We start from the raw sequence: 57,671 nt of genomic DNA on the forward strand, positions 1-57,671 counted from the left end.
TTATCCGCATTTTTATAAGAGATTATCGCGGCGTTGTAGCAAGCTTTGGCGGCTCCCAGCTCGCACGCTTTGGAATAAAACCGCGCGGACTTGCCCTTATCTTTCGTAGTTTTATATAAATTCTGCTCGTCGTAATATAAATCTCCCGCGATAGCACAGCTATTTTCCAGCCCCGCTTCACAAGCTTTTTCAAACGGCTTTTTTGCTGCCTCATAATCGCGCTCCTCAAGCAAATATGCTCCGTAATCTTCGCACGAATTAGCCCTACCGATGCCGCATCCGACAAATGAGACCGCCTGCGGGAAAAATATCTGCGCGAGCAAGTAGGCTGCTACGATTAGTGCGGCAATCGACGCTAAAATTTTCATTTTTGCTCCTTTTAAATTTTAAAAATAATTATAGCAAAAAGCGAGGGATAAAATTTTAATTTTTGATAATAGCTGTGAAATTTCCGGCGAATTCTCGTAAAATTCCTATCAAAATCCCAAGCAAAATTTTAAATAAAATTCTAAACGGAGCTTTGAGCGGAATTTTAAAAAGGCAAATTAAAATTTTACTTGCAAGATTGTTTTTATGGCTGGCTTGCCTCAATTTTTACTCGCACGTCTATGCGGTATCCACGGCGCCTGCAGTATTTATAATAAAGCATTTAATCCTGAGGTCTGAAACACCTACAGCCTCTACAATGGTGATTTATCAGAGCGATAATCTAGTGTGTAAAATATTTTGTCGCGTACCAAGCCCGCAACAAGCATCTTGCCACGCCCTAGAAAACTTTTGAAAATTTCGCATTGTTGCTTAGAAATTTTAAAAAATTTTACGCCACCATCTTTTAAATTTTATCTTAGAAATCGGCTTGCCTATGCCAAAATCGCAGGCGTAATGCGTCTTTAGGCATTTTGGCTCAATACCCATGATTCTTAGATCCACACCACTTAGATATGTGAGTCTTAAAATAATCAAGGCCGCGCAGTATCTGTATCGCGCATGTAAATTTCATCTATGTAGGCGCACCCACACATCATCCATGAGCACCATATTTACCGCGATTCCGCGTGCTGTATCCAAAGCGTATCGGCTGCGAACGATAAATTTCCACCTCTTACCGCCTGCGCGATCCATAAAATTTATCCTCTCAGCCTTGCATTTACGCTTCCTTGGCGCCGAATTCTATCACAGCCTCCTCCTCGCCGAACCACATCACGGAATTTTTGATATCGCAAAACCTCACCTCATCTGCCATCAGCTCCGCTAGCACCGCTCGCGCCGCCTCACTGTTTCGCGCATCCGCAAATGCCTGCACGCTCTCATACCACAGCTCGCCCATCGCATCGTAGTCAAACGCTGCCGTCTCGCGCTCGGTGCTCTGTCCCTCGATAAAGATAGGCATAGTTTTTGCATAGCGGACGATATTTAGCGCCTTTTGATTAGCCAAAACCTTTTGCGAATGCGCCGCCCAGTGCGCCACAAACTCCTGCTGCGTGATTCCAGGCGCCTTTTTCACCAACATCGTGATCTTAAACATAACCGCTCCCTAAATGAAATTTATCGCAAAATTTACGCCCTATTTTATGATACCCGCGCCTTTTTGCGATTTTTACTTCACGTTCTTTGCGTCTAAATAGACCTTGCAAAAACTTAAAATAGCAACCGTGCACGCTATCACAGATCGCCAAAATACATAAACCTCGCCGATTAAAACTTAAATCGCCGTCAATCTCCACTCGGTTTAACCACCTAAAGCGTCATTTACGGCTACCGCCAAAATAAATTCCGCAGGCTCTTTGCAGGCAAAGCAAAATTATATCAAGCTTTAGCGGGCGATGAAATTTTACCAATCTCTAACAAGCATAAAATTCCGTCCGTTTAGGCGGGCAAGATAAAATTTTGCGAGCATTAAGTGGTCGGCAAAACAGACGAGTGGCAATTCTCTCTTACGTCGCCGCGTGTAAATTACGTTGCTACGCGCCTAACCCTTGCTTGCCAAAAACCTCTGCAAAATTATCGTCGCGGCGATGCTATCAAAGCGCGGATCCTTGCCGCCCCCCTTAGCGCTTTTGCTCGCAAACTCCGCCGCTTCGGCGCTCGAAAAGCTCTCGTCTTGAAATTTTATCTCGCCGTCAAAATCCAGCAGCGAGGCGAAGTGGCGTATGCGCCTGCTCATCTCCTCCTCGCTTGCCCCGCCGCGCGGCACGCCAAGCACCAGCACGCTGGCACCCTTTTCGCGCAGCAGTTCGCTTAGCTCGCGCGCGGCTTGGGTGCGATTTTTGCGCAGGATCGGCTCGCACGGAAGCGGCGTCTTATCATCCGGTGCCGCCGCCACGCCGATACGTTTAAGCCCAAGATCAATCGCAACTATCAAAATTTATCCTTTGCTAACATCAAATTTTGCGGAATTCCGCCATTAAAATTCTATCGCCGAAATTCCGCGATCGGAATTTCATAGCTAAATTTTATCGCAGAATTTAGCTGCGGATTTATGAAATTTTATACGAAATTGACATAAATTTCACTCGCTCGCGGCGCTTGCGAGCCTATTAATTTATCGTCCGCAAGCTTCAAATTTCAAAATTTCGATCGCCACGCCGGCTTGGTACATCTGCACTGAGTCCGCGCGAGCCGCATGTAAGCGACACTCAAACGCACGACGGACATAAACCCTGCCGCACAGATACGGACGCGATCGACGCACCCCGCGCGAAATTAAAATTTTAAAATGGGTCCGCATCTGCACGACGACCGAACGCAAGCTCGCCTCATCGTTAGTAAAATTCTGTCGCCACAACCAAAATTTTTCCTTGCAGCAAATTTAGCCTACCACGCTTATGCTGAAATCCGCAGCCAAATTTACCCACAAAAAATTAGCACGATGGGCAAACAAACATTTAAACGCTATTTCAGAAAATTTCATGCATTTTAACGCTTAAATTCTGCGCCGAAAAGTATTTATAAATCGCGCGCGGCATTCACAAACCGATCATTACCACAAACGAGCGGCGGCGCACGGACAAACCACGCGGGTTTGTTTTAAGCTCAAGTGCTACTTGTAGAAAGTAAAATTTTATCAAGCCGCCTTTTTCTAAATTTAAACTCCGACCGCGCAGACTACGCGCAGTGCAAACAAGCCGCACTAGCGGGCGGCGCCGATTAAACTACGGCAATCAAACGCCGATCATCGGCTATTTTGCCACGATCTTTGCGCCTAAAATTTCGATCCTACCTTCAAGCTCGTATTCGTAAATTTTCTCTCCGAAGCGCTCGATCGCCGCTTGCAAATCGGAATTTAGAGCTAAAAATTCCATCACCTCATCCTGCGCGCGCTCAGTGTTTTGCGGCGTCTGCGGAGCCAAAGACGCGACAAACTCCCCAAAATCCGCGATCAGTCGCGCCTGAGATTTTGCGAGCAGATCATTCGTGCCCGCGCTCTCGTCCATTCGGTGCGGCAGCACGTACACGGGCACGCCCATCTCGCGAGCCAGGCGCGCACTTTGCAGCGAGCCGCTGCGGGGCTCTGCCTGAGCGACGATAAGCGCTTCGGACAGTGCCACGACGATACGGTTGCGCTGCAAAAACTGAAATCCGCGCGCGCTCACGCCGTCCTCATACTCGCTAAGCGCGAGGCTACGCTCGTAAATTTTGCTGATCATGGCGGCGTTTTGCGCGGGATAAATTTGATCAAGGCCGTTTCCAAAAACCGCGATCGTGTTTGGAAACGCCCCTTCGTGCGCGGCTATGTCGCAGCCGATCGCCGCGCCGCTTACGACGCAAAAGTCCGCATTGCTTAGCTCGCGCGCGAGACGCAGGATCAAATTTTTGCTATAAACGCTCATCTTGCGCGACCCCACGATCGAGATGCGGCGCTTTTGAAGCAGCGCCGGCTCGCCCCTAAAATATAGCTGCGCAGGCTCGCTCGCACCGAGCCTTGCTAGGCTTGGAATTTTAAAACTAAGCTCACTCGTAGTACTCATAAATTTCGTCCAAATACACTAAATCGACCTCGCCTAGGATGTCGGCGCTGTTTGCAAGCGCGCGCAGAGTGGAGCTTTTGGGATGGCCGATAGCGATGGCGTAACCCTGCTTTTTAGCAAGCGCGACGGCCTCGCGCAGCTTTTTGCGCACCGCGGCGACGCTGTTTTGATTATCTAAAAATACGTCGCGATGTACGTATCGCATGCCAAGCCCATTCATCGCCGCTTTGGCCTTGGTAGCGGGGCTCGTGCGAGAGTCGATAAATAAAAATCCATGCTCGTTCATCGCGCGCAGCAGATTTTGCATCGCGCGCTCGTCGGCGGTAAATTTAGAACCGGTGTGGTTGTTTATAAATTTAGCGTTCGGAAAGTCCGCGCGCAGCTTGGCTATGACGCCGCGCATCTTCTCGTAATTATCCGAAGCTCGCAGCGTCGCGGAGTTATTTTTAGCAGAGCTCGCCTCCATCGGCAGGTGGATCGCGTAATGCTCAAAGCCGCGAGCGAGCGAGCGCGTGTCCTTGCGCTGATACTCGGACGGGAAGATGGACGGCGTCACGCGCACGGGCAGAGCGGCGATCTTTTGCGCCTGCTCGCCGGTGCCTACGTCGTCGATGATGATCGCTAGCTTTGCGCGAGAGCCTGCGGGCAAAGCCTTGCGCGGCGATTTAGAAAGATCGTCCGCGCCGCTAGAAGCATGGCTTTGCGCGGTAGAATTTATGGAATTTTCTAAAGCGGAATTTGACGCGGTAAAATTTACATCAGGTCCGTCGCTCGCCGAATTTACGGTGGCGGAATTTGCGGAAGCGATAGAATTTACGGAATTTTGCAAATTGTCATTTGTAGGATTTTGTCTTGCGGAATTTTGCGAGGCAGGCTCTACGGGAAGCTTCGGCGCGGTTACATTTTGCTCGGCGATCTTATCAAGCTCCTTTTGAATCAGGGCTTCCTTCTGTGCAGCGCTTAAACGCGGCTTTTTACCGCGAGAATCGGAAGCGCTCTTGGAGGCTTGTTTGCGTGAGCTTTGCTGCAACGCGGCTTTATTGCCCGAAAATACGAGATCCAAAACCGCGTAGGTAATCGCACCGCTTAAAAAGCATAAGATTACGACAAAGGCGATCGCTATGTAATTGATCGGGCGCTTTTTGCGGCGCCCGCGTGGATTTGCATTAGCCAAAGCTCAGCCGAAATCAGTTTTTATCTTTGTTTATGAGCTTACCCTTGGCGATCCACGGCATCATCGCACGAAGCTTATCGCCGGTTTTGCTAAGCAAGCTGTTTGCCGTGATGTTGCGCTCGGCGTTCATTCGCACGTAGCCAGCTTTGCGCTCGAGGATGAAGTCTTTTGCAAATTTGCCGTTTTGAATCTCCTTTAGCACCTCTTTCATCGCCGCTTTGCTGCTTTCGTTTACGACGCGGTTTCCGCTTACGTAATCGCCGTATTCTGCGGTGTTTGAGATCGAGTAGCGCATATCTGCCATACCGCCTTGATAGATGAGATCCACGATCAGCTTCATCTCGTGCTGGCACTCAAAATACGCCATCTCGGGCTCATATCCAGCCTCGACGAGGGTCTCAAAGCCCGCGTTAATGAGAGCGCAAAGTCCGCCGCAAAGCACAGCCTGCTCGCCGAAAAGATCGGTCTCGGTCTCTGCTTTAAAAGTCGTTTCGATGATGCCGGTGCGGCCGCCGCCGATCGCGCTTGCGTAGCTTAGAGCAAGCTCTTTGGCTCTGCCGCTTTCGTTTTGCGAAACAGCAATCAGCATAGGCACGCCGCCGCCGCTTACGAACTCGTTGCGGACGGTGTGGCCCGGGGCTTTCGGAGCGATCATAATGCAGTCGATGCCCTTTGGAGGGACGATCTGTCCGAAGTGGATATTGAAGCCGTGCGCGAACGCGATCGCGTTGCCCTCGCTTAAGCTCGGCTCGATCTCCGCTTTGAAAATGTCGCTTTGAAACTCATCGGGCGTTAGGATCATCACAAGATCAGCTGCCTTCGTAGCTTCGCCGACGCTCATTACTTTAAAACCCTTCGCCTCGGCCTTGCTCCAGCTCGCGCCGCCCTTTTTAAGGCCCACGATAACCTCTACGCCGCTATCGCGCAAATTTTCGGCGTGAGCGTGCCCTTGCGAGCCGAAGCCGATCATAGCGACCTTTTTAGCCTTAATCAAACCCAAATCGCAATCTTTGTCATAAAAAACATTTATTGCCATAACGCATCCTTTTTTAAAAAATTTAGGCGAGATTGTAGCTAAAATTTGCTTTTATGCAGATAAACCGCGCACCGCAAGGGCGGATAAAGAAATTTTGAGCTATCATTGAGACATAATTTAGCTTTAAAAGGAGCGAAAATGAAAGTGGGATTTATCGGCGGCGGAAATATGGGCGAGGCGATGATCGCAGCACTTTGCGGAGCCGGCGGACTAGATTGCGCGGCGAGCGGAGAAAATTTTGCAGAGGATAAAGAAAATTGCACGTCTGGCGGAGAAAATTCCGCGCACGACGGGCAAAATTTTATGCCAGATACTCAAAGCTTTGCGGCTTGCGGGCAGAATTCCGCAAATTTAGAGCAGAATTTTGCGAGCCGCGAGCGTGATTCCGCCTGCGCGCAGCCCACCTCCGATACGAAGTTTCAAGTCCTAGCTTATGCTAGAAGCAAAAACGAAGTCTTACGCAAGCGCTACGGCGTACAAATTTTACAAGGCGAGACGCAGGTGGCGCACGCGGCGGATATTATCGTGCTCGCGACCAAGCCCGCCAGCTACGAGGGGATTTTACGCCTAATCGCGCCTGAGCTCGCGGGCAAAATCCTGCTTCTTTTGGCGCCGAATTTCAAGCTGGAGCGTGCCCAAAATATCGTAGGTGCGGACGTTTTCGTAGCCCGCGCGATGCCAAACGTCGCCGCTGGCATCGGCGCGTCGGCTACGGCGCTGTGCTACGGCGAGTATTTTGATGAGGCTAGTCGGGAGATCGTGCGAGCTCTAGCCGCCAAAATTGGCAAATTTTACGAGATAGACGAGGCTGGCTTTGCTGCATTTACGGGGATTGCAGGTAGCCTACCTGCGTATGTGTGCGCCTTTATCGAGGCGGCGGCGGACGCGGGCGTGCGGGGCGGACTGCCGCGGGCGCTGTGCTACGACGCGGTAGCGGCGGCGGTAGAGGGCACGGCGCGCCTACTGCAAAGCGGCAAGCTCCCATCGGAGCTTAAAGACGCGGTCTGCTCGCCTGCGGGCACGACGATAGAGGGACTCGCAGCGCTGGAGGCGGCGGGGTTTCGCGCAGCGGTGATGGCGACGATCGAGGCGTGCATCACCAAAGCTCGCGGTTAGCCTTTCACCGCACCTCGTCGGTTTCGGATTTCAAACATAGCGCGTTTGCGTTCGCTCTAACATAGGGATTCTGTGCGGGCGCGCTAGCTAGAATTTTGTCTTATTTTTAAATCAAATGAGCTTGCCGCTTTAGTTGCAGCAGAATTCGTGAGCCTTATGACAAGCGAGCCGGCAAGCTCGTATCGCATTTAAAATTTTAAAATTTAGAGATTTTAGAAATTTTAGTTTAAAATTTTACGCTTAAAATTTTAAATTTACAGGATTATAAATTTAGTGATCGCAACAGAGCTAAATTTTGATTTTAACGAAATAGGCTTGATGTCTGTGACCATTAAAATCAAAATTTAGCGTAGCATGAACGGATACGTCCACGACTGCGAACTTGAGAGGCAAAAACGTAAAAGCGGAATGCAAGCGCTAAAAGAGCGCGTCCTGCACTATGGTCTTGCGAAATACAAACGCAAGCCGCAAAATTTCGCCGCTCGCGTGAATAGAAAACCAAAACTAGCCGCGCCGAAGCGTATTTGATTACCAGAGCGAGCCGCATCGAAACATATTCCGCCGCCCAAGCGAGCCTTAAATTTAAACTGCGCTTCGTCGCCGAGCTGCAAACCAAACCTGTGCGCCAAATCCTGCCGAGTTGCGCAATAAATTTGACTTTCATCCGGCCAGAACTTCGCACGCAAAACCGCGATAAGCAAGATCAGATAAATTCCTTCTCTAAAGGCTGCATCGCATTGCCGTCTGCGTCGAAAAGCACCCGCCCACAAACCTCGCAAACCTCATCTCTAGGAGAGGGCTCGTCCGCATCCAGCTGCCACGCGGACATCTCGCCGCACTCGCAGTTTATGACGTAAAGGATCTGCCTTTTGCGGCGCTTGCCCCACGGCGCGATATCCCAAAACAGCTCTTCACGCTTGCCTAGCTTTTTAAAATCTTTCTCGGCGTCCTTGTGCGCGATAAGCAGATAATAAGCGTCGCTATGAAGCTCCAGAGTAAAGAGTCTAAAATCGCTCTTCTTCAGCGCCTTTTGAAACTCGTTCATCAAAAATAGGCTCGCATCGCCGCGTTCGAAACCCTCTTTTTTCGCTTCTTTTTCGAGCCTTGCGTAAATTTTATCGCACTCTAGTGACACGCCGCTTTGCAGCGCATCAAGCCTAGAGCTGATAAATTTGCCCACATCGCCCGTCTCGTCCTCGCCGGCCCAGTCAAGCATCCGAACAAGCCCTTTTCCGATAAGCGCGTTCAAAAACTCGCCGTCATTCATCTCGCCTATCTTGTCAAAACCGTCCGTCTCGCCTGCCGTCAGATGCTTTAGGACGCAACACTGATCTTTCGTCATTTTCGCTCCTTTGATTAAATTTACCGTCTATGTGGGTCTGTTTAAATTTTACTCCCAAAAAGCTTTAAGCTTACTTTTCGCAACTCCTTGCGCTGCAAATTTAGCTCGCGGCGGCGGGTAAAATTTCGCTATAATTTTGCCAATTTAACAAAGGAGAAAGTGATGAGCGTAGAATTTCGCGTCAAAAACAAAAAGCGCCCGCTATTTATGGGCTATTCGGACGCCATGAGCGTAGGCAAGACATTGGAGCTCCTGCCCGATCTATCGGTATTTGACATAGACGAGAGCGCCGAGGGCTTTGACGAAAGGGCGTTTTTAAAATCGCCTTTGAGCGAGCAGGAGTGCTTGATTTTGGGCGTGCGGGGCAAGAGCGGGCGCGGAATGGAGCTAAGATATGACGAGGAGCGGCAAAGCTACGCCGTGCGCATAAATACGCCCGCGACGGTATTTGATTGGGTTTTGGCGATCTCATATCTACAGGCGCTATCCAAGCAGCTGCAAAGCGAGATCACGGATGAAAACGGCGAAATTTACACTCACGACAGGATAGAGCAATTCGACTACGAGCGCGATATAGCGGCGGGGCTACATTCGATAGATCAGCACTTAAGCGGCGATACGGAGGTAAATTTTTGCTACGGCGTAGAGAGGCCTTTTGCGATAAACCGCGCGATGATGGATGAAATTTTAGCCTCGTATAACCCCGCCGCCGAGTTTAGCAAGCGGCTGACCGAGGTGCAGTACCTTGGCGCTTACAGCGCGCACCAGAGGTTTTACCGAAATGGAGATGACGGCACGATAATGGGCTCATACGCGCTCACGCAGGACCTACCCACTATCCTGCCCTACAAACCGTTTGTGGAGTGGCAAAACGCGGAGATGCTGAAAAATAACGACGTAGCGCGCTGGCAGATCGCGCTCATAGGCATAGAGGGCGACGAAAACGACGCAGGTAACTACCATGCAATCGCCGAGCTGGAATACGACGAGTTTATCGCGCGCCTGCCGAAGCAAAACTACCGCTTCATCGATGCAAGCTATATTTTGGTGGATGGGCTAAGCACCGAGCAGCTAAAGGCGCTGGCAGGCTAAATTTTACTTGCGGTGAAATTATACAGAATTTTATCGAGGATTGACGCCGCAAAATTTAAAGGGGCGAAATTCGCGGTAAATTTTGCGGTGCACAGAATTTTAAAATTCTAAATCCAGCTTACAGAATTTTATATCGGTAAAATTTTAAGAAAGCAGAACTTTATCGCGGCAGAATTTCGTAGATATAAAATTTAGAAAGGTTAAAAATGGAAATGACTTATTATGATTTAAAAATTTACGATAACGGCACAATGCGAGGTGTACTGCAAGATGACATCGAGGCGTTGCCGTTTTTCGACTACTGGCAAAAGATGAGCCTATGCTCAACGCAAGGCATCTACATAGACGAAAATGGTAAAGAGCACAGGCTCGTCTATCTGCACGACTGGAAGAAATTTTGCAGATTATTCGCTCGCGAACAGGAGCTACTTAATCGCACCCTCGCCGGTAGCAAAAATGAGCGATCCGATCAGCGCATCTAGGTAAGTAGCATAGAAGCAATCCAGGCTTTAGCGCATCTCGATAGGCGGTGGAGGATACGACCAAAGCGTAGCACATTTTGGCTGGCGGATAAATAGCACTCGAGCCGCCATGTATTTCGATAGGCGACAAGTAATGCGCCCTCTCACAGTGCAAGCGGATTTTATCCGCCAAATAGCGTCGCGCGTTAATCAGCCAAAATCGCCGCTTCGCTTAAATCCGGGTTCAAGCTTAGCTCATCTATGACCCGCAAAAGCTCTAAAATTTCATTTTTGATCCCAGCGGCGTCCTCTAAGCTCGGCGGCGGCGAAAAGAGCGTTGTTTCAAACTTATTTTTCGCTCCGTTTAAAAATAGATAAAGCTTATCGTCCATAAACGCCGCGCTCAGCCCCATTTTCCCCGCGAATTTTTCCTTTAGCTCTCGCAGACGCTGCATAAACGCGGGCATCAAAAGATAACGCGCCTCTACTCTATCATCCGCAAAGACCCTAAATTCTTTGCTAAAAAACAGGTCGTCCATCTGCTCTTTTTCGCCTAAAAATCTGGTGTTTAGCGTGCGGCTCGCGACTATAGTTTGTCCGTTAAATTTCTTGTAAAACTCGCAGACCAAGACCGAGCCGCTGAATGCCTGCATATCCTTCATCGTCGACCACGCAAAAATTATCGCGGATAGCAAATTTAGCGCCGCCGAATCGCTTAGCTCCAGCGTCGCGCCGTTTGGGATATCGATCGCTTCGCTGAGGCTAAATTTGACGCCGTTATAAATGCCGCTGATTTGATCTTCTGCGCGAAATTCATCCGGCGAGTAAATGCCGATTTTGCGAAATTCCTTACGGCTGATGCCGGCAAACGGATCGTAGTTAAAATTTGGATCTACCCCGCGGATGGCGGCGCGGACGAAAACGTCTTTATAAAACGCTTTGTAGTCCCCCAGCTCGCTGGTCACTCGGCTAGCATTAGCCATTAGCGCGGCTAGAAAAAACGGAATATAGATAATGATGAAAAATAGCGGTGCAAGGCGATTTTCAAAAAGATGCCCTACGGCAAATCCGCCGCCCACGGGCAGTATAATTATAAATAAAATCCCCAAAAACAGATACTTTGCAAACGCGCGCCTGCACTCTTTTTGCTTTTTGGCGGTGACAACTATCGCTTCGTTTATATTCAAAATTTACCTTTTTCTAAATTTGCGCGGCGGATTTCGCGCTCGGAGCAAATTTTAGCAAAATTTACGTTGCAAAGATACAGCGGGCGCGAGTAAATTTTATTCGGCGGATTTGTAAATCTATGAAATTTACGTCGAGGCGGCGATCTACTCGGACGTGCGCTGATTTAGCCACATTTTAAGATTGCCCGCGCCCTCTTTTAGCACCCCAAATCCTGCCGCGGCGACACAGACAGAATTAATTAGCGAGCCCCTCCCGCCGACGTTTAAAACCCCAAAGCCTACAATCCACAGCGCCGCGCCGAAACCAAGCGTACACACGGCAGTCGCGATCCCCAGCTTGCGGCGCAAGGGGCTTGGTTTGCGCGCTACCCAAACTCGCGTAACTACGTAGCTGCCCGCGTATCCTCCGCGGATGAAATACGCGCGCGCAAGTTCGCCCTCCTCCACGGGGATATCGTTAAACTCGCCGCACAGCTTCACGCTGTCTATTTCGAAAAATACCCAAATTTTGCTATTTCCTCTTGCAGCGTGGACGCGGAGATTTTGAACCTCGCCCGTGATCTCATATTCCAATTTACCTCCTCAAACAGCTTCGCGCTTTACTTCCGCGCTAAATTTCGCGCTGTAAAAACTCACAAATCCGTCGCGGCAATATCACAGGCAAGCCCATCGCAAAAACCGATACCGCGCGACGAGCAGCGTAGATAGACGGTGCAAGGCGGATAGCACAATAGACACCATACGACAGACGGTGCACGGCGAGTAATACAAAACAGATGCCTCGCGACGGATAATGTGCCCCGGGCTACTAAGCGCCTACTTCTTTAAAATTTGCTCTTTCATGAATTCGTAGAGCTGGCAGGATTTTTTATTGCCCGCGTCGCAGCCCTTTTTGACGCATCCGAGCCCCTTGGAAAATCCGCGCAGATCCCCCTTGCTCACATACAAATAGCCTAAATTATTGCAGGCGTCGCCGTAGCCCAGCTCGCAGGATTTGGTGTAAAGCTTCTCCGCCTTGTCACGATCCTGCGGCGCGCCGAGACCCTTATCATACGCAACGCCGGCGTTATAGCAGCTATCCACTAGCCCGCCGTCGCAACCTCGCTCGAAAAAGCTCACCGCCTTTGCCAGGTCCGCCGCAAGCCCAAAACCGCCCGTGAAATAGACCACGGCCGCATTATGACAGCTCTTAGCATAGCCCAAATCGCAGGCCTTAATGTAGCGCTGCGCGGCGGCAACGAAGTCCCTACCCAGGCGCCCCCTTTGATACAGGTTGCCTAGCTTATGGCAAGCTATGGCGACGTTTTTATCGCACGCTGCGGCATAAAATACGCCCGCTTGCGTCGCATTGCCCTCGCCATCGTATAGGGCCCCCAAATCAAAGCAGCTATCTTTTTCGCCCGCTTTGCAAGCCCTGATAAAAGCGAGCCTGGCGCCTTCGTAATCTCCGCGGGAGAGCTTGTCGCGCCCCAGCTTCGCGCAGCTTACGCCGTCGCCGCGGTAGCATTTAAACGACAGAACGGGCGACGGCAAAAAAAGCACCATAACCAAGATACAAACGGCAATCGAAAGCGCTGCTATGTCGATGATCTTTCTCATATCTATCCTTTTTGCGACGATGCGCCGCGGGGCTTAAGGAGTACTCTTGCAGGCAAATCCCGCCAAGGAGAATTTTACGAATTAAATTTCGTCACATGAAATTTAATCTACACAAAAATTTTAGTACCTCAAGCCTTGTTTTAAAATTTTACTTCGAACCTCTACGCCGTAAAATTTTAAAATTTTGAAATTCCGCAAGCGGTAAATTTGCAGCCGAATTTTAAATTTTACGAACGACGCAGTAACAATACCGCGAAACCGTCCGCAAAATTCTAAAATTGAAATTTTACGAGCCGTAAATTTAGAACTAGCTTTAAAATTTAGTAGCGATAAAATTTTAAGTAAATTTCGTTCGTGAGATTTAGGCTATCGGCGCGAATGTAGCCTGTGCGGCTACATTTTCTCTTTCGCGTTTAGGCCCATCAGGGCAAACGCCGTGCGGATACTAAGCGCCACGAGCGCAAACAGCTTGAGCTTCGCATCCTCGTTCTCGCTGCCTACGACGCGGTTTTCGTTATAGTATTTATGAAAGTCCGCCGCGAGCGCCTTTAGGAAATCGGGCAGCTTCTGCAAGCCGCGAGAGTTAAAAGCGTCGTTTAAAATTTCATTCAAGCCAAGCGCCGCAAAAGCTAGGCCGAGCCCCGCTTCATCCAGCGTGCCAAAGTCCGCACCTAGGACGTCCGCCTCGCGCTTGCCCGCTTTGGTAAAAATTTGATTGACCCGCGCGTGGGCGTAGTTGATGTAAAAGATCGGGTTACTGCTGTCCTCGCGCGCGAGCTCGTCCACGTCGAACTCAAGCGGCGTCTCGCCCTTTTTGCTGATGAAGATAAATCGCATCGCGTCCCTACCGATCGCGGCGAGCACGTCACTCATCAAAATCGCGTTGCCCGCGCGCTTGCTCATCTTGTAGGTCTGCCCGTCTTTGAGCAAATTTACCATCTGCATTAGGATGATCTCAAGCCTGCTTTCGTCGTAGCCCAGAAAATGCACGGCGGCCTTTAGGCGCGCGATGTAGCCGTGATGATCGGCTCCCCAGATGTTGATGCAGCGCTCATATCCGCGCTCAAATTTGTTGTTGTGATAGACGATGTCGCCCGCAAGATAGGTCGGGCGCGCATCCTCGCGGATGACGACGCGATCTTTTTCGTCGCCGAGCTGCGATGAGCGGATCCAAATTTTGCCCTCCTGCTCATACATCTTGCCGCTACGCTCAAGCTTCTTAATCGTAGGCTCAAGCTCGCCATAGAGGCTCTTTTCGCTAGCCCAGTTTTGGATATGAATGCCGGCGTCCGCGAGATCTTTTTGGATGATCTTTAGCACCTCGTCTTTAGCAAACTCCGCAAGGATCAAAACGCGCGATTCGTCGCGGAAAATTTCATCGCCGAATTGGGCGCGCGCAAGAGGGATGATCTCGTCGATATACTCGCCGCGGTAGTATTTCTCGGGGTAGCTCACGTCCTCGCCCGCTAGCTCGCGCGCACGAAGCGCGATCGAAGTGCCCAAAAGCTCGATCTGATTGCCCGCGTCGTTGATGTAATACTCGGTATCGACGCGGTGCCCCAGATAGCCTCCGATACGTGCGAACGTATCGCCGTAAACGGCGCCGCGCACGTGCCCGATATGAAGCGGGCCTGTAGGATTAGCGCTGATGTATTCAAGCAAAATTTTTTGCGGCATAGCGGCGGAATTCCGCGCCTCATCGCAATTTGATGCTGCGATGGAATTTGACGCCTCTTCGGAATTCTGCGAAATAAAATTTTGCCTAGCGGCGGAATTCTGCGATTTAGCGGTGTCATTGCCGCTCGCAGCTAGATTTGCAGCGCAACCTTTGCTAGCAGGCTCACTCGCGCAAATCTTTTTTGAAGCTGGTAAAATTCCACGTCCAAGCTCGGCGTCGTTTTTCGCAAAATTGCCGCCCAGTCTAAGGGCGTTTTCAGCAAGAGCGCCCAACACGGCGGGTTTTAGATGAAAATTTAGATAGCCGTTCACCGCCGTAGCGCTTAGAATTTCGCTATCTTTAAATTTAGCCGCAAGCTCCTCAGCGATGAGCTTAGGCGCCTTTCGCAGCTCCTTAGCCAGCGCAAAAGCCTCGGGCGAGGCGTAATGAGCCAAACTTTTATCTTTGGGTCTTTCTAAAACGACTTTGCGAGATAAAATTTTAAAAATTTCATTTAAGACTAAATTTTTCAAATCCTTTACGCCTTTTTAGTATCGCTGATTTCGGCGTCTTTAACCTCTTGCTCCATCTTTTTCTCGACCTTTTGCGGCTCGTCGTCCTCTTCCATCTCTTTTTTGAAGGTCTTAATGCCCTTGCCCACGCCCTTTGCGAGCTCAGGGATCTTTTTAGCTCCGAAAAGTAACACGATGATCGCTAAGATAATTAGCAATTGTTGAACACTTACGCCCATTTTTTCTCCTTTAAATTTTCCAAATTTCGATTAGTTTGCCTATGTCGCGGCTCGCCGTTTCTAATTTGATAGTTTTATAGATTGATCTTAAATTTTCATACGCCGCTTCCAGGCGGTCGTTTATTATGAAATAATCATACTCGCCTAGGCGCTCCATCTCCTCTTGCGCGTTTTGCAGGCGTAAAGCAATATCGGCAGGATCATTATCGCCGCGAGCGCGTAACCTATCTCTAAGCTCCGACAAGCTCGGCGTAGTAATAAATACGCTAGTAAGCTCGCTTTTAGGCACTTTACTGCGCACGATCTCATATCCTTGCACATCGATGTCAAAAATCACGATCTTACCCCGCTCAAGCTCGCTCGTAGCGGCTTTTAGCGAAGTACCGTAGTATTTGCCGTGGACCAATGCCCACTCTAAAAACTCTCCGCGCTCGATGCCTGCGCGAAACTCGCTCTCGCTTATGAAATGATAATTCACGCCGTCCGCTTCACCCGCACGCATTTCGCGCGTCGTAGAGGAGATCGAGAAGTATATCTGCTCGCCAAATTCTGTGATAAGACGCTTTATAAGCGTGCTTTTGCCGCTGCCGCTGGGACCGGAGACGAGCAAAATTTTGCCTTTCACTATCTATCTCCAAACGATATGTCGATATTGATCTTAAAGTCTTTCAGCGCGTCTTTGGCGTCCTTGCTACCCGCGAATCTCTCGATTGTACTTGCGATGCCCGCTTCCAGATCATCGCGCAGTTTGGTTTTCAGCTCCTCGGCGCTCGGTTTTTTACCGTGCTCGTTACGCAGCGGCTCGCTTTTGGCGCTGGGCTCTAACTCGCTTGCCATAAGGCTGGCAAACTCCGCCGCAGCCGAAGCGGCAAGCTCATTCGGCATAGCTTGTGCGCCAAATTTCATCTCATTTACCTGCTCGGACGCACCGAATTTATGCGCTTTAAATTCTGCGCGCTCCGAAGGCTTTGATATAGGCTTTGAAGCATTAAATTTTATCTGCTGCGCGGCGCTCTTTGCGGGCTTGCCGGATTTAAATTGCTCGCTATCCGCAGAGTTTGCGGCAAACGAGTTTGCAAAATCGCCCTCCATAGCGCGTAAAAATCCGTCCGCAAACCCGCCGGCAACGCTATTGGCTTGCTCGCTTTGCTTCGGTAAATCTGAGGCATCTAATATGTGCGGCAAGTTTAGCTCCGAAAAATTCGGCGCAGGAGTGGAATTTGCAGAAGCTACGAAATTCGCGGAAGCCGCAAAATTGGCGCTAATTGAATCCCCCGCTTCATTATGAGCAGACATAGGCGTATTCTGTGCAAGTCCGCCAGTAAATTCCATACTTTGAAACGGAACGGCGTTATAAAGATTTTCGCGAGGTATATCGCCCGCACCCGCTAACGCAATCGGCGTATCTGAAGCGACCTCGTATTGAGACGAAATTTGCGTTTTTTGAGAATTTACAGCCGCTTTATTTTTATCATGCGCAGATCTTTTATCCTCTTTTTCATCAGAAGCAAACGCAGCCGCAGCAAAATTATCATATCCGCCAAACTCCTCCACGGGCATGCCAGCACTATCGAAAAGCCTGGAAAAATCCATATCAAATCCACTGTTAACAGGCATGCCAGCTGCATCTTGCACTACTTGCGAGGCAGATTTTTTTTCCTCTGTTTTATAGGCAAATGAGCCGTCTGATTCATGCTGTTTAAGCGTAACGTCCGCAGGACCTTTCGTTTCCTCTAGATTAGGCGCAACGTCTGCCTTTTTTTCAACAGCAGTTTCATTAGAGCTGCCAGCTCTTTGCGACTCGTCTTGCTGCGCAAGCGGTAAAGTTTCGCTTGCCCGTGTGGCGGGAATTTCATCTTCTGTCTGTGATTTATCTGTTTTAAAATTCTTAGGATTTTCATCATCTAGCGCTGCTAGAGCTATCGGAGCGTCATCTTTTGCGAGCGAAATTTCGCCCTGGAGTGTGTGATTATTTTCAGCGGGCTCGCTTGTGCTGATACTATTTAGCGGCATATCCTCAGGAATATCGCTAGCAGCTAAGTTTAGAGGCATATCGTCTGCGATATTATCCGCAATCTTTTCTGCGACTGCACTAAGCGGCGTATCATCGGCGATGGTGTCCGCAAGAGCCGCTTCATCTGCAAGCTGCGAGAGCGGAATATCATCTGCGATCTCGTCCGTGCGCGGCATATCGCCTACCAACTGCGAAAGCGGCACATCATCTGCAATCTCGGGCGCTATGTCGCTTGCCAGCTGTGAAAGCGGTATATCCTTGCCAGAGTCATAAAAACTATCCACAAGCTCTTCAAAATTACTGCCCGAAGCGGAATTTGCCTGATCAATCGCATCGATCTCTTTCATCACAGAGCTTGCATCAGCAAATTCTTTCGCCATTTTTTCTTTCGCCTGCACACTCATATTTTGAACCGAAAACTCGCTGATAAACGTGATGAGCTCAAGCGGCGAAAAAGGCTTAGTAAGGGTGTATCGCGCTCCTGGCGCCGAAACATTCTTAGGCGTCAGAAACAGCGTTTTATTAAGATCAAATTTTGAAATATCATCGCCATCTTCATAATTTTTTATCGTCAAATCATATTCACTCTCGTCCGCACTATATGCTACTAGGTCCGCACCGATGCGCTCGCAGCAAATATTTACGACACTTGCAACCTGCTCATTGTGATTGTCAAGTAGAATTTTCATTTATGACCTTTTAGAAAGAATTTGGGCTATTGTAAGATATTTTTGGTTATTAATTGCTTATATTTGCGCTAAATTTCGGTTATTTAGGCGATAAACTTTGCAGCATTTTTGCGCTAAATTCTCATCGTGGGTCACGAGCACGAGCGCGCCACGGCTGAATTTTACGTAATCAAAAATCACGCCCATGACCTCGCCAGCGGTATCCTTATCTAAATTTCCGGTCGGCTCGTCGGCAAAGATTATGCGCGGCTTTTTGCAAAGTATGCGAGCAATACTCACGCGCTGCTGCTGTCCGCCGCTAAGTTCGCCCACGCCTTGCTTTAAAGTATGTTCGATTTTAAGCTTTTTTAAAATTTCATCATCTATCGCATTATTCGTAAGTTTGGCGGCGAGTTCGATATTTTCGCCAGAGGAAAAGCCCTTAAAAAGGTAGTGGGATTGAAATATTATGCCGAAGTCGTTGCGGCGGATTTTAAGTCTCTCATCGGAGCTTAGCTCGTAAATACTGCGCCCGCCGTAGATCACCTCACCCGAGTTCGGTTTTAAAAGCGTGCATAAAATATGAAGCAGGGTCGATTTGCCGCAGCCGCTAACGCCCAAAATAGCGATGCTCTCGCTCTCCCCAACGCTTAAGCTTACATTTTCAAAGAGCGTATAATCATACGCGTGAGTAAGATTTACGCCCTTTAGAAGTTCCATATTTAGCCGATTTGAGCCGCTACTTCGGCAGCGAAGTCTTCGCTCTTTTTCTCTAGACCCTCGCCCACTTCGAAGCGGACGTATTTTACGATCTCGATCTTGCCGCCTAGTTTTTTAGCTTCTTCGTCAATCACCTGCTCGACGGTTTTCTTATCGTCCATGACGTAAAATTGCCCTAGCAGCGTGAGTCGCTGATCGATTTGAGTGTTATCGGCGATGAAGCGATCGATCTGACCCGGCAAAATTTTATCCCAAATTTTTTCAGGTTTATTTTGCTTGCGAAGTTCATCTTTTAAAGCTTCGATCTCTTTGGCTAAAATTTCATCGCTTAGATGCGCGCGCGAGCCAAACTGCGGGATCTTATGAAGCGGCTTACCTAAACGCACAAACTCCTCGTTTTCCTTCTCAAACTCGCCTTTAAGAGCCAAGAATTCTTTTTCGATAAAATCTGGGTCAAGCTCTTTATAGCTGATGACCTGCGGTTTCATCGCGGCTGCGTGCATGCAGAGATTTTTTATAAGCTCCTTCGCACCCTCCGCAGTCCGCTCGCTGTCGCAAGCTGCTGCGATGATGACGCCTACACGGCCGTTTGAGTGCAGGTAGCCGTTTACCACGCCGTTTGCGCCCGCTTTAATCGTCTCAAATCTTCTAACGACCAAATTTTCGCCGATCGTAGCGATCTGACTCTTTAGGTGCTCGTCAAATTTAACGCCGTTAATGACGCTGGAATTTAGCTCATTAATGCTGCTAATGCCCTTGCTTTGGATATGTAGAGTAGTATTTTTAACTAAATTTATAAAATTTTGATTTTTAGCTACGAAGTCGGTTTCGGAATTTATCTCGCTTATGGTGGCGATCTTGTGATCCGCTCCCACTTCGACACTCACTAGACCCTCGCTAGCTAGACGGTCGGCTTTTTTAGCAGCCTTTCCAAGGCCCTTTTCGCGAAGCAGATCGACGGCCTTATCCATATCGCCATCTGTTTCAACCAAAGCCTTTTTGCAATCCATCATCCCCGCTCCGGTGCTTTCGCGGAGCTCTTTTACCATTTGCGCGCTGATTTCCATTACTCTTCGTCCTCGCTTACGTCAAAATCCTCTTCGCTCATCGCCTCGGCTACGACTTCCTCTTTCTCTTCGTCGCTGACGGCTTCGCTCTGCTCGCCGTCCTCGCTCGCATCTTGATCGCGAAGCGCCTTGCCCTCGTTGATCGCCTCAGCCATCTCTTGGCAGAAAAGCTGAACCGAGCGGATCGCATCGTCGTTGCCGGGTATTGGGAAATCGACTACATCCGGATCGCAGTTCGTATCCAAAGGCGCGATAACCGGCATTTTTAGGCGGTTAGCTTCCGCTACGGCGATCTTTTCTTTTACAACGTCGATGACGAAGATCATATCGGGAAGGCCCTTCATATTGCGAATGCCGCCTAGATAAAGCTCGAGCTTCTCTTTTTTGCGGCGAAGCATTAGCGCCTCTTTTTTAGTTAGTAAATTTATCGAGCCGTCCTCTTCCATAGTCTCGATTACTTCGAGCTTGCGGATCGATTGCTTGATAGTGGAAAAATTCGTCAGCATGCCGCCTAGCCATCTGTGGCTCACATAAGGCATGCCGCATTTTTCGGCGTACTCTTTTAGCGTCGCGCCGGCTTGTTTTTTGGTGCCTACGAAAAGTATCGTCTTGCCCTCGGCAGCCGCGTCGCGCACGATATTATAAGTGTAGCGAAAGTAGCGGATAGTTTTTTGTAGATCTATGATATAGATACCTTTTCTCTCGCCGAAAATGAATTTTTTCATCTTCGGATTCCATCTGCGTGTTTGGTGTCCGAAATGAACGCCGCACTCTAGCAAATCTCTCATTGTTACCATGAGTTTTCTCCTTGTGGGTTGCCCCGAAATTTAGGTTTCTCCTCCACACCCGTTAACATTTGTTTTTGACAAACGCAACCAAATTTTAGGATTGGTGTGTGTGAATTGAAGCTGGGATTATATTTAAATCTTTATTAAAATAAGCTTGATTATATAAAGATGAGAGATCGAGAGTAATATAATGATGTAAAGTTTATTATTTCATCAAGGCATCCTTATATTGAAATTTCGTAATTTTTTGATAGTATACAAAAAAGGTCTAACAATTTTAAAAATCAATAAAAAATTCTATCGTTTATTTTTAGCGCTTAATACATCAACCTTGGCAAGAAATTTTCAAATTCATTCACTATAAATTCACGAGTTTTTGTTTTATCTGCACCATTAATAATATTGATACTATAGACTGTAGCGAATATGCTAAGTTGATTTACGCAAGTTAAAATTGTTGAAATTTGTCGTCCGTATGTCATATAAAGCAAAGCTGATACAAATCCATCATTCTCAGAATAGTTTCTAATTACGCATACCTTAACTTCGTTGTCAATTTCACCATTTAGAATTCCGCAAATTTTAAATGCGATATCGATGAAATAGTATATATAGGCTATATCCGTATCGTTATAGTCATATTTCAATCTTACTTGCCATTGCGATTCGAAAAAAGCGCAGACATCGGAAAAATTATGAAATTGTTTTTTAGACCCACGCAAAAGCACATCAATAACAAAATTTGAAATTCCAACTTTGCCAAGTTTAAAACCATAGAATTCATCTAAAAATTCTATAAAAATATTTTTGGCTTTACCTTTGTTTTTTAAAAATCTTTCAAAGTCCATATATGTATTAGACATTTTCATTGTAACATCTGTATTCTCTTTATCTATGTCTATGCTGCTACTAGTATCATTTCTATTATTGGTTTTTATATCATCACTAGTTGCCCAGCCTATTGCAGTTAAAATTATAAAAAATATGATAACTTCCATAAAATACTCCTAATAAAAAATGACTATTAGAAATTTGGAAAATCAGATATAATACGATCATAATCGCCAATTCTATATATTTTCATTATGGCTGCGATTATGGCGTATGAAAAAAACTGCACCGTCAAAGGGGTATCTGCCAACGTCAGCATACATTCCCCATCGGTTGATGTTCTTATACACATTGTAGTAATAAAATTTTGTCGTAAATTCATCTGCATATCAAGCAATATATCACCCGCAACAGTATCATATGTCATAAGCGGTACTTGATATTTATCCTTTGAAATTCCGCTATCCTCGCAAAATCTTAACGATATACGATCATCACTATGATACATAGGACATAATTGCTCATAAATAAATTCTTCAGCATCTGATTTGATATTAAATTCATGCATGATCTTTTCGAAAGCAATTTGAACATATGATGGGATTAGTAGTATCTTTTTGGTTTCTAATATCTCTTTTAAAATTTTTATATTTTCCATAATTTGCATCCAAATTTTAAAATTTCTAACTATAGTTAGTTGATAGCGGATTATAATCCAAATATACTTATGGTTAGTTTAATTATAGGTAGGCGTATTTGAAGGATTGCACGATAACCGATGAGAAGATGGACGCTATTTACAAGGCTATCGGCGATAATGTCAAGCGCATCAGAACGGTAAAAGGCGTTTCGCAGCTTTCGCTCGCCCTTGCCATCGGACACAAAGCCGTAGGAACGATCTCAATGGCTGAACTTCATATCAATAAAAAACATTTCAATATTGAGCATTTGATAAAAATAGCAGATGTTTTGGAGGTAAATATTTCGGAATTTTTTGTTTTTGATCCACAACTCTAAATTGATTAAATTTTATTCATCACAAAGCCGCAGAAGCGCCCGGTAGCGCCGTCTTTTCGGTATGAAAAATGCCGCTCGCTCTCGAAGGTACAGCGCGGATCAAATTTAACGTTTCGCACCCCCGCAGCTGCGAGCTCGTCGCGCAGCGCGGCGTTCATATCGAAATGCCCCTGCGTTTTGTAGCGCTCAAACTCGCCCAGATCAAGCCCGCCGAGTTCGTAGTTTCGCGCCTTGATATTCGCGCCCACGAATACTTTCAGCTCCGCAGCGACGCAGCCGAAGCGCTCGTTCATCAAATTTATCGCATTGGTGCAGATCCGCTGGATTACGCCTGCGCGCCCCGCATGCACCGCAGCGACCACTCCGCGCCGCTCGTCCGCGATCAGCACGGGCGAGCAGTCCGCTACCAGCACGCACAGCGCCACGCCGCGCAGATCGGTCACGAGCCCGTCGCAGGGCGGGATTTCAACGCCACCTGCGCGTAAAATTTCAACTTTGTTTGAGTGGATCTGACGCATAAATTTTAAATTTCGCGGCGCGATACCGAGTGCGGCAGCTAAAATTTCGCGGTTTTGCGCGACGTTTTGCGGATCGTCGCCTACGTGATCTCCTAAATTTAAGCTCGCGTATGCTCCGCCGCTTACGCCGCCAAGCCGCGTGCTAAAGCCCGCCAACACGCCGCATCCGTCCAATACAAACTCAAGATTTTCTCTGCAAATTTCGATTTTGCCCATCATGCGCCGCTTAATACAGGCTCAAAATTTTATCTACTGCGTCCCACGAAAGCCCCTCTTTTTCGCCCTCGGCGCTCTCATCGCGCACCGTGTCCATACCGCAGACGGGCTGTCCGCCGGCAAAGCCTAGCTGCGCCGCGACGTATCGCGCGAGCAGATCAGTTTCGATATTTACGCGGCGCCCAATTTTGTAGCTCCCAAAGAGCGTATCTTTAAGCGTGAGCGGGATGATCGTAAGGCGAATGGCGCAGCTTTGCGCTTTACTCTTTAAATTTGCGCCCAAGGAGTTCGGATCGCGAACGGAATTCGAGCCGCTATAATTTAGCCCGCGCAAGCTTGCGCCGTTAAAATTTGCGCCGCGCGGCTCTTTATGAGTAAAATTTTCGCCGTCAAGACATTGGTCTTTAAAATTTCGCCCGTGCGAGCCGCCGATTTCAAGCACTTCGTTTATCGTTAAACTCACGCCGTCGATCGCCACCGAGCCCTTCGGCGCTAGTAGCGGCGCTATGTGCAGCGGTGCGCGGATAAAAAAATCGACTCCGCTTGCGAGCTTTGAAATTTTATAAATTTCGCCCACGGCATCGACGTGCCCTTGGATCAAATGCCCGTCTATGCGCTCGCCTAGCCGCATCGCTGGCTCGATATGCACCGGGCCGCGCAAGTTTTGTGCGGCGATGACGCGCGCCGTTTCACTCGAAAGCTGCACCGTAAATCCGTCTGCAAAAAGCCGCGTCACGCTCAGGCACGCGCCGTTTACCGCGACGCTATCTCCGAGCGCGGGGCGGTATTTCGCGCGCAGTCGCAGCAAATCGCCGCTAAAGCTCGCAACCTGCGCGATCTCTCTGATCAGTCCGTTAAACATTATGAGCCTTTGGAATTTTTACGTGATATTAGCGTAGAATTTTGAAATTTTAAATTAAGCGAAGTTCGGCGAGCGCGAAGCCCGCCGAATGAAGTTTGAAATTATTTTTTAGAAACGATGAAATCGGCTAGCGCTTCGATCGATTCATCGTTAAGCGAAGCTGCTTGACCTTTCATAACGCCCATCATGCCAAATTTTCCCTTGCCCTCGCCTAGAGTGCCGTCTTTGTAGCCTTTTAGGCTAGCGATGATATCTTCCTTGCTTAGGGTGTTTAGCGCAGGTACTTTGCCGCCAAGATAAGGCTTCTCGGCGTTAGCTCCATGACAGGCCACGCATTTTTTATATAAAGTAGCGCCGTCAGCGGCGAATACACTCGAACTAAACGCCGCAACCGCAGCACATGCAATAAGAACTTTTTTCATTCCTATCCTTTCTTTTTAAATTGTGTGTGCAGTATAATCAAAATTTAGTAAATTTCGGTTAAATTTTTGCAATTTGCGCCAAAGAGGCAAAATTCTATCTACTGCAAACTTTAGCATAGGGGCTTGAAGCGGAATTTGCGCTGTAAAATTTTAAGCGAATTTCGCCTTACCACTTAAATTTCAATCGTAAAATTTCGCGGCGAAATTCTACGGCGGAATTTCATCTAGATGTCAAATTCCATCGCGAAATTTTGCGCAGAATTTTAAAATTTCGCCGCTTTACTTTATGCGCGAAATTTCGCCTCTTTGCATCTTATAAATTTTATCTGCGGCGCCGAAGTATTTATCATCGTGCGAGATCGCAAAGATCGTGTATCCGCGCGATTTCAGCTCCGGCAAAATCCGCTCGTAAAACTCCGCGCGAAACTGCGGATCGAGATCGGCCGCAAACTCATCGAGCATCAAAAATTTTCGCCCGTCCATCAGCACGCTTACGAGCGCCAAACGCTTGCACTGCCCGCTAGATAGGCTCGTGGTGCTAAATTTAGCCCCCTTTAGCTCAACCTTATCCTGCAGGTGCGTAAGCGCCAACCACTCGCGCGCGATCTCCGCATCACCCGTAGCGTAGTCGAAGAGATAAAAATCGCTGAAAACAGCGCTTATGTTATTGCTGTAGGCGCGCAGATCAGAGGGTTTGAGGGCCGCGCCGTCGGCTAAAATTTCGCCCGCTTGCGGCGTATAAAGACCCGCTAAAATCATAAAAAGCGTCGATTTTCCGCTGCCGTTTTCGCCGATTAAAAACACCGTCTCGCCCGCATTTAGCTGCAAGCTTACCCCTTTGATGCCGAATTTCCCGTCTGGATACGAAAAGCCCACGTCTTTAAGCTCCAAGCTGCGCCACGGCTGCATTTGAGCAAGATCAAAGCCCTGCACGAATGGATCTAAGCCCAGCTCATTGATCTTTGCGTAGGCGATCTTGGCGCGCAGCACGCTAGGAAGCGAGAATATGAGCATCATCAAAGGCGCACGCAAAAAAAGCACCGTAAGCGCGATCGTTACGGCGTTTGCAAGCTCTGCTTTGCCGCCGCTAAGCCCGAAATAAAGCACAAAGCCTACGGCGCCTAGCATCATTACGTTCATAAAATTACTCGCAAACGCGCCGTAGACCTCGGCTCGCAGCGAGCTTTGGCGTAAATTTTGCGCATTGGGCAAAAAGTCGTTTTCGTATAGGCTTTTTGCTTTGGCTAGGCTTAGCGACAGCTCCTTGTGCCCCTCGATCGCCGCGGCGTAGTTTTTATACAAAACGTCCTCGTTTTGGCGGTACAGATCGTAATTTTGCATGACCTTTTTCATCAAAAAGCGATTAAAAATCATCAGCGCGCCGATCCAGACGAATAAAAACGCAAACATCATAGGCGCGATGTACAGCACGTAGATGCTGCAAAATAGCACTATCATCGCGCCTTGAATGAGCTCGGAGATGCGCATAAAGCCCTCGGTCAGGCGCGAAATATCGCTAGAAAGGGACGCAAGCAGGTTTGCCTTCGACGCAGCCTCGATGCGCTCGAACTTCGTATCGATGATCTGCTTGATGATCTTGGTGCGCAGATCGAATACGAAGTCGTTTTCCATCTTGCAAAGCATGATACGGCTTAGCACCGAAAGCAGCAGAAATAGCGCCAAGAGCGCGAAAAATAGCGCGATGATCCTGCCGCCTCTTTCGGCGCCGTCAAGTAGATATTTATTAATAAAGCTTAAAATCAAGATCCCAGAGCCGCTGTAGATCGCGTTTAGCGCGAGCATCGCGAGGATTTGTTTGGTATATTTTTTCATCTTTCGCCCCAATGAAATTTGAGCGCAATTGTGGCAAAATTCGCTTGAAAAAACGGTTAAATTTTAAATCCGTTCTCATTTCGTCGGCTAAATTTCGCCTTAATTTACGCAAAATTTTATCGCGAATCACATCGTTTACGGGGCATGCTGCTATTTATATGTATCACATAGCGATAATTTCATCCGCATTCTTATTTTAATTCGCTTCGTTTATATGCAACACTTGCCAATCTCCACTACGTCGATATACCGCCAGATACCCATACATTATACCTCGACGACAGAACGCGCTGTCGTTAAATTTTACCCACGCCAAAATTAAAATTTTAAAATTACTCATCGCCACAGTCTTAACAAGCCGTATAAAATTTAAAGCCGCGCATCAACCAAAACGATCACGTTTAAATTTAGACGCCCCCATACCGTACTCTACTAAAATTTTATCTTTTCTACACGACGAAAGAGCCGTTAAATTTTAGCGTGCGTGTGTGAATTCTTCTTCAGCTACCTTATTGTGGCTTCTGCGGAGTGACTAAATATCTAAAAAATCTCGGAATTATCGTAAACCAAAAAAATATGGCGGATATCACAGAGGCGCCATTGTACTATTAATAACAGATTTGTTAGGCTTTATAAATGAATTAATCAGCACAAATAACGAGCTTAAAATAATTTATAAGTATTAATAAACAAGTTATTTTTAGATCAAGTGTTTATGAAACATATTAGAAAAATATTTTTACCGTCTTCGTACTTGTATTTTAAGGTGTGGCCGTGTTTTATAAAAATTTGGTTTGCGATATAAAGCCCAAGGCCAAGTCCAGAATTTGAGGTCTCGAATTTCCTGTTAAAAGCTCTTTCAAAATCAAGTCTTTCCGGTTCAAGCTCATCTCCTGCGCTACTTATGCAGACGGCGTTTTTATCTATATTTACAAGGACTTTGCCGCTAGAGTATTTTAAGGCGTTATCGATTAAATTTTTAATTCCGGTTGCATAAAGCTCAAAATCAACCTCAACCGCACTTATTTCCGCATCCGCTCGCACTTCTATGCGGCTCGTGTCTTTTAGTAAAAGCATATCTACCGAGTGATCGACGATGTCTATAACTCGGTGCTTGTTTTTCTTAAGCTCCCACTCATTGGATACTAGTTTTTCTACCTTGACGACTTCGCCCAGTATCATCTCAAGCCGTATAAAAATTTGTTTTAACCTATCTTTGACCTTATCGTCTTGTAAAATTTCGGCTATCATGTCCGCCATGATTCGCCCTTTCATTATCGGGTTGCGAAATTCGTGCAAGATGTTACGTAAAAATAGCGCTCTAGCCTCTTTTATCGCATCTATTTTTTGCATCGTCGTATTAAATTCGCTAGCGATTTGGCCTATTTCATCATTTGCTTCTACTTTTATCAGTCTAAATTTGTCTTCTTCTCCCGCCCTTCTTATCATATTTTTTAAATTTCTGAGTCTCAGCAATTTTTTTAAGACGACTATGAAAAATGCAGCCATTACGATATTTACTATAAGCCAAAGTATCCAAATGTTATGCAAAGAAATTTCTTCTAAATTTTCTAAAGGCACATCGTTTTTCGCAATGTCATCTTTGCTTGATAGATCAAGCCCTGCCGCATCCATAATGCGCGAAAACATTTTAGGATCAATAGAAGAAAATCTAGGTACAAAGTAGAGCTTTTTGTTGTATCTTATCATATCGGCATACGAATCGCTAAAAATTTTCTCACCATTTTGCCTGATCTCATTTGGATCGAGATCACTATTTTTAAGTCCGATTTGCGCTAGCTGCTTGGTTATATTGCCATCTTCTTGCCCGCGTATACGCATACCTAACATAAAGCGCTGAAAAGTAAAATACTCCGCATCCTTTATTTGCCTCTTGGATTCGATGAAAAACGCCGAATTTACTATAACTAGAGCGACAAAAAAGAAAAATGATATTAATTTGATTATGGATATATTACGCATTGATAAATTTATACCCTATACCGCGCACGGGGTGAATGAATCGCGGATTTTTAGGATCGTCTCCTATTTTTTGACGCAAGCGCCCTATGGCAACATCGATGCTTTTTAGTCCGCTTTGAAATTTCGCCTGACCCAAATTTATCAAAATATCTTCCCTTGGCACGACCAACCCCTCTTTTTCATAAAGGTAGATAAAGATGTCAAATTCCGCTTTCGTTAGCGCTATCTCCTCTTTGTTTTTTATGACGATACGCCTTTGTTTATCGACGCAAAAGGTTTTGGAGTCGTTGCTGGTTTGTATCCCTCGACGGAGTATCGCTCTTAGCCTAAATGCAAGCTCTATGGGTTCGTACGGCTTTGCCATATAGTCATCCGCCCCAAGCTCAAAGCCCTTTATCTTATCTAGCGTTTCGCTGCGGGCCGACGATATGATGATAGGTAACGATGGATAGCTGTGTCTTACGTGCTTGCACACTTCAAGGCCGTCCATGTCGGGCAAGCCAAGATCAAGCACCAATGCGTCAAAAGCATTTTTTGCGTCTAGAATTTTAAGTCCTTCAACCGGATTTGTGACTATGGTTACGCCAATCTCGCTTTTTGCCAATGCAAATTTTAAAAGCTCGGCCAGTTCAAGATCGTCTTCTATAAGCAAAATTTCTATCATAGTAGCTATTATATCAAATTTAAAATTTAAAACTAAAAAATATTTTTTAGTTAATGTTACCAAAATCTTACCGTTTTTGATAGGCCTACATGTTATAATTTCGCTCATAAATCCAAAGATGATGGTGTAAAAATTTAAAGGAGGTTATAGTGAAAACATGTTTTTTGACGATCGGCAAGAGTAAATTTGCTCTTAGTTTGGCTGCGTTTATGGCTATGGCGTCCAGCGCTAGCGCTAGCGATAGCTTGGCGGAGGCTTTACAAACAAGCACTATGGGTGCGACAGTATTTTCATACTACGATATGGACTCGACAGAGTACTTCCCGCCAGCTAGCAGAACAAATAAAATTCGTGAGCACATCGGCGGCCTAGGTGCTGAGCTTAGGTTTTTAACTGGCTCTTACTATGGCTTTAAGCTTGGTCTTACGGCTCAGGGCTTAGTAAATTTCGGTCCGTCAAAGGCTGCAAAAGAGTATTTTGCCTATGACTGGAATAGCGAAGGTGTAGCACTTTCAGAGGCCTACTTAGGATATGAAAATGACTATATCGACTTTAAACTAGGTCGCCAGTACTACAACTCAAAATACACAGGCCTAGTGCCGCCACTTGTGGCAACAAACACGGACGTGGGCTACAAAGAGGCATTTGAGGGCGTGAGCGCTAGGATAAAGCTTGATAGTATAAATACCGTTATCGGCCTAGCTGACTTTTGGAAATTTGCCGGTAGATCAAGCGCGGTAACGGGCGGCGATCATGGTGCGCCAAGATTTAAAGACAGAGTTGTTATCGGCGGCTTTGGGCCTTACGGCTATAAATTTGACAATATCTTTAACTCATTTGTGACATATAGCGGCCTTCCCGGCGTCTCGCTCACGGCCGGTTATGCAAACGTATCTGGTCTTGAATACGATGACGCGGCCAATTCAAAAGGCGATATAAATTTCTACTTCGCAGCTACTGGCTACAAAACGCCTACGCTTTTTGAAAACGCGGTAGTTGGAATAGACTTTATGTATAAAGGCTCAAGAACAAACGGTACTTTAAAAGAGAATTTCGACTTTAACGGCAACTACTACGCAGGCATGATAGGGCTTTATAACGCTTACGGCTTTGATCTTAGATATGCATATTCAACCGTTAGCAAAAACCAAATGTCGCTTCAAGGTATAGGTAACGACGTTGGCTCATTTACGGCTACTCCGATCTACGGTCCGTTTTTATTTATGAATTTTGCTGGTATGAATTTACATAAATTTAGCGCAGGCTACGACTTTAGCAACGTAGGCGCCGAGGGTCTTAGAGTGGACGCTGACTACTGGTATGGCAAGCAGCATAACGGCAGCAACGTTCGCTCAGGCGGCCTTCATGGTCAAGCGCCAGGAACTAGGATAGATGTAGAGGGCTGGGACGTGCAAGTTAGCTATAAAGTTCCTGCAGTAAAAGGCTTAAAGCTATCTGCTATCTACGAAACTATGGATAGAAAGCTAAAATATACAAACGGTGGCTCTGACGGCAAAACGACGGATGAAGAGCTTTGGCTAAGAGCCTCTTATGACTTTGACATATTAAAATAAAACTTGAAACAAGGAGTATAAAATGGTAGAAAAAAATGAACTATCACGCCGCTCGTTTTTAAAACGTAGCGGAGCGCTCACGCTTGGCTCGGTTGTGGCTGGATCTGCGCTACTAACAGGCTGTGATAACCCGAACAATCACCTCATCCATCCAAAAAAGGAAGTTGCAAAAGCCCCTGAAGTGCCAAAATGGCTGGGCGCTGAGCCGCAAATTTCAGACAAAGATATCAAAGAGACGCTTGAAACCGATGTACTTATCATAGGTGCCGGCGTTTCGGGACTCCACGCTGCGCGCGCTGCAACTGAAAAAGGTGCAAGGGTTATCGTCCTAGAAAAAGCCGGTCGCTTTCAAGTTAGAAGCGGTCAGTACGGCACTCTAGGCAATAAATTTCAAAGAGAGCTTGGTATCAAATATGACAAGAATGCAGCTATAAATGAGCATTTAAAACAGATGGGATACCGCGCCGATCAGCGCGTATGGAACTACTGGGCAGATCACAGCGGCGAGGACTTTGACTGGATGATAGAGCTTGCTCCTGCGGTGCATTTTATGAAAGAGACCGATACGCAGCTTGATAGAAGTAAGATAAATTTGATGCTCATGCACTATCCGCTCCCGGCAGGATACGATCCAAGCAAAGAAAATAGCCCAAGCTATCCAACCGTTATGACATTTTTGCCTAGCCAAGAGCCGATGATGGAGCTAGTTTATGAAAAATCTATAAAGCAAGGCGCAAAATATATCTTCAAAACTCGTGCGAAAAAGCTACTTCGCGACAAAACAACTGGCAAAATGCAAGGAGCAATCGCACAAAATATGGCTGATGGCTCATATATCAAGATAAATGCTAAGTCGGTGATACTTGCTACGGGCGATTATATGAACGACCCTGAGATGGTAAAGACATTTGTGCCGTGGGTGGCAAATTTCTTCTGTCCGTTTCCAAACAGAGACTACAAAAACAATCCGACAAACACGGGAGACGGGCATAAGCTTGGCTCATGGATAGGCGCAAAGCTAGAAGACGGACCGCACGCACCAGTCGCTCACACGCTTGGCGGACCGCTTGGCGTTGATGCGTTTTTACTAACAAATGCAAAGGGAGAGCGCTTTACAAATGAAGATCTAAGCGGTCAGCAAGTCACTCAGCCGCTCTCTCGCCAACCAGGAGGCTTTGGCTGGCAGGTATTTGACTCTAAATTTCCAGAGCAAGTCGGCCTCATGGGCGTATCACACGGCAGTGTAAACCACTGTGTAGAAGATAATCCAAAGCTTCCACCTGACTGCCAGTGGGCGATAGGCAAAACATCGTATATATCGGTAAAAGATATTGAAGAGATGCCTGATGTATTTAAAGCAAACAGCATAGAAGAACTTGCCGGTATGCTATACCCTAATAATCAAAAGGCACAAACGCAGTTTTTAGCAACTATAAAACGCTACAACGAGCTATGCGACAAAGGTTACGATGATGACTTTGGTAAGACCGCAAAGAGGATGTTTCCAGTACGTCACGCGCCGTTTTACGCCGGCAAAATGGGCGTGGGCGCTAGCCTGGTCGTAATGGGTGGCTTTACCGTTGAGCCAAGTACCGCAAACGTGCTAGATACCGACTATAACGAAATTTCTGGACTTTATGCCTGCGGTAACGTCATGGGCGGACGCTTTTTGGGTGACTATCCGGTAGTTTTAGCCGGCACTAGCCACGGAACATGCCTATGCTACGGACGCTTAGCAGGCTATCAGGCTGCGGCAAACGCAAAAGGAGTACAAGCATGAGCAATAGAAAAAAATATACGATAATAGGGCTAATAATAGCTGCCGTCATAGGTTTTATAGCGTTTCACCAGGTACAAGCAGCTAGCCACAAGGCTGAATTTTGTATCTTGTGTCACAACATGCAGCCAGAGTACGACTCCTATACAAAAGGAAATTTGTTAGCTAAAAAGCATAACGACGCAAATGTAACATGCCACGACTGCCACGTCCCAACCATAGCAGAGCAACTAAACGAGGTCAGGATGTATGCGATGGGCGATTTTGAGATGCCAACAAAACAAAGAGGATTTACAAACGAGCAGTGCACCAGCTGTCATAAGATAGACGATATCAGGAAAAAGACTGCGCACTATGGTTTGTCTAACCCGCATAATGGTGTCCATAATAGAGACAATGAAATGCTTCAGTGCCAATCATGTCACGCAGTGCATCATCCGCAAAAGCTAAATACTTGCATGTCTTGCCACCCGATAGACTGGAAAGTAGATAGTAGCTGGAAGATGTATCCGCCTAGCGAAAAATAATCTTTAATCCGCCTCGCTCGGGGCGGATTTATCTCCTCTGTAAATATAAATAGCTCAAGATAAGTTAAGCGGATTTTCTCTTATCAATTTTAGCAAAAAGCAATGGATCTCTCTTTTATATCTGTAGTTTAGTAGCTCAAATTTAAAACAATTTAGATATTTAATGCCGTCTATATATCGTTCGACTATTTCTTCAAAAATAGTAGGTATTTCTTCTTCTCGTATAACGTCTTTTAATATGAATATGTTGTTTATTCCTGAGGTGTCAATACTAAAACCTAATTCTTGAATGTTGTTGTCGGCCGCGTCCTTTAATTTATGCTGTTCGAGAAATAATTTTGAACCAGGAAGTGAATAAAAAAGAATTTCGGCGACATACCGTATGTAAAAAAAGTATTTTTTGAGCAATTCTTGACAATGAATCTAAATTTACTATTGGCGTAATTATCAAAACATAGTTTTAGTTCAAACTGAAACATATGTTAAAATATCGTCCAGATTTTTCACTATAAATTTTAAAATTACTTTATTAAGCCTTTTATACTTTAGCATTCTATTCTCGCTTTATCCCAAGCTTATCGCCAAAATTTTGTTTGATGTAGATATGCAAAATATCGATCGCGGCGGGCGTTACGCCGCTGATCTCGCTCGCGGCAAAAAGCGTCGGCGGCGCGAAGTGGTTTAGCTTCTGCACGATCTCGTTGCTAAGCCCTCCGATCTTGCTAAAATCGATCTGCGGCGGGATCGCGACGCCAAGCAGCCCCTTCATCCTCTCAACTTCGGCGCGCTGCATCGCGATGTAGAAGTGATACTTGCACTGCGTTAAAATTTCATCCAAAACCTCATCGCCAAAGCCCTCAAAATGCGGCGCCAGAGCGAGCAGACCCGCCTTTGAAAAGCCGCTTTTGGCTACGATTTTTTGCAAGCTACAGCTTTGCGAAATTGGCTCTACGCTGATACTTTGCAGCAGGCTAAGCGTCTGTTTCGAAGGAGTAATCTGCGTTTTTAGCAAAAATTCCATTCCGCTTTCCACATCGAGCTTAAGCTTACGCGCCCTCTCGTAGCTCGCCTCGTCTAAAAGCCCGATCTCGCGGCCGTATTCGCTTAGGCGCAGCACGGCGTTGCCCTCGCGCAGCAGCAGGCGAAATTCCGCGCGCGAAGTAAACATTCGGTAGGGCTCGTTCGTGCCCTTGGTAACCAGATCGTCGATCAAAACCCCTACATACGCCTCATCTCTGCGCAAAATCAAAGGCTGCCGCCCGCGCAAATCAAGCACGGCGTTGATGCCCGCCATCAGCCCCTGCGCTGCGGCCTCCTCGTAGCCGGTGGTGCCGTTGATCTGGCCTGCCAAAAACAGCCCGCGGATCTTTTTGGTTTCGAGGTTATGTTTAAGCTCGGTAGGATCGATAAAATCGTACTCGATTGCATAGCCCGGGCGGACGATTTTAGCATTTTCAAAGCCTCTGATCGTGCGCAAAAATGCAATCTGCACGTCGTAAGGAAGGCTCGTAGAGAGGCCGTTTACGTAATACTCCGTAGCCTCGCGCGTCTGTGGCTCGACGAAGACGTGATGGCGGTCTCGATTTGGGAATTCGTAAATTTTAGTCTCGATGCTCGGGCAGTAGCGCGGGCCCGTGCTTGAAATTTGTCCCGTAAACATCGGCGCGCGGGCGAAATTTTCGCGGATGATCTCGTGCGTGCGCTCGTTCGTATAAGCGATAAAGCAAGCAAGCTGCTTCGGCGCAAAATCTTTGCTGCGAAAGCTGAAAGGGTGCGGATCCGCGTCGCCGTCTTGGCGCTCAAGCACGCTAAAATCGATCGTCTTAGCATCGATCCTTGGGCAGGTGCCGGTCTTTAGCCGCCCCATTTGCAGCCCCAGACTTCGCAGCGATTCGGCTAGCTCCACGCTCGCTAGCTCGCCCACGCGCCCCGCTTGCAGCTTGTTCTCGCCCACATGAATTAGCCCGTTTAAAAAGGTGCCGGCGGTGATTATCAGACGCTCGGTCTCATAAACGTTGCCAAGATGGGTCTTAACGCCGCAAATGCGCAGAGCGCCGCCTCGCTCGCAGGTTAAAATTTCGCTCGCGATCTCCTGGCTCACGTCCAGCCCCTGCGTGTTTAGCAGCAAATTTCGCATATAGATGCGGTATTCGTCCATATCGATCTGAGCACGCGAGCCGCGCACGGCTGGACCCTTGCTCTCGTTTAAAATTCTAAACTGCAGCCCGCACGCATCCGCCGCAAGCCCCATCTGACCGCCCAGTGCGTCGATCTCCTTTACCAGATGCCCCTTAGCAAGGCCACCGATTGCGGGGTTACAGCTCGCAGCGCCGATCTGCTCGGCCAAGATCGTAATTAGCAGCGTCTTTGCGCCCATTTTTGCGGCGGCCAAGCTTGCCTCGATGCCCGCGTGTCCGCCGCCCACAACGATAACGTCGTATTTCATTTTTTGCCTTTAAATTTAAAGCCGCAATTTTAGCCAAAATAAAATTTCAAAACGATAAATCGCACGCAGATACCGCAGACAAGCCGTCCGCAAAAGCTGCGGACACAAAATCGGCGAGCAAGGGCGTGAAATTCCGCGTAAATTTTTAGCGCAAAATTCCCGCGCCAAAATTTTGCGCGCGAGCTTTGCTTTAAATTTCGCATTGTATAATTACGCATTTTTATCAAAAAGGATGAATGCTGATAGATAAAGCTTATGTTTGCGCGCTGAAAGATCGCGTGATAGGCGGCTGCGAGATTGCAAAGCAGCAGGCGTTAGAGCTGGCGCAGTGCGAGGATTTGGGCGCGCTTTTTGCGGCGGCGGATGAGATCAGACGCGCTTTTTGCGGCGATAAATTTAATCTCTGCACGATCATAAACGTAAAATCGGGGCGCTGTAGCGAGGACTGCAAATACTGCGCGCAGTCGGCGCATTTTAACACGGGCTGCGAGACTTACGGAATTTTGAGCGAGCGGCAGGTGCTAAGCGCCGCGCTTGCGAACGAAGCCGAGCAGACACACCGCTTCTCGCTCGTCGCCAGCGGGCGCGGAATTTCTCAAAAAAGCTCCGATCTGAGGGCATACTGCGCGATCTATGAGCGGCTGCGAAGCCAGACGCGGCTGCATCTGTGCGCCTCGCTGGGGATCGCTTCAAAGCCTGCGCTGGCGCTGCTTAAAGCAAGCGGCGTGCAGACCTATCATCACAATCTCGAGACTTCGCGCAAATTTTATCCGCAGATCTGCACGACGCACAGCTACGACGACCGCATTCAAACGATACAAAACTGCCGCGCCGTAGGGCTTGACGTATGTAGCGGCGGGATTTTTGGGCTGGGCGAGGGCATGGAGGATCGCATCGATATGGCGCTGCAACTGCGAGAGCTGGGCGTTAGCTCCGTGCCGATCAATATCCTGACCCCGATTAAAGGCACTCCGCTGCAAGACGCCGCGCCGCTAGCGCACGATGAAATTTTAAAATCGATCGCGATCTACCGCTTTATCTTGCCGCGCGCGTATCTGCGCTTCGCAGGCGGCAGGCGAAATTTGGGCGAGCACGTACGCACGGCGCTTGGATGCGGCATCAACTCGGCGCTTACGGGCAATTTCCTAACCACCACCGGCGATAGCATCGCAAGCGATAAGGCGCTTGTAGCGCAGTGCGGATTCGACCTCGCAAAGGGCGCGGATTAGCGCCGGTCTGGAATTAAAGATAAAATTTAAGAGGCGCTATGAAGTTAAAATTTTTCCTTGCCCTTATTTTGGTCGTCTTGCTTGGAGGTTGCTCGCTGCTCCCGCAGGGCGACGAGGAAGCTCCATTCTTGGCGGACGCAAGCAGATGCGATGTCGCAAACCCGCTAAATAAGGAGCAGCCAAACCGCTGCGCGAAGCGGCAAAAGATTGACGCCGAAGTCGCGCGAAAGGCGCAAGAGCAAGCGGCGTCGCAAGACGCGTTTAATTCATTCAAGGAGAATAGCGCGCAAGCTCAGCAAATAGCGCAAGAGCAATATATTGCCGCGCGACAAAGCCTAATGCAACAGCAATCGCAGCAGCAACTGGAGCAGATGCAGCAGCGACAAAATATGAGAAATTTACAAAACGAGCAGAACTGGAACAGGCTGCGCAATCTAGAAAATATAAGTAACGGCGGGATTTAGCCGTGAATTTTACAATTTGATCTAAATTTTAATTCGCGCGACTTTAATTCTAGAGCAATTAGCCTAGATAAAAAAATATGATGAAATTTTAATCAACATACTACAAAATCAAATGAGGTCTTAATTTCAAGGGCAGACAGCTGAATGCTAGAAAATTTTAATTGATTTTAAGTGATGAAATGGTGACCCACAGGGGGTTTGGCTTTAGTGTATATATCGCCTAAAATAGGTAATATGTAAATTTTAGTTATACACTTTTTTATACAAAAATTTTAGTAAGCATCTAACGGGATTTATAAATTTTATGAAAAAACCAATTATACCAAAGATGCACAAAATCAAAAGAAAGGGTAGCTAGTGAAAATTCCTCCAAAGCTTTACTTAAAATTTGCAAAAGATATAGAACCGGAAATCTTTGAGAACAAAACGCCTAAATTTCACCTGGATGTCCTGAAATTTATCGATGGCGAAGATCAATACAAAGCCGTAGTCATATTTCGCGGTAGTGCAAAAACTACACTGCTTAACAAAATTTATGTCGTTAGCAGGCTGTATTTTTATGCAGAGCCTTTCATTATGATAGCTTCCGCAAACGATACGAAAGCAAAGCTATTCGTCGAAGCAATAAAAAATTCAATCGATAAAGCGGCCGCCAGAGGCTACGCGATAGAGCGCGGTAAAGTTTGGAACAAAGACCGTATAGAGGTCGTCGTTAATCGCGGCAAAAAAGACGGGAACGGAAAAGATATCGAGCGGACCTGTCACGTAGTATCGCTCAGCTCCGGGCAAGATCCGCGCGGCGCCAACATCGACAACATGCGCCCAACTCTTATCATCATCGATGATTTGGAGAGCAAAGACGGGCAATTCCCGGTTGGGAACAAGGCGAGTCGCCAAAAGCTTAGAGGTTGGTTTTATGCGGATCTATTGCCCGCCGTGCACCCCGCTCGCGGCAAAGTGGTAGTGTTAGGCACAATCCTGCACGAGGATAGCATCTTAAACAATATCGTGAACAATGAGAATATAGAAGAAACCAGCAAACAAGGATGGCGACATATAAAAATTCCTATCATAGAAAACGGCGCGAGCGCCTGGCCGTCTCGTTTCCCTTTATCGCGCATAAAAGCAATACAAAATCAACTCGTTTCAAAAGGGCTTGCAAATGAATTTTACCAGGAATATATGTGCGCGGCGATCGATCCACAAAGAGCGATTTTCAAACGCGAGTATTTCCGCTACTTCGATCGCGTAGAATACGACATCAGCGCAGAACCAGAAGCTCTAAATATTACAGACGGCGTAAATATACGAACGCTGCAAATTAGAAAGGCCATAAATTTAACGCTAGGCGGCGAAAAAATAGAGCTTGCAAAATGTCAAATTTTTACAACAATCGACCTGGCAAGCGCGAATGGTCGCGACCAAACAGCAATGATAACTTCGGCTGTCGATAACAGAAATCGCATATTCATAATAGACATCAGCGCCGGGCACTGGACGCCGTTTGAAAAGAGCGTCGAGATCATACGGATTTTTCAAATATTCGGCTGCACCAGGATAGGAATCGAAAAGGCCGGAATGCAAAACGATTTTTTCTATACGATTGACATCATACAAAAAATGACGGGAGTGCACCTACCCATTGATCAACTTAGCCACGGCGGAAAGGCAAAAAATACCCGCATATCAAACCTAGAGCCATATTATCGCACAGGGCAAATTTATCACAACGCAAGCATAGACTCAAGCACTGAGCTAGAGGCGCAACTCCTCAGCTTCGATAGCGAAGTCGAGAGCAAAGAGGATGATCTGATGGATGCGCTCGCGTATTTACAACAATATATCGTGGGGCGAGAATTTGATGAGCCAGACTACGAGGACGAGGACTACGAGGGCGCCGAGGCATGGGCGTGAATTCGCGCTGGCAAGACAAATGCAGGCGGACACCGCTCCCGCAGGCGCAAAGCCCTAATGCTTACGCTCGTTTTGCAGATCGTGGGACAAAAAATGCGGGCTTAAATTTTAAGCAGATAATAAAACGTGCTCGTATCTTTCGCGGGACAAAAAGTCTAAATTTTGAAATTTTTCTCTACACCGTCAGTATTCGGCGGAAAAATTCTGAGTGGGGTCATAGCCCCCCATCAAGAGAGCAGGTGGGCGCTATCAAATCCCCACAGCAGCGCGCCCGCAATAGATTATGACATAGGCGCGGGCAGGTACATAGGATTTTAAGCAAATAGTTATCAAGACCGAGCCGAAATTGCGCGCGAAACTTAAACGGCTCACGTCTAAATTTTCACAGTTTCCTTAAGCGAAAACGGACAAATTCGCGTCATTTTTGCCGCTTGAAACTTAAACTTAATTTTCACGGCTCTTTCAAATGCCTATTTTAGGGCGTTTTATAAAATTAACTATTGAAAATAATTCTTTTCAAAAATACGCATTTTCACGAAACTTGACCCCAGACCCCGCCCAGAACCTTAAACCGAATTCGCTTAAATTTTGATAGATTTTTTGCCGCAAATCCGCGCTCTGTCCCAAAAACGGAGCGGTGCACCCCCGAAAAACCCGCTTGCCGCCCCTCCCCCGTCGGTATTTCCTACTATCTGCTTTGCGAAGCTTCGTGCGCTGGTTCTCGCGCCAAGGTGCATACGTAAGCAGGCGGCGTTGGCGCTTGCCCGGCGCGGGCGCGCTTGCGGACGCTAGAGGGCTTCGGCTCGATCAAAGCGGCATGCCAAGCGCCATATACCGCTCACGAGCACAGCCCGGAGTGCCTAGACGTTTTAACAAGTCTATGTAGAGGGCGCTTGCCCGGCGTGGTTGCGAGGATCGCAAAAGCCGCCTGCTCCGTCCGTGTGGCGATGTTGCGCGGGCGAGTGCGCGGTTTTGCATGGGTTAAATTTGGCTGGATTTCGTTATTTGTGGCAGCGGGGTCGTTACGAATGTGTGCGGCGATTGGTGCGCCAATTCGCGCCCGGGCGCTGCATGATGAGCCGTATCGTCGTGACAGACCTAAAGCTCCGCGGCTATTTCATCTTTGATGAGCTCTTTGATCTTGTCAGCGAAGATAATTCTCTATTAAGGTTCACAAAGCTCGCACGCTTGAGTTTTTTTAAAAAAATGGAGTTATAGTATTCATCACTATCTTGCCTGAATTTATAGCTATGTAAAATTAGGGATATTTTTTTCTTTATTAATTATATTAATAAAGTCCGCATAAGATCTATAAGCCCTTTCTATAAGCATATTATATTTTAAAACCTCTATATTATAACTTTTAAACACATCCATGTCGTCTTTTCTGAATTCAATGGTATTAGCACCATTAACACCAGCGTCTTCTGAAATAATAAAGTATACTTTTATATCTCTGGGGTCTATCATTTTTAAGCTGCTATCGCTTTGCATTACAGCATCTTTATATTTTCGTATTTGATCTATCATTACTCCAGTAGTAACATTGGCGTGTCCTGTTGGTGTATTCTTTTTTAGTTCTACTATTATAGGATATGGTTCTTCTGCGACCTTTATTAATAGATCAATATAGTTTTTCTTAAGTTTATTGTTCTTATCAATAGCCTTTAAATATCTATTTTTAGTAATTTCAAAGCTTGTACTGGCATTTAAGTCCTGATTCCAGTGCGGGTTTATAAGCCAAGGATGTTTATGCAAATGGTTATTAAAGAAACTTTCTAATGTATTGTTTTCTTCCATCATTCTTTTTAATTCATTAATAGCAGCGATTCTCTCTTTAACTAGTTCAAAAATATTTATTTCTTCGGAGCGCCCTATTTTAGACATAAGCTTATTTATAAGTTTGACATAATTTTTATCAATCATATCTATTGAGGATAGGCTTTTTTGTATTTCTGAAAATTCTATATTATCCACAGTTCTAACTATAGAAGACACGATATTTTGGATTTCATTCTTCTGTATACCCTCGCTTTGATCTGCAAAAGACTTATTAATAAGCAACGCAAGCATTTTTTCATTCATCTCTCTTTTATCGTCACTTAACCCATCAAGCCATTTTTTATAGCTTTCGTTTTCTCTTATAAAATCTGGTAATTTTAAAACGGCTTCTTTTTGTCTGAAATTCGTCCAAAGTTCAGCAAATTTATTTCTTATTTTTCCTAGTATCTCTATAAATTCTTCAACATATTCATTTGACTGATCTAGTCCATCCCTGCTTGATGTTATCGGAACCTGCAAAATATCTAACAAAAAATCCGCATGAACTTCACCAACCAAGTATTGATTTGCCATTCTTGCACTACCGCTATTTTTAAAAATATTTTCATCGGCTATTTTCTTGTTTATATATACGACAGTTGAATTGAAATTATAGTCTTTTGTTTGAAGTTGTCCGGGAGTTAGAACACTGCCAAACCAGCCTTTTAGTCCTTTGTTCTTCTCAAAATAGTCTTTTAAATCTTTGCTATTCGTATCATATTTTACTTTTTTGGTTTTATCTATATTTGGGAACATATCGTTGATTTCTTCTTCGTTATATCCAAAATAAACAAGGAATTCTATATTTTTATAGTATTCGTGTGTTAGTAAGTCAACTTCCTCTCCATTTAAAAACACTTGAAATTTATCAATATGCGAAGCTATATAAAATCTTCTGGATAGCTGTATACTTAAATTTTCATACGCATTTCTACTATTTCTTATAAGATCATCAATCTTAACTATAAAACCTGATTTGTATTTTGCGTAATCCCTAAGCTCGCAGGGCAAATCATCAACAAAATCATAATCTACCGAGTGGGTTATTTCATCTTTTATAAAATCATCATATACTAATTCAAAAGTAAGCCATTGTTTTGAGGATAACGTTTTTGTGTATACTTTATATTTTCCACCTAGACTAAATGCAGCGAGTTTTCCTATTCCTTTTTGCCCCATTGGAGCTCTTTCGCTTAGATTATTAAACGATTCTTCTATTTGTTTTTCTATACCTATAATCGCATATTTATGTTCTATCTCATCTAAAGACATCCCTTTTCCATTATCAATAATATATATTTCTCTATTGCTTAGTTTGATATCAACTCTCGTTGCATATGCATCATATGAATTTGCAACTAACTCGGCTAGAGCTGGTGGATTACTGCTATACAAGTTTCTTCCTAAATGGGTAGCTACTCGCCCAGCAATAGAAAATTTAATTTGATTGTTACTAGCCATTTATATATCCTTCTAAATGTTTTAAGATGCTTTTACCTATATGCTCTCCTAGCTTAGGCGGAACGGCATTGCCTATTTGTTTGGCAATTTTGCGCATGCATATTTTTTCATTTTTGTCTATAAATTTATATCCCATTGGAAACGACTGCAATAAGGCTCCTTCTCGTAAAGATATTGCCCTATCTTGCTCTGGATGTCCAAATCTACCTGTACCATAATTAATAAACTGCGTTGTAAGGGTGGGAGCAACATCATCCCAGCTCATTCTACCATATACCGACTTATAACTTTGCCCAGTTGCTTTTTTGTAACAATTAGGTAGAATTGCCTCGTCCCAGTCATGCCATGATCCACCAGGTTTGGATTGTTTGATTCTTTGAATATTTATATCTGTTAGCGTAGGGCTTATATGTAGCCTATCTTTTTTATTATCAACTGCTCCGGCAACTATCTTATCAATTTTATATATCATATCCCTAACGGTTACTTTTTTAAATTTGGACTCTAAGAAATCAATATTCCCGAATTTAGATGCCAGAAGTAAAAGCCTCTTTCTTCTTTGTGCTACGCCATAATCGCTAGCATCATGAATCTTAAAATTTACGCTATAGCCTTGCGCTTTTAAATCGTCTACAAAATCAGCAAAAACCTTTTCTTTTTTAAGCTCTGGAACATTTTCCATTGAAACTATTTGAGGTGAAGTTTCTTTAATAAGTCTTAAAAAATCATACAATAATCCCCAGTCTTTATGTAACGATCGATCTTTTTTATTTTTCTGGTGCGCTGAAAAAGGCTGGCAAGGAGCACAACCGACTAAAATTTTGATATTTGCGTCACCAAATAAATTATTGACTTCTTCGCCACCCACTTCACAAATGCTTCTGTGCAAAAATTTTCCATGATTATTTTGTTCATAGGCAAATTTGCAGCTTTCGTCAAAATCAATTCCAGCTACAACTTCAATGCCGGCCTGGCTGAGCCCATAGGTTAATCCACCTATACCACAAAATAGATCTACTGCAGATATTTTCATTTTTACCCACCGGTTTAAATGTTTAATTATAACTTGAAATAGCTTTTAAAATAATTATTTAAACATAATGTATCTAAAATCATCCAGACAACACGCCTTACGAATTTGCTCCTCCATGCCATTTAGGGAGCAATCTTTAGATTTCGTTTTATAGCGCCCAAGGAGGAGAGAGGACCCCTTGAGCGCGGTAATTGTATGGAGGCGCGTCCTAAAAAATATAAACTCGCCGCCGCAGATATTGCAAGTCTAGCCGAACCCTCGCAAGCTCGCGGGGTTCACTCATCAACTCTCGGATTTAATTAGCCAATCCTCAGATGATGGCTGCGAGCGAGCCGCGGTTTACGAAGTCATAAACTCGCCGCGGCGGGCTACTATTGTGAAAACTTCCCGATCTGCGGGCGGGAGATTAGCGCGGGATCGAATTTCTTAGGCGCGAATTTGCGCTGCTTTTTCTCGTCACGTAGCCGCTTGAGGCTCTGCACGTCAAACTCGAAGCCCTCCGCGTCCGCCACCTCTTTGAAAATTTCAAGCTTCCGATCGATCTGCTTCTGCTTTTCGGCTTTTTCCGAAGCGCTCATCTTTTCGAGTTTTTCATTGTGCTTGATCGCCTTTTCGACCTTGTCGGCGTCTTTGCTATCGGGCACTTTGACGTATTCGAGCTCCTCGCGCTGCTTGCGTAGCTTGCCGAGTTCGGCGTTGAGCTCCTTTTGCTGATTGAAGCGGCGCGCGCCCACGCCTCGCTTCAGGATGCCCGCGTATCCCAGCTCGTCCTTGTTGTAGTCTTTCGGCGCGAAATCTTTATCCCCCGTGATGTCGCTAAGAGCCTGCTCGCCGAGCTGCTGCCCGTATCTGCCGATCGTAAGCGTAGGTAGATAGTTTTTCGCAGCTTCTTTGACGCTCTTGGCGACTTTCACGGCCTTTGGATCGTCCTCGGATGTGATGTTGTAGCCCAGCGTCGATTTGCCGTTTGCGATATTGACTAGACCGCCCACGAAGCCCCAGCCGCCCTCAAAAACGTCGTCGAAACGGAAGCCGGGCGCGGCTCGTCCTGCGTTGAAATATGTATCGCTATCCCCTATCCTCGCCCACGCTTTGAGTCCGAAAACGTTAGGGAATTTCGAGCTTTGCGCCCATTTTGGCTTGGTTAGATTTTCCTTTTCGGTATCTGCGATAATCGAGCTTAGCGATAGCCCCGCGGCGTCCGCGGCGATAAAGGCCGCCTGCATCATCGCGAAACGATGCGGATTTTTGAGTATCGCCTTGATCACCATCGGCGTCGATTTGACGGAGTAGTGCAAAAACGGCATCAATCCCCACTTATCGCTCTTACGCAAGAAGCCGTTGAAATGGGTGCTGTAATCGACATAGTGATACTGCGCGTCGCTCATCGCCGCAGCAAGCTCCTTTTCGCTAAATTTGCTTAGATCTCCCGCAGCGTATCCTCGCTTTGCGGCGATCGCGTCAAGATTTTTCTTAAATCGCGCGATCTTGAAAATTTCATCCTCCCAAGCGTAAGCCTTTCTGGCCGCTCTGCCCACCGCCGAGCCCTCGCTCATGTAGATATTTTTGCCCGCGGTGCTTAGAAAATCCATAGCCTTGCCGACGATGCCGAAAGCCTCGGCGTCGTTTTTAGGCTTTAGCCCCTTGATCGCTCCCTCCAGATCGTCCATAGCGCTATCTAGTCCCAAGCGGCGCGCGAGCTTCCAATACTCCTGCCGCTGCTGCCGCCCCAAAAGCGCCCAGCTCGCAAGAGCCTTTTCATCGCCGTGCAAAAACGCCAGCACGGCATTGCTCGCGACGTTGTAAACGTGCGTAAACGGGTTTTTGACCGTCACGTTCACCTTGATATGATCGATCAGAGGCTGCCAGTATTTCTCAAGCGCGCCGAGCTGTCCGCCCAGAGCCTGCGTGCTTTTCAGGGCTTCCGCCACCTCTTTTGGGACGTATTTGCCCCCGAGCGCGCCGAATTTCTTTATGCCGCCTCCGACCGTTTCGTCGCTGATCCGCACGTATTGCCCCTGCTTTGCGGCAGCAGGGATTTCGTCGAGCCCGAAGCGGTTTGCTATGCCCTCAAGCGCGCGGGCTTTGAGAAGCTGGGTGCGCTGCTTTGCGAGGGTGTTTGCGACTACGAAGCTGATGTCCGTGCGAAGCCCAAGAGCTCTTTTTTGCGCTTCGCTCAGGTCCTTGCGAGCGTAAAATTTGCCTAGCGTCCTGCTTATTTTGCCGCGCTCATTTTGCATATACTCGTCATAGTAGTGTCCGATGTAATCGGTGAGCTTGTTCTCCTGCTTCAGCGCGCCTGCCTTGATGAGCTCGTTTGCGTTATGATCGATCGCATCGCGCAGTTTTTGATAGGTCGCTTGTAGCTCCTCAGGGAGATCAGTTTTAGCTATCTTTCCATCCAGAGCGTTAAACAGCTGCTCGCTTTGAGCGGCGTCAAATTTATCAAGATACTTCGCCGCAGTGCGAGCCTGCGCATTAATTGCCGCGCTCTCGCGGAAAAAGCTCTCAATCGCGCCGTCTATTTCGCGCTTTGCCGCGTTTCGCAGATCGAGGACGCTCATCCCTTTTTTCACCCAAGCGGGGGTATTTTCGCCCTCGAAGATGTGATCTACCGCGTTTTCATACTTATTGATCCCTTTTCGCCAAAGGGTATCGACAAACTGCGCCCACTTACCGTCCGCGCCGCCGTATGATCCCAAAAGCGCATCCGTCTTTCCTAACAGATCGTTCATCGTAGGCATATCGGGGTTAAAAGGATCTGCCTGCCGCGCCGCGCGAGCATACTCTGCCTGAAGCTTTTCCTGCTCCTGCTTGCTTTTGTTAGCGATCTGCGCCGCAAAGCGCCTTTGATCGGCTTTTTTAAGAATCTGCTCCGCCTTGATCGGGTCTTTTTCGTTCAGAAATTTCGCCTTAGTCTCGAAGCTATAATTTTTCAGCGCCTCATCGTCGCCGAAGAGGCGATCGAACATCGTCTCGTTTGTGCGAATGCTCTCGTCGATGTGAGCTTTAGAATACGCGTTGATGCGCGCCCTGCCGCCCTCATCCATATCGATGAAGATCATCTGCTCGTCGCCGTTTTTGCCGCGCTTTTTGAATGTGAAGCCGTCGCGGCTGATGTGGGTTAGCTTCGCGCCCGCGATGTCCTTTTTGAGCCGCGCGAGTTGGCTCTCGCTTAGGTTCGTCTGCACCCCTTGCGAGAGCGCGTCGAAATTGCCCGTCCTTACGGCATCCAGCACCTCGCCCGCGGTGTCGTGATCTTTGTAGCTGTCCTTGTAAATTTGCTCTACGCTCTGCTCTAGCTCCTGCTCGATGTTTGGGCGGCGCTTTTTGATCTCGCCCCCTATATTTTCGATCTCGCTTGCTCTGAATTTTAGCGGCTCCTCGTTTGCGTTCACGCCGCCGTCTCGCAAAACGATCGTATCGTCCGGGCTAACGTCAAAGGTGCTGAGCGGGTCTTTCTGCGCTCTTGCGGCATCGTCCAAGCCTAGGCGCGTCTGCACATTTCGTGCCTCCGCTTCGCCGTGCAGCTTCGCGTAGTTTGCATCGCCGCCAGCACCGCCCGTTGCAAAGCCCTCTTTGCTCTGCACCCAGTGTTGGATCTCGTGCATCAGCGTGGATCTGTCTTTTAAATTTTTAAGGGCGATCGTGTTACTCTGAGGATCGAAATAGCCTAAATTATTGCCATTTTTTGAATTTTGTGATATAATCTCTTCACCGTTCAAAGAGTGTTCTAAGGATTTTATATCACCAGAGCTTTGGGCGGTATATCTTACTTTCCCTTCTCTTATTAATAATTCAAATTTACGTCCCGCCATAGGATAGTTTGATGTTACATCTATAGCTCCGTTGCGCTCTTTTGTTACTGAGGCAAATTTAACAACTCCTTTTTCATCCGTAAAAGCCTTGAAAAAGAAAGTCGTGTCTTCGAAATCTACTATAAAAGAGGGTTTTTCTAGGGTAGGCTTTATCAATCCAAGATACTTTTCCCTCCCCTTAATTTGCAGCTTTTTAAATTGAAACGAGCCGATATTAACCTCTCCTATTGGAGTTTGAGCTTTACCTTGCGGAAAATCGGCTTTAAAATTTTCAAAAGTATATTCTTTTTTGACGAAAGGAGCCGCCTCTTTGGCGACGACGGATCGGTTGATCTGCCCGTCCTTTAGTAGGTATTTTTTCTCTAGCTCTTTTGCGAGCATCGCGCTGGACGTCGTGCTGTGCTCGTGCCAATTTTGCAAATTTGCGTCATATCTGACCTTTGGGTTTTCGAATTCCATAGGCTTTTTAAGGTTTCTGTCAGAGTAAAAGGTTATAATGTCCTCAAAGTCCGCAGGTCGAGGTAATTCGGCCGTGTAAGGCGTCCCTGCGGACTTGTTACTTGCTACGAGCCTAAATCTCACCCCCTTGTCATCTTGCCATTCATAAACTCTAGCATTGCGTTTATTTATAAAAGGCTCTTTATACTTTGCTAAATATTTACGCATGCTCTCGCCTAAATCTAAGAGCTCTTTTTTGCTTACATATCCTTCGCTGCCCTCATCGTTAAGGTGTCTTATTTTTATATGCTTTGCCCCCTCGCTTCTATCGCCTCTCGCATATCTTAAAGCTCCCTCTATTTGATCTAAGTCTTGTTTTACGTAGGTTGCTATTTTATTATTGTAGGTCACGTTATAGATGCCGCGCTTTTCTTTTTGCCCCGCATCCTTTGCAAGCATCGCACCGGACGGAGCGTCGCTTTGCATCTTTACGACTTTTACATCCCTAAGCTCGGGATAAGCCTTAAACAGCTCATCGTACTTTAGCAGATTGCCGAGCTTGCCGCCGCTTTGAAATTTAGGGTTTAATTTGGCGTCGCCATCGCCGATCTCAAATTTCCAAGCGCCGTCTTTGTCCCGAAACCAGCCTGTATCTCGCCAAATTTCTAACTCGTTTTTTCCCTCTTTCGCCATAGCCTGCGCTTTGCTTAACTTATCCGCTTTCACGGGGGCGTATTTCAGCTCGGCGTAGGCTTTCTCTCCTGCAAAAATTTGAGGCTCGAAGTCTAGCCCCGTCTTGTTTGCGACTTTGGTCTTGGCAAATTCTGCGGCGTTAAATAGCGTCGTTTTCGCGCGAGATTTGATCTCATCGCCTAGAGCCTGCGCGAAAAGATCGGGGCGGTCGTTTGCGAGCGCTGGATAGGTCTTTGCCTGCTTTGCGGCGTAGGCTTTCATACTTGCGCGGAAACCCTTTCGGATCACCGCGACGCCGCCGAGCCCGCCGATGAAGCCCACCGCAAATCTCTCGGGGCTAAATTTGCCCTCCTCGTCGGTAGCGTTAAGCGCGCCGCCGCTAAGCCCTCCCGCAAGATGAGAGGTGAGATTAACGTTTACGAAGCCCTTTTTCATATCCTCGCCGAGCTTTGCGCCTTGCTTGGTGGAGCCTGCGCCCTCTTTTGCCGCAAGATCGCCGCCTTGAGACTCGCTTTTTAGCGCTGCGTCGCCTTGATCTGCCGCATCTTGTGCTGAAACCACTCGCTGTTTTGAAGCTGCGGCATCAGCTGCGCTATCGCCTGAAGCGGCCCCGTATCGTCCCACGAGCTCATCGCCCGCGGCATTTTTTGCATCCTCGCCGCCGAGTATAGCAGCAGATCCGCGCTGCGATGATACCTGCGCATCGCCTCCCGGTCCCCGCTCCGCTCGGCTTGGAGTATCGCCGAGATCAGAAACGCCCTTTGATACTCGCTCATCTTTTCCGCCAGCGCCTGCGCCGTTTGCGTCGGCTCCGCGATACGCCGCGTCTGCGTTTGCTTTGCCATTCTGTGCTCTCCTTATCTTGCCGTCTTTGATGATCCAATCTTTCATTTGATTGTTTACGATGTCGTCGTATTCGGCTTTTGCGACCTTGGCGTCGATATAGTTTTTTAGAAATTTTATATCCCCTTCGTCGTATGCCTGCATCGCCGCAGCCTGCACGTCGGGAGCGAAACCTTTGCTCGCCAAGCGCGCGCCGTATTGCTCGGTGGTGTAGGGGTGAGCTTTGATGTCGTTTTCCACCCGCCAAATGAAATTTTGCCCGGCATAGATCGGATCGACGTCCACTCCGTCGTTGTAGGCGCGGGTGTATTGAAGCTCCGCCTCCGTAGGTTTTATGCGCGAGTTTAGAAGCTCTCTCTGCGCCCGAGCGGAGAGGGTAGGATTTTCCTTTGCTATCTTTTCCGCCTCTCTTTGAATAGCCGCAAAGCGCTCTATGCCGTCCGCCCTCATCTGAGCTAGCTCGCTCGCGCGATCAGCGACGCGGCTTTGATACTCTCTCGCCCATTCAAGGCGGTTTGCGCGCTCGTAAAGCTCGTCCGCTTTTTTGTAAGCGCTCTCGCTCAAATGCGCCGAGCGGCGCGCTCCGCGCTCAAGCTCGCCCAAAATTTCATCTGCGGCGGCATCCGCGACGTTTTGGGTTTTGAGATACTGCCTTACCTGCTCGCGAGGTTCAAAATTTGATTGTGCCCCACTCGCGGCTTCAGCATTCTGCGCGCCCTGCGCCGTAGAGGATGGGGACGATTTGATCTCCTGCGTTCCGCCTGCGGCTTTGATCTCCTGCGCGCCTTGCGGGGCAGAAGCTGTATCATCAGCCGTATGAGCCGCGTCATCCGCCGCACGAGCCACGCTCTGCTCGCCCCCTGCCGCATCGCTCGCATTCGTTTTCGCGAGCTCGCCCGCTTTTGCTTCTTGGGCGCCTTGCGCTGCGTCGCTCGCCTTGAGCTCTTGCGAAGCGGAGCCCGCGCCCTCTTTTTGCGCTCCTCCGAGCCCGTCCAGAGCGTCATCGAGCGCCGCCGCATCATCCGCCGCTTTTGCGGCACCCTCCGCGCCGCCTGCGGCTCTTTGCCCTGCGTCTGCGGCTTTTGGCGTGCCGCGCAGATCCTCCGTGAAGTTTGAGACGTTATTTACTTTGCCGCGCGAAAGGGCGCTAAAAAGCGCATTGGCTCCGCCCATCACCAAGCCGCTTAAAAGATCGTCTCCGAGCCGCTGCCCGGTGGAAATTTTATCGTCCCCCGCGTTTCTTAGCTCGTTCATTCCTACGCCCATGGCGAAGCCCGTGCCCGCGCTTTTTGCGATATTCGCAAGCTTGGCGCCCTTGGTGAATATCCCAGCGGGTGCCGCAAGAAACGGATCTATAGCCCCGCCGACCTCTCCCCACTCTTTGTTGTTTTCGGCAATTATTCGATCAAGCTCTTTGACATTGTCGTCGAAGAATTTACGGTTTTCTCCGAAAAACTGCTTCGCCCCCTCGGCCCCTAACTTGTCCGATATCCATTCGCCCCCGGTATTTACGGCGCGTCCGAATTGATTTGGGAATTTACCCACTCCCGCAAAAAGAGCAAAATCTTTATCTAGGCTATCGGCGGTAAGTCCGTTTTGCTTTATATCCACCGCTTTGCCCGTGATTTTAGGGCCTATGGTTAGGGGATTGATCCTGTTTATCAGCCGTCCCACGCGACTTGCGATGTCGATCTTATCAGGGTTGAGCTCTCTCCATCTCTGATCCGCCTCATCTACCGCTTTTTCATCGCCGCTGGTATCAAAAACGTTTCTAAGAAACCTATCCGACGCGCCCGCCGTAGCCTCGTCGTTGAGCTTTTTGGTATTCTCTGCGTCAAGCTTTTGGGCGATCGCCATCTTTGCGATGTCCTCTCGCACGCCGCTATCTGCAAACTCTTTCTTTTTCGCCTCGTATTGTTCCTTTGCAAGAGCTTTGATATATTCAGGGCTGTAGCCCTTGCTTTCAAGCTCGGCGATCCGCTCGTTGCCCAAAAAATCTCTTGCAGTCATCAGTTTGCTCCATCGTCCATATCGCTATCAAGCGAGGAGTTAAATTTAGCGTTAGGATTTTTCTTTTTCCACTCGATCGCTTGATCCACTTTCGCCTTTGCGTCGGTAAGGGTTACCCCTTGATTCATCAGCGCTTTGATATTTTCGCGGCGATTTTGAGGATCACCGAGCTCATCCATCTGGCGAGCCTCGCGCTGCTTATCGATATTTACCTTTTCCATAAGCCAAGGATCGGTATAATAGTTTCCTTTGTCGTCCCAGCTTACGTGTCCGCTGTCGCCGTATTGCTCGACAAATTTAGAATCTACGGGAATGTTTTTCTTGAATATATCGACCTTGTTCTCTTTAAAGTTTTTCTCGAGATTGTTCCCCCATTTTCCAAGCTCCTCATCGGTGTAGCCCGCCGTTTCTTTCGGGTAGAGTTTGCGTAGATAGGCTACGTTATCCGCCGTTTGCTGAACCTTTGCCGCAGCTTCGGACTCCTCTTTGGCTCGCTTTCGACCTTGTTCGGTGAGCTCTGCGTTAAGCCTAGCCACAGAAAGGCCGTAGTCTCTGTTGTCCTTAAAGATGGTGTGATCGAGCTTCGCCCTATCCAGTCCATAATCCCTATCGTCTTTAAGGATAGTGTGATCGAGTTTCTTTTTATCCAGCCCGTAATCCCGATCATCCTTAAATTTTAGGTAGTCAAACTTATCCGCCTCCATCTTTTCGGCTCGCGCTTGGCGCGCAAGGTCTGAATCGAACTTCTCTCTGGCGTGTCCAAGCTCGCCGAGCTTTACGAGGCTATCGCCGATCGCTGCGACCCCCTGCCCTAGAGCCGCGCCGCGATTTATGCTCGGCTCGCGCAGATATCTTATATCAAAATATGCCATTTTGCTCTCCTTATGCCTTGCGGGCGGTGCGTCCGCCCCTATAAATTTCTAGCCCTAGATGGTGGATGCGGACGGCGTCGCGTTCCACAGCGAGGCGTCCCAAGCGCTATTGAGCGCCGCTTGCGCCTGCTTCTTTCTCGCCCTCTCCTCGCGAAGAAGATCCGCATTGAGATTGTATGTCCGCTCCGCAGCCTTGGCCTGCTGCCTTGCGGCGTAGGCGTTGCCGATGCCGCCCGCCAACGCGCCCAGCCCGGTCAATACGTCGCTACCTTTGACGTTTTTTAGCCAATCCCACATTTTCTATCCTTTCATACTGAATTTCTATCGATCTTAACCCCAAAAATCCTCATTTTTATAAACTTCGGCACGCCGAATTTATAAATAAATTATGGGGTATAGTTCGCTTTTGCCGCCTTTTTTGCGGCGGCGCTTGGTTTGGTATCTTGCAATCCTATTTATCAAGAACTCTTCCTGCTCCGATCTAGCAATCCAAAATTGCCTTATCGCCGCATCGACGTCCATCTTGGCTCTTTCCGCCTCCGCTCGTATTTGAGGCGAACTGGTATAAAGAGACAGATTTTGATAAAATAGAGCAAGCGCTTCTAGCGCATTAAGCACTTCATCGGGATCGAGATCCATAAGCCGAAGAACCGGGCGGATCTCTTTCCACGGCATTATCTCCCAATACATATTAAAATTCCACGTCGATTGGACGGCGCGATCCATTTCGTCATCGGGCGTTTCCTCAAACTGATCGATCGGATGGTTAGCGAGTCCGCCCTTTACGTGTCCCTCCCCCGCAAGCGTGTTCGTGCTTATGCTTTTTCCGCTCGGAGCTCGCCACTCATTCGTTTTTGATTGGTAGGTATATCCGCCGTAGGTTAGAGGCTTTTGCACCTGCGCGGCGGCGGCAAAGCCCGCCACCATCGCGCCGAGCGAAACCGCAGAGGCAAGCGCCGCGGACGAGCGAGCCTGTAATGCGCTAAGCGCATACCCAAAGCCCAGAGTCGCGAGCGCCAAACCAAAAGCCGCGCCGCCTACGTAGCCGATACTTTCGCCCCGGGCGTTAAATTGCGCACCGCTGAAAAGCGAATACGTCCCCGTGCTTGAGTTGTAGGTTCCGACCGGTCTTAAATTTGAATCCACGAGCTCGGTGGTATTGCTAAAGAGCGAATCCAGCCACTCGCTAAAGCTTAGCGGCTTTGAATATACGTTCAGCCCCGCGCCGCCCGTTTTTAAATTTGCCAGCCTTTCTCCGCCGAAGCCGAAGCTTAAATCTTTGCCCGTGGCGACCTCGTAGATCTCTGTAAGCAGCTCTTTTATTAAAAAACTCGTGCCGAAACTGCCGATATTTGAAGCTATCGTGCCGCCCCTTGAGATCAATTTGCCGGCATAATCCGCGATCGCGCCTATCGTGTCTTGAAATACCGCGTCCACGAGGGCGTCCGAGCTAAATTTCCAATCGATCAGCGATTCGGCGAAATAGCGCCCCGTAGCGCCGCCGTAATACTGCCCGATCTCACCCGCGATTCTTCGCAGATTCTCGCTTTCAATCTCGCGCACGCCCGTGCCACCGCCGCCCGAGGGGGCGGACGAAGAAAAGGAGCTTTGCGGGATTTGCAATAGTCCGAATCCTAGCTGTAGCTTTCGCACCGCCTGTTTGATATGTTCATACGCCGCGCTGCCCTGTCCGCCTATATTCAGCTCGCTCGAAATCGGGCTTAGCGCAAACGCCGCAAAGTCCTCATTTAGAGACAAAATCGTATCGCTAAGGCTTACCGAGCCGTTTTCCATAAAGAGCCCCTCTAGGTTCGGCGAGGGCTTCGTGCCTGCGATATATCCCGCGCTGCCTGCGTAGAATATATCGAAGTTCTGCCCCGCAAGAGGATTTACGGGGTTGAAGTCATCGCGAGAGGCGATGTCTAAGCTATCGTTTACGGCGATGAAGGTTCTCATTTTTTGATCTCAAAGTTCCCCGGCATGATGTTCGTCAGCTCATCTTTGAGCAGAGTGGCGATGATGTTAAAAAGCACCTTGTTCATATCCGCAGGCACCGTCAAGCCGCCGTTGAGCGTGTTTTGCAAAAAGTCGCCGATCACGCTGCCGCCTTTGATTAGACGGTTGTCCTTGACCTGCCTATTTATCGCATCTTGCTGCGCCTTGGCAAGGGCTAGATCGCCCCTTGTCTTGTCGATTTGAGCTGCGAGCATATCTTTTTGAAGCTTGAGCTGCTCTATCTCAAGCGGCATTCGCTGCCTTTGCAGATCGATCTTTAGCTGCTCGGTCTCTATCTGCTTGCCGAGCAAGTTCGTTTGAGCTTCGAGCTGTTGCTTTCGCAAAGGAAGCTCCTCGCTTTCGCTTAGAAGCCGCAGAGCGATCTCTTGGCTGCTCGTCGTTACGCTCTGCGTCATTGAGACGAGGGTGCTGCAAAGCATCTCAAATTTTTTGTCGTTTGCGAGCCCGTATTTCTCAAAATACTCATCGATCTTGGCGGTAAATTTTTGATACGGCGTGTCGTTCGCCATAGTATCGCCGAGCACGCGCCTGTAAAGCTCGCTATACGCTTCTTTGAAATCAGCCATCTCGCAGCCCCCTTATGTAATTCTCAACCCTTTTTGGGGTTTGGCGATACAGCAGGCTTGCGCGTAGGTTTTTTGCCGCCTGAGCGTAGTTTCCCGCCTCTATGCAGCCCAGAGTATGACGGAAGCCCATAAGCCCCGCAAGCCCTAGTTGATACGCCATTTCGATTAGAGTGTCTTGCACGCTCTGTGGCTTGCTAGCCAGCCACGGCAGGCACTGAAAAACCCGCTTTTGAAGCTTCGCAACTTTCAAATTTAGGATTTTCTCTGCCGTTTCGCGGCTCATCGGCTCCGCCTTGCCCCCGTTGAGCTTGAGTTCGTCGGGACTAAGAGCGGCTACCAAAAAGCCGTATCCCACGGTGGGTTTGCCTACGCTGTCTTTGTATATTCGCGTGCTAAATCCCTCGTGAGCTTTGATATTTTCGATGAGGCTCATATCCCCTCCTCGCTCGTGATTTCGATAAATTCTATGTGTTTGCCTATGCAAATTTTGAAAAAAGAGTTATAGGTTTTTACCGAGTTCGTAACCCCCGCGGCGTTGTGCCCGTCGCCTACAAGGATACACCCTGATGTTTCTTGTGGGCAGTTGCCCGTATGGATCAAAATATATCTATCTTTCGGCACACTCTCGTTCCATAGAAGTGGACACATTCGCTTCTGACTCGGGCTGTTGTGCCACTCCATTTGATACCTGCCCGCCGGAATCCGTCTGTCCTTGCCGCGCTCGGTAGTATCTGCGCCCGCTGGCTCTAGGGTGAAACACTCAAAAAGCCTTTTTCCGTCATCCGTTATCGTGAGTTTCCCAATCGTGCCGTCGTGAATGTTCTTGAATCTATTTATCTTTATCTTCATATTCCGATCCTCCAAAATCCGTATCTTTTAAATTTTTAATCTTCTTTGACAAGAAGCTATTTATTTTTGCTCTGACCCAATCGGCGCCGAACCAAGCCACCGCTCCGCTTAGGGCTATGCAGGATTTAGGACTGCCGGGCATAAACTCGCTCAGCACCGCGTAGCTCACAAAGGCAAACAGCATCGATGAGCCTACCGCTACCAGCCACGATATGACCTTTTGTCCGCCCGATCCTCGCAGCTTCATATTTCCGCTACCGATCCCCAGCATCGAGCCCAAGAAGCTTATGATCCCTACAAGTATGTAGTTCCACACTTCTTTATCGATCCCCCACATTCGCGCACTCCTTCAGGAGCGCTTCGCAGGTTTGATAGTATTTTGCCAGCTCGACCGCGCTTTGCATATTGCTTGAATCAAATTTAGGCTTTGCAGGGAGGCTCACTTTGCACCTTATCGGAACGAGGACATCCTTATATTCCGTCCTTACTAGGGATTCTTGCTTCGCGCACCCACTAAGAGAAACGCACAGCGCCAGCCCTATCAGAAAAAGAATAAATCTGATGATATATTCTCGCTTGTGCCTAGCCAGCTCTTTTTGGTAGTTTTTGTCCATCAAAAATGTTTTCCACAGAGGCTTTGAATACTGCGGCATATATAGCTGTCCTGTTTTCATCTGCCCATCTCCCTGAATATTTCCTCATAGAATTTCAGCTTCTTTTCGCATTTTGCGTCCCTTATCGGCACATTTATTGGCTTGTATCTCGTCTCTATCTCTTTTTTGATGATAGGCTCGCGGGCTTTTAAGTTTGCGTTGGCAAGCGCCATTGCTTTTATTTGCGCGTTTTGCAGATCGATCTTTGCGTTGCATTCGCTCAAATTTGCGGCGTAAATTTGTCCCTGCGCGGTAGCGGCGGCAAGCTCGTTTCGCAAATCCTCGATCGTGCCCGCTCTGGAGTGATTTAGGGCCAGCAACCCAAGGATGGCTACGATCAACGCGCCGATGATGTAAAGATAGAGTTTACTCGTAAGCATCGCTTAATCCTTTGCCGTGATAGTGATATTTCTGAAGCCGACGACTGTTCCGAACGGACTACTTTGCAATACCAGATTTTTATTAGCGATCGAGATCGTAATATCCACCGGCACCTCGGTATAGCCGTCATCGCCGGTCACGCTGCTTTGCTCAAAGCCGTTGCCGTTTGTTACCGCGATATCGACCGAAAGAGGGGATGCGGCGCCTTTGCTGTGCTGGGCTTCTGCCACATCTATACAGATCGCCCTTAGCTCTAACGTGCCGTTAAAACCGTCGTTGAGATTATTAAGCGCGATTTTCGCCCCTGTATCCATCTCTGTAATGCTGCCGCTATTTTGATACACGAGCCCCCTAAAATCTCCGGCGCCGCCAGCCGGCATAAGTATATGAGTCATATCGTCATCCTTTTTTTGATCCGTTTCGCTCGGTCTTGCCGAGCCTTTGCGCCGTTTCGACATCCATATCGCTACGGCTGCTATAGCTGCTATCATTGCTACAAAAAATAGAATTTTCATCTCACACCCTTCCTATTCTGATGTCGTTTTCCGAAACTACGAAGTAAGCAAAAACTTCCGTGCCGCTCAAGTTTGTCGGCGTCTTTCGAAATTTAAGCGCTCCGTTGAATGCGCTGACGTGATTTGCATTATTAACGACGATCGCACCGCTCTGTCCGACCGTGCCGTTTTTTAGCGCGAGCGTGCCGGGAGCACTTAAATTAAGAACGAAATTATCGCCTTGAGTCAAATCCACTTCAAGGCTTGTTATCGTTGTGATTTTTGAGCCGTTCGCGCCGTCTTTGCGGTGAAAATTCGCCCCTTCCACGCCGATTAGTTTCGCGCTATCAGACGCGGCTTCGTCTTTACCGAGCTTTTTACCGAGCTCCTTGGCGATCTCAGTTTCATTTGCGTCATAGACCGCGCTTGCAAGTTTTGCGAAGCTTACGGCGCGCCAGAGATTATCCGCCTTAAAAAACGGCACCAGCGCCATCTGATCAAAAACGGCGCTCGCTCCACCGAGGTTTCCTTGAAATTTGAAATTGCCAAGCTCGATTACGGCATTGCTCGGATTGAGTTTTATATCGCGCGCGACGGCGTCGCTTCCGGTGCCGCGCAGGATGACCTTGCCTCCTTTTTTGGCGCTGAAAACCCGCAGATCGTTTCCGCTCGGCGCGATATCCGATCCGTCCGCGCCGATGCCGACGCCCAGAGCCGCGACGCTTTTTGCGTCGGCGCGCAGAAATTTCTCGGCTTCCACGCCTCCTAATTTTGCGCTATCCGCTGCTTGCTCGTCTTTGCCAAGC

At 47.7% G+C, this 57,671-nt stretch carries 53 protein-coding genes and 1 pseudogene (2 of these 54 cut by a window edge); 11 read left to right on the forward strand and 43 right to left on the reverse strand.

Translation table 11 applies throughout. The features are described 5' to 3' along the window. From Q0460_RS05930 to ilvC, 8 genes are all read right to left on the reverse strand, one after another. Positions 1 to 368: the 5' portion of a tetratricopeptide repeat protein gene (locus Q0460_RS05930; RefSeq protein ID WP_299085854.1), read on the reverse strand. It extends 319 nt beyond the left edge of the window; 368 of the gene's 687 nt are visible here — the first part of the coding sequence; it begins with the start codon at positions 366 to 368; its stop codon lies beyond the left edge, outside the window. 628 nt (positions 369 to 996) lie between these two features. Further along, positions 997 to 1,122 carry a hypothetical protein gene (locus Q0460_RS05935; protein WP_299085856.1) on the reverse strand — a complete coding sequence of 42 codons (126 nt, stop codon included), beginning with the start codon at positions 1,120 to 1,122 and terminating at the stop codon, positions 997 to 999. A gap of 25 nt (positions 1,123 to 1,147) precedes the next feature. Continuing rightward, positions 1,148 to 1,525, reverse strand: coding sequence for an EthD domain-containing protein (locus Q0460_RS05940; RefSeq protein WP_299085858.1), 378 nt, complete (start codon positions 1,523 to 1,525; stop codon positions 1,148 to 1,150). Positions 1,526 to 1,969: 444 nt separating this feature from the next. Next, positions 1,970 to 2,365, reverse strand: coding sequence for a Holliday junction resolvase RuvX (ruvX, locus tag Q0460_RS05945; protein ID WP_299086008.1), 396 nt, complete (start codon positions 2,363 to 2,365; stop codon positions 1,970 to 1,972). Between the two features lie 177 nt (positions 2,366 to 2,542). Next, positions 2,543 to 2,785, reverse strand: coding sequence for a hypothetical protein (locus Q0460_RS05950; RefSeq protein ID WP_299085860.1), 243 nt, complete (start codon positions 2,783 to 2,785; stop codon positions 2,543 to 2,545). A gap of 394 nt (positions 2,786 to 3,179) precedes the next feature. Further along, positions 3,180 to 3,968 carry a DNA-processing protein DprA gene (locus Q0460_RS05955; protein ID WP_299085862.1) on the reverse strand — a complete coding sequence of 263 codons (789 nt, stop codon included), beginning with the start codon at positions 3,966 to 3,968 and terminating at the stop codon, positions 3,180 to 3,182. Beyond that, on the reverse strand, positions 3,952 to 5,142 hold the full coding sequence (locus Q0460_RS05960) for a divergent polysaccharide deacetylase family protein (RefSeq protein WP_299085864.1): 1,191 nt from the start codon (positions 5,140 to 5,142) through the stop codon (positions 3,952 to 3,954). The genes Q0460_RS05955 and Q0460_RS05960 overlap by 17 nt, the downstream gene beginning before the upstream one ends. A gap of 13 nt (positions 5,143 to 5,155) precedes the next feature. Then, positions 5,156 to 6,178: a ketol-acid reductoisomerase gene (gene ilvC, locus Q0460_RS05965; protein WP_299085866.1), complete on the reverse strand. Its 1,023-nt coding sequence runs from the start codon at positions 6,176 to 6,178 to the stop codon at positions 5,156 to 5,158. 138 nt (positions 6,179 to 6,316) lie between these two features. Here ilvC and proC point away from each other — a divergent pair, with 138 nt between their 5' ends. Both proC and Q0460_RS05975 read left to right on the forward strand, forming a co-directional pair. Then, on the forward strand, positions 6,317 to 7,294 hold the full coding sequence (proC, locus tag Q0460_RS05970; protein WP_299085868.1) for a pyrroline-5-carboxylate reductase: 978 nt from the start codon (positions 6,317 to 6,319) through the stop codon (positions 7,292 to 7,294). Between the two features lie 354 nt (positions 7,295 to 7,648). Beyond that, the gene (locus tag Q0460_RS05975) at positions 7,649 to 7,822 is read left to right on the forward strand and encodes a hypothetical protein (RefSeq protein ID WP_299085870.1); all 174 of its coding nucleotides are present in this window, start codon (positions 7,649 to 7,651) and stop codon (positions 7,820 to 7,822) included. Between the two features lie 175 nt (positions 7,823 to 7,997). Here the strand turns inward: Q0460_RS05975 and Q0460_RS05980 are convergent, their stop codons facing one another. After that, entirely contained in the window at positions 7,998 to 8,636 is a 639-nt protein-coding gene (locus tag Q0460_RS05980; protein WP_299085872.1) for a hypothetical protein, read from the reverse strand. Between the two features lie 162 nt (positions 8,637 to 8,798). On the opposite strand from Q0460_RS05980, the gene Q0460_RS05985 reads away from it, so the two are divergent. Continuing rightward, complete coding sequence (locus Q0460_RS05985; RefSeq protein ID WP_299085874.1) at positions 8,799 to 9,728, forward strand: DUF4299 family protein; 930 nt, start codon at positions 8,799 to 8,801, stop codon at positions 9,726 to 9,728. 206 nt (positions 9,729 to 9,934) lie between these two features. After that, entirely contained in the window at positions 9,935 to 10,210 is a 276-nt protein-coding gene (locus tag Q0460_RS05990) for a hypothetical protein (protein ID WP_299085876.1), read from the forward strand. A 185-nt stretch (positions 10,211 to 10,395) separates the two neighbouring features. Here the strand turns inward: Q0460_RS05990 and Q0460_RS05995 are convergent, their stop codons facing one another. The 13 genes and pseudogenes from Q0460_RS05995 to Q0460_RS06050 form a co-directional block, all read right to left on the reverse strand. Continuing rightward, positions 10,396 to 11,376 carry a DUF3137 domain-containing protein gene (locus Q0460_RS05995; protein ID WP_299085878.1) on the reverse strand — a complete coding sequence of 327 codons (981 nt, stop codon included), beginning with the start codon at positions 11,374 to 11,376 and terminating at the stop codon, positions 10,396 to 10,398. 144 nt (positions 11,377 to 11,520) lie between these two features. Then, a complete protein-coding gene (locus Q0460_RS06000; protein WP_299085880.1) occupies positions 11,521 to 11,949 on the reverse strand; it encodes a hypothetical protein in 429 nt (142 codons plus the stop codon). 243 nt (positions 11,950 to 12,192) lie between these two features. Then, on the reverse strand, positions 12,193 to 12,975 hold the full coding sequence (locus tag Q0460_RS06005) for a tetratricopeptide repeat protein (protein ID WP_299085882.1): 783 nt from the start codon (positions 12,973 to 12,975) through the stop codon (positions 12,193 to 12,195). A gap of 393 nt (positions 12,976 to 13,368) precedes the next feature. Further along, positions 13,369 to 14,652 (reverse strand): arginine--tRNA ligase, encoded by a 1,284-nt coding sequence (gene argS / locus Q0460_RS06010; RefSeq protein WP_367178671.1) that lies wholly within the window; start codon positions 14,650 to 14,652, stop codon positions 13,369 to 13,371. Positions 14,653 to 14,949: 297 nt separating this feature from the next. Next, positions 14,950 to 15,165, reverse strand: a pseudogene (locus Q0460_RS10635) (arginine--tRNA ligase); the annotation flags it as partial. A 5-nt stretch (positions 15,166 to 15,170) separates the two neighbouring features. Next, a complete protein-coding gene (locus Q0460_RS06015) occupies positions 15,171 to 15,383 on the reverse strand; it encodes a twin-arginine translocase TatA/TatE family subunit (protein WP_295151567.1) in 213 nt (70 codons plus the stop codon). Between the two features lie 10 nt (positions 15,384 to 15,393). Beyond that, a complete protein-coding gene (gmk, locus tag Q0460_RS06020; protein ID WP_299085886.1) occupies positions 15,394 to 16,008 on the reverse strand; it encodes a guanylate kinase in 615 nt (204 codons plus the stop codon). Beyond that, a complete protein-coding gene (locus tag Q0460_RS06025) occupies positions 16,008 to 18,086 on the reverse strand; it encodes a hypothetical protein (protein WP_299085888.1) in 2,079 nt (692 codons plus the stop codon). Before Q0460_RS06025 ends, gmk begins: the two co-directional genes overlap by 1 nt. A 57-nt stretch (positions 18,087 to 18,143) precedes the next feature. Further along, positions 18,144 to 18,785, reverse strand: coding sequence for an ABC transporter ATP-binding protein (locus Q0460_RS06030; RefSeq protein WP_299085890.1), 642 nt, complete (start codon positions 18,783 to 18,785; stop codon positions 18,144 to 18,146). Between the two features lie 2 nt (positions 18,786 to 18,787). Beyond that, positions 18,788 to 19,852 carry a translation elongation factor Ts gene (gene tsf / locus Q0460_RS06035; RefSeq protein ID WP_299085892.1) on the reverse strand — a complete coding sequence of 355 codons (1,065 nt, stop codon included), beginning with the start codon at positions 19,850 to 19,852 and terminating at the stop codon, positions 18,788 to 18,790. After that, positions 19,852 to 20,649: a 30S ribosomal protein S2 gene (gene rpsB, locus Q0460_RS06040; protein ID WP_297896475.1), complete on the reverse strand. Its 798-nt coding sequence runs from the start codon at positions 20,647 to 20,649 to the stop codon at positions 19,852 to 19,854. The genes tsf and rpsB overlap by 1 nt, the downstream gene beginning before the upstream one ends. Before the next feature lie 308 nt (positions 20,650 to 20,957). Further along, positions 20,958 to 21,638: a hypothetical protein gene (locus Q0460_RS06045; protein WP_295151555.1), complete on the reverse strand. Its 681-nt coding sequence runs from the start codon at positions 21,636 to 21,638 to the stop codon at positions 20,958 to 20,960. A 26-nt stretch (positions 21,639 to 21,664) separates the two neighbouring features. Continuing rightward, positions 21,665 to 22,129: a hypothetical protein gene (locus Q0460_RS06050; RefSeq protein WP_299085895.1), complete on the reverse strand. Its 465-nt coding sequence runs from the start codon at positions 22,127 to 22,129 to the stop codon at positions 21,665 to 21,667. Positions 22,130 to 22,227: 98 nt separating this feature from the next. Between Q0460_RS06050 and Q0460_RS06055 the strand changes: the two genes are divergently transcribed. Further along, complete coding sequence (locus Q0460_RS06055) at positions 22,228 to 22,488, forward strand: helix-turn-helix domain-containing protein (RefSeq protein WP_299085897.1); 261 nt, start codon at positions 22,228 to 22,230, stop codon at positions 22,486 to 22,488. A gap of 5 nt (positions 22,489 to 22,493) precedes the next feature. Here the strand turns inward: Q0460_RS06055 and Q0460_RS06060 are convergent, their stop codons facing one another. The 6 genes from Q0460_RS06060 to Q0460_RS06085 all read right to left on the reverse strand — a co-directional run bounded on the left by Q0460_RS06060 (position 22,494) and on the right by Q0460_RS06085 (position 28,986). Beyond that, positions 22,494 to 23,222 (reverse strand): polyphenol oxidase family protein, encoded by a 729-nt coding sequence (locus tag Q0460_RS06060; protein ID WP_299085899.1) that lies wholly within the window; start codon positions 23,220 to 23,222, stop codon positions 22,494 to 22,496. Positions 23,223 to 23,232: 10 nt separating this feature from the next. Further along, positions 23,233 to 24,084 (reverse strand): riboflavin synthase, encoded by an 852-nt coding sequence (locus tag Q0460_RS06065; protein WP_299085901.1) that lies wholly within the window; start codon positions 24,082 to 24,084, stop codon positions 23,233 to 23,235. A 101-nt stretch (positions 24,085 to 24,185) separates the two neighbouring features. Then, a complete protein-coding gene (locus Q0460_RS06070) occupies positions 24,186 to 24,506 on the reverse strand; it encodes a c-type cytochrome (RefSeq protein WP_297896608.1) in 321 nt (106 codons plus the stop codon). A gap of 279 nt (positions 24,507 to 24,785) precedes the next feature. Beyond that, complete coding sequence (locus Q0460_RS06075) at positions 24,786 to 26,339, reverse strand: ATP-binding cassette domain-containing protein (protein ID WP_299085902.1); 1,554 nt, start codon at positions 26,337 to 26,339, stop codon at positions 24,786 to 24,788. 705 nt (positions 26,340 to 27,044) lie between these two features. After that, a complete protein-coding gene (locus Q0460_RS06080) occupies positions 27,045 to 28,322 on the reverse strand; it encodes an ArsS family sensor histidine kinase (protein WP_299085905.1) in 1,278 nt (425 codons plus the stop codon). Next, positions 28,315 to 28,986 (reverse strand): response regulator transcription factor, encoded by a 672-nt coding sequence (locus Q0460_RS06085; RefSeq protein WP_366111315.1) that lies wholly within the window; start codon positions 28,984 to 28,986, stop codon positions 28,315 to 28,317. The genes Q0460_RS06080 and Q0460_RS06085 overlap by 8 nt, the downstream gene beginning before the upstream one ends. A 149-nt stretch (positions 28,987 to 29,135) precedes the next feature. Here Q0460_RS06085 and Q0460_RS06090 point away from each other — a divergent pair, with 149 nt between their 5' ends. From Q0460_RS06090 to Q0460_RS06100, 3 genes are read left to right on the forward strand one after another with little or no spacing between them, the layout of a single operon-like run. Beyond that, positions 29,136 to 30,560, forward strand: coding sequence for a metalloid reductase RarA (locus Q0460_RS06090; protein ID WP_299085907.1), 1,425 nt, complete (start codon positions 29,136 to 29,138; stop codon positions 30,558 to 30,560). Between the two features lie 22 nt (positions 30,561 to 30,582). Further along, a complete protein-coding gene (locus tag Q0460_RS06095; protein ID WP_299085909.1) occupies positions 30,583 to 32,340 on the forward strand; it encodes an FAD-dependent oxidoreductase in 1,758 nt (585 codons plus the stop codon). Next, positions 32,280 to 32,864, forward strand: coding sequence for a cytochrome c3 family protein (locus Q0460_RS06100; protein ID WP_299085912.1), 585 nt, complete (start codon positions 32,280 to 32,282; stop codon positions 32,862 to 32,864). The genes Q0460_RS06095 and Q0460_RS06100 overlap by 61 nt, the downstream gene beginning before the upstream one ends. Positions 32,865 to 33,417: 553 nt before the next feature. On the opposite strand, the gene mnmG is transcribed toward Q0460_RS06100, so the two are convergent. Then, complete coding sequence (gene mnmG, locus Q0460_RS06105; RefSeq protein WP_299085914.1) at positions 33,418 to 35,310, reverse strand: tRNA uridine-5-carboxymethylaminomethyl(34) synthesis enzyme MnmG; 1,893 nt, start codon at positions 35,308 to 35,310, stop codon at positions 33,418 to 33,420. Between the two features lie 236 nt (positions 35,311 to 35,546). On the opposite strand from mnmG, the gene bioB reads away from it, so the two are divergent. The 3 genes from bioB to Q0460_RS06120 all read left to right on the forward strand — a co-directional run bounded on the left by bioB (position 35,547) and on the right by Q0460_RS06120 (position 38,917). Further along, positions 35,547 to 36,539, forward strand: coding sequence for a biotin synthase BioB (gene bioB / locus Q0460_RS06110; RefSeq protein WP_299085916.1), 993 nt, complete (start codon positions 35,547 to 35,549; stop codon positions 36,537 to 36,539). 38 nt (positions 36,540 to 36,577) lie between these two features. Further along, positions 36,578 to 37,003, forward strand: a complete 426-nt coding sequence (locus Q0460_RS06115; RefSeq protein ID WP_297988003.1) for a hypothetical protein — start codon at positions 36,578 to 36,580, stop codon at positions 37,001 to 37,003. A 357-nt stretch (positions 37,004 to 37,360) separates the two neighbouring features. Further along, entirely contained in the window at positions 37,361 to 38,917 is a 1,557-nt protein-coding gene (locus tag Q0460_RS06120; RefSeq protein ID WP_299085919.1) for a hypothetical protein, read from the forward strand. 1,248 nt (positions 38,918 to 40,165) lie between these two features. On the opposite strand, the gene Q0460_RS06125 is transcribed toward Q0460_RS06120, so the two are convergent. From Q0460_RS06125 to Q0460_RS06190, 14 genes are all read right to left on the reverse strand, one after another. Next, entirely contained in the window at positions 40,166 to 42,199 is a 2,034-nt protein-coding gene (locus Q0460_RS06125) for an ATP-binding protein (RefSeq protein WP_299085921.1), read from the reverse strand. Continuing rightward, positions 42,192 to 43,232 (reverse strand): DNA cytosine methyltransferase, encoded by a 1,041-nt coding sequence (locus tag Q0460_RS06130; protein ID WP_297961804.1) that lies wholly within the window; start codon positions 43,230 to 43,232, stop codon positions 42,192 to 42,194. Before Q0460_RS06130 ends, Q0460_RS06125 begins: the two co-directional genes overlap by 8 nt. A gap of 371 nt (positions 43,233 to 43,603) precedes the next feature. Beyond that, a complete protein-coding gene (locus tag Q0460_RS06135) occupies positions 43,604 to 51,034 on the reverse strand; it encodes an LPD23 domain-containing protein (protein ID WP_299085924.1) in 7,431 nt (2,476 codons plus the stop codon). Continuing rightward, positions 51,034 to 51,906, reverse strand: a complete 873-nt coding sequence (locus Q0460_RS06140; RefSeq protein WP_299085926.1) for a hypothetical protein — start codon at positions 51,904 to 51,906, stop codon at positions 51,034 to 51,036. Before Q0460_RS06140 ends, Q0460_RS06135 begins: the two co-directional genes overlap by 1 nt. A gap of 54 nt (positions 51,907 to 51,960) precedes the next feature. Next, entirely contained in the window at positions 51,961 to 52,203 is a 243-nt protein-coding gene (locus tag Q0460_RS06145) for a hypothetical protein (RefSeq protein ID WP_297921036.1), read from the reverse strand. Positions 52,204 to 52,281: 78 nt separating this feature from the next. After that, entirely contained in the window at positions 52,282 to 53,862 is a 1,581-nt protein-coding gene (locus Q0460_RS06150) for a hypothetical protein (RefSeq protein ID WP_299085931.1), read from the reverse strand. Beyond that, positions 53,859 to 54,488, reverse strand: coding sequence for a hypothetical protein (locus tag Q0460_RS06155; protein ID WP_299085933.1), 630 nt, complete (start codon positions 54,486 to 54,488; stop codon positions 53,859 to 53,861). The genes Q0460_RS06150 and Q0460_RS06155 overlap by 4 nt, the downstream gene beginning before the upstream one ends. After that, positions 54,481 to 54,921, reverse strand: a complete 441-nt coding sequence (locus tag Q0460_RS06160) for a glycoside hydrolase family protein (RefSeq protein ID WP_299085935.1) — start codon at positions 54,919 to 54,921, stop codon at positions 54,481 to 54,483. Before Q0460_RS06160 ends, Q0460_RS06155 begins: the two co-directional genes overlap by 8 nt. Next, the gene (locus Q0460_RS06165) at positions 54,918 to 55,337 is read right to left on the reverse strand and encodes a DUF5675 family protein (protein ID WP_299085937.1); all 420 of its coding nucleotides are present in this window, start codon (positions 55,335 to 55,337) and stop codon (positions 54,918 to 54,920) included. The genes Q0460_RS06160 and Q0460_RS06165 overlap by 4 nt, the downstream gene beginning before the upstream one ends. Further along, a complete protein-coding gene (locus Q0460_RS06170) occupies positions 55,318 to 55,674 on the reverse strand; it encodes a hypothetical protein (protein WP_298054211.1) in 357 nt (118 codons plus the stop codon). The genes Q0460_RS06165 and Q0460_RS06170 overlap by 20 nt, the downstream gene beginning before the upstream one ends. Beyond that, entirely contained in the window at positions 55,658 to 56,011 is a 354-nt protein-coding gene (locus Q0460_RS06175) for a hypothetical protein (RefSeq protein ID WP_299085940.1), read from the reverse strand. Before Q0460_RS06175 ends, Q0460_RS06170 begins: the two co-directional genes overlap by 17 nt. Beyond that, complete coding sequence (locus Q0460_RS06180; protein WP_299085942.1) at positions 56,008 to 56,370, reverse strand: hypothetical protein; 363 nt, start codon at positions 56,368 to 56,370, stop codon at positions 56,008 to 56,010. Before Q0460_RS06180 ends, Q0460_RS06175 begins: the two co-directional genes overlap by 4 nt. Before the next feature lie 3 nt (positions 56,371 to 56,373). Continuing rightward, complete coding sequence (locus tag Q0460_RS06185) at positions 56,374 to 56,886, reverse strand: hypothetical protein (protein ID WP_299085944.1); 513 nt, start codon at positions 56,884 to 56,886, stop codon at positions 56,374 to 56,376. A 1-nt stretch (position 56,887) separates the two neighbouring features. Further along, positions 56,888 to 57,671: the 3' portion of a hypothetical protein gene (locus Q0460_RS06190; RefSeq protein WP_299085946.1), read on the reverse strand. It continues 626 nt past the right edge of the window; only the last 784 of its 1,410 coding nucleotides appear in the window; the start codon falls outside the window, past its right edge — the gene reads right to left on this strand; the stop codon is at positions 56,888 to 56,890.

Origin of the sequence: uncultured Campylobacter sp., from assembly GCF_937980635.1 — a bacterium.
Classification (GTDB): domain Bacteria; phylum Campylobacterota; class Campylobacteria; order Campylobacterales; family Campylobacteraceae; genus Campylobacter_B.

Excerpts from the sequence above, each read along its gene's own strand:
- Q0460_RS06085 (WP_366111315.1), bottom strand. The coding sequence starts at position 28,986 with ATGATAGAAATTTTGCTTATAGAAGACGATCTTGAACTGGCCGAGCTT.
- Q0460_RS05935 (WP_299085856.1), bottom strand. The coding sequence starts at position 1,122 with ATGGATCGCGCAGGCGGTAAGAGGTGGAAATTTATCGTTCGCAGCCGA.
- tsf (WP_299085892.1), bottom strand. The coding sequence starts at position 19,852 with ATGGAAATCAGCGCGCAAATGGTAAAAGAGCTCCGCGAAAGCACCGGA.
- Q0460_RS06130 (WP_297961804.1), bottom strand. The coding sequence starts at position 43,232 with ATGAAAATATCTGCAGTAGATCTATTTTGTGGTATAGGTGGATTAACC.
- ilvC (WP_299085866.1), bottom strand. The coding sequence starts at position 6,178 with ATGGCAATAAATGTTTTTTATGACAAAGATTGCGATTTGGGTTTGATT.
- mnmG (WP_299085914.1), bottom strand. The coding sequence starts at position 35,310 with ATGAAATACGACGTTATCGTTGTGGGCGGCGGACACGCGGGCATCGAG.
- Q0460_RS05980 (WP_299085872.1), bottom strand. The coding sequence starts at position 8,636 with ATGACGAAAGATCAGTGTTGCGTCCTAAAGCATCTGACGGCAGGCGAG.
- Q0460_RS06005 (WP_299085882.1), bottom strand. The coding sequence starts at position 12,975 with ATGAGAAAGATCATCGACATAGCAGCGCTTTCGATTGCCGTTTGTATC.
- Q0460_RS06180 (WP_299085942.1), bottom strand. The coding sequence starts at position 56,370 with ATGCTTACGAGTAAACTCTATCTTTACATCATCGGCGCGTTGATCGTA.
- Q0460_RS06150 (WP_299085931.1), bottom strand. The coding sequence starts at position 53,862 with ATGAGAACCTTCATCGCCGTAAACGATAGCTTAGACATCGCCTCTCGC.
- Q0460_RS06070 (WP_297896608.1), bottom strand. The coding sequence starts at position 24,506 with ATGAAAAAAGTTCTTATTGCATGTGCTGCGGTTGCGGCGTTTAGTTCG.
- Q0460_RS06045 (WP_295151555.1), bottom strand. The coding sequence starts at position 21,638 with ATGGAAGTTATCATATTTTTTATAATTTTAACTGCAATAGGCTGGGCA.
- Q0460_RS06115 (WP_297988003.1), top strand. The coding sequence starts at position 36,578 with ATGAAGTTAAAATTTTTCCTTGCCCTTATTTTGGTCGTCTTGCTTGGA.
- Q0460_RS06165 (WP_299085937.1), bottom strand. The coding sequence starts at position 55,337 with ATGAAGATAAAGATAAATAGATTCAAGAACATTCACGACGGCACGATT.
- Q0460_RS06060 (WP_299085899.1), bottom strand. The coding sequence starts at position 23,222 with ATGGGCAAAATCGAAATTTGCAGAGAAAATCTTGAGTTTGTATTGGAC.
- Q0460_RS06135 (WP_299085924.1), bottom strand. The coding sequence starts at position 51,034 with ATGACTGCAAGAGATTTTTTGGGCAACGAGCGGATCGCCGAGCTTGAA.
- Q0460_RS06140 (WP_299085926.1), bottom strand. The coding sequence starts at position 51,906 with ATGGCATATTTTGATATAAGATATCTGCGCGAGCCGAGCATAAATCGC.
- Q0460_RS06145 (WP_297921036.1), bottom strand. The coding sequence starts at position 52,203 with ATGTGGGATTGGCTAAAAAACGTCAAAGGTAGCGACGTATTGACCGGG.
- Q0460_RS06080 (WP_299085905.1), bottom strand. The coding sequence starts at position 28,322 with ATGCGTAATATATCCATAATCAAATTAATATCATTTTTCTTTTTTGTC.
- Q0460_RS06160 (WP_299085935.1), bottom strand. The coding sequence starts at position 54,921 with ATGAGCCTCATCGAAAATATCAAAGCTCACGAGGGATTTAGCACGCGA.
- proC (WP_299085868.1), top strand. The coding sequence starts at position 6,317 with ATGAAAGTGGGATTTATCGGCGGCGGAAATATGGGCGAGGCGATGATC.
- Q0460_RS05990 (WP_299085876.1), top strand. The coding sequence starts at position 9,935 with ATGGAAATGACTTATTATGATTTAAAAATTTACGATAACGGCACAATG.
- Q0460_RS05940 (WP_299085858.1), bottom strand. The coding sequence starts at position 1,525 with ATGTTTAAGATCACGATGTTGGTGAAAAAGGCGCCTGGAATCACGCAG.
- argS (WP_367178671.1), bottom strand. The coding sequence starts at position 14,652 with ATGCCGCAAAAAATTTTGCTTGAATACATCAGCGCTAATCCTACAGGC.
- Q0460_RS05955 (WP_299085862.1), bottom strand. The coding sequence starts at position 3,968 with ATGAGTACTACGAGTGAGCTTAGTTTTAAAATTCCAAGCCTAGCAAGG.
- Q0460_RS06075 (WP_299085902.1), bottom strand. The coding sequence starts at position 26,339 with ATGAAAAAATATACCAAACAAATCCTCGCGATGCTCGCGCTAAACGCG.
- Q0460_RS06170 (WP_298054211.1), bottom strand. The coding sequence starts at position 55,674 with ATGTGGGGGATCGATAAAGAAGTGTGGAACTACATACTTGTAGGGATC.
- Q0460_RS06065 (WP_299085901.1), bottom strand. The coding sequence starts at position 24,084 with ATGTTTAACGGACTGATCAGAGAGATCGCGCAGGTTGCGAGCTTTAGC.
- bioB (WP_299085916.1), top strand. The coding sequence starts at position 35,547 with ATGCTGATAGATAAAGCTTATGTTTGCGCGCTGAAAGATCGCGTGATA.
- Q0460_RS06185 (WP_299085944.1), bottom strand. The coding sequence starts at position 56,886 with ATGAAAATTCTATTTTTTGTAGCAATGATAGCAGCTATAGCAGCCGTA.
- rpsB (WP_297896475.1), bottom strand. The coding sequence starts at position 20,649 with ATGGTAACAATGAGAGATTTGCTAGAGTGCGGCGTTCATTTCGGACAC.
- Q0460_RS05985 (WP_299085874.1), top strand. The coding sequence starts at position 8,799 with ATGAGCGTAGAATTTCGCGTCAAAAACAAAAAGCGCCCGCTATTTATG.
- Q0460_RS05975 (WP_299085870.1), top strand. The coding sequence starts at position 7,649 with ATGAACGGATACGTCCACGACTGCGAACTTGAGAGGCAAAAACGTAAA.
- Q0460_RS06025 (WP_299085888.1), bottom strand. The coding sequence starts at position 18,086 with ATGAAAATTCTACTTGACAATCACAATGAGCAGGTTGCAAGTGTCGTA.
- Q0460_RS06015 (WP_295151567.1), bottom strand. The coding sequence starts at position 15,383 with ATGGGCGTAAGTGTTCAACAATTGCTAATTATCTTAGCGATCATCGTG.
- Q0460_RS06095 (WP_299085909.1), top strand. The coding sequence starts at position 30,583 with ATGGTAGAAAAAAATGAACTATCACGCCGCTCGTTTTTAAAACGTAGC.
- Q0460_RS06125 (WP_299085921.1), bottom strand. The coding sequence starts at position 42,199 with ATGGCTAGTAACAATCAAATTAAATTTTCTATTGCTGGGCGAGTAGCT.
- Q0460_RS06175 (WP_299085940.1), bottom strand. The coding sequence starts at position 56,011 with ATGAAAACAGGACAGCTATATATGCCGCAGTATTCAAAGCCTCTGTGG.
- Q0460_RS06155 (WP_299085933.1), bottom strand. The coding sequence starts at position 54,488 with ATGGCTGATTTCAAAGAAGCGTATAGCGAGCTTTACAGGCGCGTGCTC.
- Q0460_RS06030 (WP_299085890.1), bottom strand. The coding sequence starts at position 18,785 with ATGGAACTTCTAAAGGGCGTAAATCTTACTCACGCGTATGATTATACG.
- Q0460_RS06050 (WP_299085895.1), bottom strand. The coding sequence starts at position 22,129 with ATGGAAAATATAAAAATTTTAAAAGAGATATTAGAAACCAAAAAGATA.
- Q0460_RS06100 (WP_299085912.1), top strand. The coding sequence starts at position 32,280 with ATGCTACGGACGCTTAGCAGGCTATCAGGCTGCGGCAAACGCAAAAGG.